This window comes from Bacillus pretiosus (assembly GCF_051294775.1).
GTDB lineage: Bacteria > Bacillota > Bacilli > Bacillales > Bacillaceae_G > Bacillus_A > Bacillus_A wiedmannii.
In genome coordinates, this window is record NZ_JBPPHF010000010.1 from 1 (window position 1) to 57,671 (window position 57,671).

Consider the following 57,671-nt stretch of genomic DNA (forward strand, 5'->3'; position numbering starts at 1 on the left):
ACATACAATACTATTTATCCATAAAGGGGCGTCTTTATATGAATCCATATCAAAGAATATCTTTAATAATGGTTATTTTAGTACCACTTCTTTTCTTAACTGTCACCCTAGTTACTGGTCGATGGGGGTTCTTCTTTTGGAGCCTACTGACTAATCCCCCTTTTGGAATCGTATATAACGTGAATTCTTTTCCGATGCATCCTACTAGTAAAATCACGAGCAAGAAACTAAGGAACAATCTACATTTCATAAAGCCCTGCCCCTCTTTAACATGCAATCCAGTGAAATAATTTGTTTCAGATATGTAGAAATATGGTTTAACCAGCAATCAATAATCAGGTGTTTTTACCTTAAGTATACCTGAGTCTATTTATTTCCCAATCCGAAAGAGATAAATAGTTTTGTTCCCATTCATGAAATAGCACGATGAATGCATAATTACATATCTATTTAATTACTTTTAGTGTTATATTTTAATAGCGATGAATGCTATTATTTCATAAGTTGTCAACAAGCGTTATGTATGTATGAGAAAAAGGAAGGAGTCAAATAGGCCCTTCTTTTTTTCTTCCAATTAAATAAATTGCTCTCTGGTAAAAATTTAAATAGTGATGCTGATTCACAGGCGTCTAATTATTGCTGGTATGATCACTTTACCTATTGTGGCAATACTTATGAGAAGTAAGTACTCTTTTATTTACGATAAAATGGAATTATTATCGTTTATTTCTCAACATTTAACATATTGAATTAAATTCCCTTTATTGTTATTATAATGGTGACAGTTTGTTTTCAAGTGCTTTAATTTAAGGACCTGATTTAATACATCAGGTCCTTCTTAATTTTCTCACTAATAAGATAATATTTTTTAACTAGATAGACATATGTTATTTTATACAGACACTTCACTCATAAAAATCTAGCTTTTTTAAGAGCATGCTTATACGCTTATTCTTCCTACTTGCTATGAAATAAAGGTTTCGTTTTTGTACACCTGAATTTTCACAAGCACCCCATTTATTTCAAATTCATTCTAATCTTTAATCAGATATAGCCTTAATAAGCTAGCAAATCCCTAAGTCTTAAATACCAGATATGAATATAAACAATTAATAATATATTGTTAAAATTAAGATACACAAATGTGGGACAAATTAAAATTTTACACAATGCCCTAGGATAATAAGATTGTTTTCTTCTCATTTCTATAGGATGTTTGTCCGTTTTTCTGCAAAAAATTAAACTGCTACGATGATTGCCTTGTTAATTCTTTAATTTCTTTTATCAAATATTCATAAACAAGTGGAGAATAGTAGGAAAACAAATAAGACTGCTAATCAAATGCACGTATAAGTGGCATATTAGTTTTTCTAATTTTACAGAATCACAATAATCAATACCTTAAAAATAAACTTCATTTTTAAAGATCTATTAAATTTGCAACAAATAAATAAAAATCATGTATTTGTTCCATCTAAACCTATTCTATAGGTATAATCATTATTCTCACATACTTCAACTTAAAAATTTCTCACTATGCATGTCATATTTTAATTGAATTTTATATCTGCTACTTGTACAAAAACACTTGATTAGAATACAAACTTGCTAAATATTCTAATACTTGAAAATGGTTATTAGCAAATTTAAAATGACTGAGATTCTATATACTTTTTTTTAAAGTAATAAATAATTATAAATAAAAAGAGAAGAACCCACCATAGTTCTTCTCTTTTTATTTATAAATTTAGGGTTTTCATATCTGTTGATATGAATAGCAGTAAATTAATGGATGAATAATTTACTAACAAAATTATAACATGTTATACAAAAGCTTTTATATGCAATATTGCATATAAAAATTCAATTTTCAAACAATCACATATTATAAAATAACAACTCAATTAGTTGTTATTTTATAATTAAACAGATAATAAAAAAGCAACTCGGATTGGGGTTCGAGTTGCTTTTTTAAATAATGCTTATATATGTATTATAACATTTCGCGTAATAAATCCAATATCAAGTGACTAACTTTTCTTATTTCTCAATATTTTCAGTTTTATAAAATTGCTCTTTAGCGTTTGGAAAACTATTATAATTACCAAAATCTATTGAATTTTTTCAAAAATATACTTCTTAATGAATGATAGAATGTTATACTATTTCATGAGTATAATTGCTTTTACAATTTGTTGAAAATAGATACTCAATAACTTTTGATCATCCGATGTTTTTTTCATAATATAAATTCCTCCTTTTAAAATTTTTTATCCTATAATATTTCATATCCATATCTGAATAACTTTATAATACTAAACCCTACTTCGACTTACCATTTCACCTGTAATGGAAAAAGGTTATATTTTTTCTATTCGAAACTAATTTGAAAGGATTTTTTATCAAATGAAAAATACCGTTATTCAAACTAAATCCACTAACATGATTGGAACGGAAAATAGCAATAAGGAAACAACTACAAATTCTTTACAAGCAATATTAGAAATAAAAGTAAAAGAAGGACAGTTCCGGGAATTTATGGATTGTATACAGCTTGAAACAAATATTGAATTTTGTTATAGAGTTACAGGAAAGACTGACTTTATTGCTAAAATTATAATAACTGATTTGAGAGAATTAGAAGAATTTGTTGATAATTATATTTCTGTAGCTCAAATAATATCTAATCTTATAATATTCAAAACAAATACTAATTATGATTTGACAGATAATTAAGGTTATAAGCGACTTTTCCTAATAATAAACACCATAACAAAAAACTACACTCCTAACAATTTGGGTGTAGTTTTTTGACAATATAAATTAAGTTTAAGTCACAACTCTAAAACATAATATAAATACATTACTACACAAAATGCATAGTAAAATGGAACTAATACTCTCATATCTATATAAAGAATTAATGTGGATATTGTTTCATTTGAGAAATCTACTAATAGAGTAGTTGAAATTTAATTGCTTATTTGAATTGGAATTAGGAAATGATATTGACTATTTTAATTATAATTAAAGGCGAACTAAAAGAAATGAGTACTGTATAATACAGTACTCATTTCTACATAGTTATTTATACGTTGTTTCGACGTTATAAAATTTACTTCATTAGCTATTCTTTTCATTTAATACGCTGCTATTAAAATGATTTTGGAGCAACTTCTTGTTGTAAAACTTCTATTTTCTTTCTATGATTTAGTTCGTTAAGATAAATTACCATCATAGTAGCAGCAACAACCGTACCTATCACTCCAAAAAGATGACCTGCATTCATAATCCCAATCCATTGAATAGGTAATGCTAACGATAAAGGTAAAGCGGCTTTGGTAAACTGGAATGCTAGTGTAGACCGACTAGACCAAATAACCGTTTCTTCTTTTGTTTTAATAAAGTCAAACATGACAGTTCTTTGATTGATACGTGAACGATTAAAAACAAAACCAAGCATAAATGAAACGGCAATTGCTAAATACCAGGAATGCACTAATCCTAAAGTAATATCAAAAACAGCAATTAATAGAAAAATTGACCTTGGAATAAATTTTTCAAATTTCCCAACAAGTGTAGCTAATAAAGCCCCTAAACCTGCTGCAGCACTAACAAATCCATACTGCATAGGATCCCAACGATATACATCGTGAAATAAAATTGGTACTAAAAAATTAAATGATGCAAGTTGTATTGTTAAAACAGCAATACCAGTAATTGTAATCCATAATATTTTTGAATTATCTATTGGATTTATTTTTTCAATATGATTTGATACAGGTTTTTTATTTTGCTGAACATCTTTACTTTTTAATAGCGGCATTAGAAGAGGTAAAAATACCCCAATACCTAAAGAGAATGCTAAACCATAAAGTACATTATTAAATCCACCTACATTCATCATAAATCCTGCTATTGCGTTCCCACCAAATGCTCCAATTTGTATTGCAGTTTGTAACATATTTGAAGCCTTTCCTGCTGGAATTTCTCCTGATAATACCATTTGAGACATATAAGTTTCCAAGCTTTGCGTAGATAAAAATAAAATAATAGAAAAAACACCTGCAAAAATATATAAAGTAAAAACATTAATATAATCACTATTCAAAAGACTTATTATAATCAGAATAATACCGATGCAACGGACACCAGAGAAAATTAACAATGGACTTTTTGTTAACCACATCTTAAGACTTTTCGAATATTTTTGCATAAAGAATGGTAACAAACTCATTAATGTTAATATAATTCCTAAATGAGTAACTGATCCCCCTTTATCCAAAATTGTCCAGGTTAGAGTTACTGTTAACATACCTTCCCCACAAAGAGTCAGCGCCAATAGTACTATAAATATAAATTGAATTGGCATTATACATTCCTTCTTTCTTATATCGGTTGTTTGACCTTAAATTTGTTTTAACTTGTTTAAAGAAAGGGATTTGGAAAATACATAACAAAATTGCACATTGAAAATGTTCTGTTATACCCGCCCTAAATACTATTAGATTGTTATTTAAATACTGTAAACAATCCAATCACTCTTATTTGCTTTTTGTTTTTTATAGAAATTTTGGGCAACTATATTATCTTTTGCGGTAACCCATTCCATATATGCATAATTATTGTCTTGGACGTACTTTTTACAAGTATTAAATAACATATCCCCAATACCCAATTTTCTATAATCAGGGATAACAAATAAATCATTTAAAATCATTGCTCTTCCCATACTTAACGTACTGAAAGTGGTATATAAAGTAGCAAATCCTATTGGCTCTTTATTAATCGTACAAACATAGAATAATCCCAAATCTTTATTTTCTATTATAGTATTTACTAATTTATCTAAAGAACTTTTTTCACGCACAGGCTTTTCATAGAATTCCATATACATTCTAATTAAATTGATAACAGTCTCTCTATCATCATAGGTCGCTTCAAAAATTTCAATATTCTCGAGATTGTTCATAGTCTTTTCTCCCCCTATACTCCAGTAATCATTTTCGCTATTCTCTTACCAATACCAGGAGCCAACTTTACTCCACCACCACTCCAGCCAGTTGCAACGATTAAACCTTCTACTTGTGGAAATTGTTCTATAATTCCTCGATTATCTGATGTATATGCATCAAAGCTTCTTCTTCCACCTATAAATAAGTTTTTATTTAGATATGGCAATCTACTTTTTGAATTTTGAAGCATTTTTTCTAAGTCATTTGGGTCAATTGACATTTTTTTGTCTGGATCAATATCATACTTATCTACTGGATATCCTACTAGAGAAGTACCTAGATTATCAGGTCTGCCATATAATCCAGTACTATCATCTATAAAAATTGGATGGTCTTTTTGTCCTATTCCATCAAAGAAATGAATTTGAATAATTTTACTTCTTACTGGAATTTTAATACCTATAGTATCTAATATATTTCCACTCCAGGCTCCAGCTGCCACAACAACATGTTTACAATGTATAGTCCCATAGGAGGTTTTAACACCTACAACACAGTTATTATCCATTAAAATTCCTTTCACTTCTATTCCTTCACAAGCTAATGCACCTTTAGTTTTAGATGTTTCAATCCATGTATTCGTGGCTAACGATGGGCTAATGTACCCTGCTTGTTCCTCGTAAGCCACACAGCTGTTTTTAGGCAAATTTATAAATTCAAATTCTTTCTTTAATACTTCAGATGAAAGGATACTAATTTTATGTCCAGATTTTCTAAGTTCTCCAATTTGCTTTTCCATTTTTATATGTTGTGTTTCATTTTCAACATATAACATTCCAGTCTGCTTAAATTTAACCTCTTCACTAATACTAAAAAAATCATTTATTCCTTCTTTTGCTATTTCAGTTAGATAAGGATCATTATGATAGACCCTTATAAAACCTCCGGATTGGCCTGTTGATCCACTACTAAAGGAATTTTTCTCTAATAAAATTGTATTTGTAATATTTTGCTTGGTTAAATAATACTGTATAGCTGCACCAATAATGCCGCCGCCAATAATAACTACATCAGCTGAATGTTTTATGATAATTCACCTCAACAAAAGATTTATCAATAACTTGTGCAATTATCCATGAAGCTCCTAAACGATCTCCATTGCTTGAAAATTTAATTGTAGAATTACCTGTTGCTAATTCATTAATTAAATTTTCTACATTAGATTCAATACATTCTAATAGATACGAAGCTGCAAGAAATGATGTTTCTACATAATCCTCTTTTGCTTTTATGGTAAAAGCATCGTTAGAATAATCTTGGGCTAATTCTATAAATTCATCTACATAAGAATCATCTGAAGCTATAAAAATTCCTTTATACCCTCTCATCCTCAGTTCCCTTAGATAAGTTGCGGAGTTAAAGTGTGTCCCAGCAAAGAATATTGCATCGCTATGCTTATTATTTTCACTATTAAAATCTTCAATTCTAGTAACTTCTTTAAATGAAGAATTTGCACTTTGATACAGTAAATCTGCTAGGCTTTTCCCGTAAAATGTTTCATCAGAAACTGCCTTAATCGTTTGAATATCTTTAGTTTTCAAAAAATTAATAACAGTTTCAGCTTGTACCAAATCATTAGAACAAAACCTAAATACTAATTCCTCGTTATTAAGCGTAACGTCTAAATTAGTCGATGCAGGAACTAAGAATGGAATTTTCGCCTTGGAATAAAACGGTATTGCTTTTAAAGCACATGCACTATTAAAGTGTCCAATTACAGCAACAACCCCTGATTCAATCATTTTTTTAGAAATATCTTTGATGGTATTTGGATCTCCTTTATCATCTTGATAAACCCATTCGATGTTACCAGCATAATTTAGCTTCGCACGATTTACACCCTCAATTAACATTTGTCCGTATACAGACCTAGGACCTGAAAAAGGGCCTACTACTCCAATTTTTATTTTCTCTTTCATAATTTGAGCTCCCTATATATTTTTTATTAGGAAATATGAGGAGGTAAGTACTCCCCCCCTCATATTATCAAATATTCTGAAGATAAAAACTGTCGTTTGTTTTTGAAAAATAATTCTCTTGAAGATCCACTTTCTGTCCAGCAGGCAAAAAGCTTACTTCCTCATCCAACTGCATGTCAACATTAAATCCCAAATCCCCCCATAGCATTTTACCAAATGTAGGCATGATTGGGCTAGAAAATAATGCTAAAATTTTTGCAGTATATAATTCTAGTGCAATAGCAGTATTTCTTCTTTGTTGATTATTGTTTAATACCGTTAAAAATTCTTCTCCTGCCGAGAATTTTTTAGCAATTCTGACTAGTTCATTTAATAATCTAACTACCTTTTGCGGTGAAAATGTATTTGGTTCATATGCATTCATAATTTCATTCATAATTCGATTTACATGTTGATAATACATTAAATAGTTACCTGATAGTGTCTCTAATTCTGGAGCACCATTTGAAGACTCAGCTTCTAACTTGCATTTTAAATCATGTAACCATGATTCCCATTCTTGGTTTAAGTTCGTATCTACAATATGATTAAATTCTTCCATAGTGAAGTTTGTTTCAACTGTTTCCGGTCTACTATAAGATAAATAATACCTTACAACATCATGTGAAGCATTTTCTAATAATTCTTTGCCCCATACAGCATGTCCCCTACTTGTTGAAAACTTAAGACCCTCTAGTTGATAAAATTCATTTGTTATCATTGTTTTAGGAAGAGTTATATCTTCACTATATGCTAGCCAAATAGCTGGGAAAAGCACTGAATGGAAATAGCCATTATCATATCCAAAGAAATTAATGATAGTCGTATCTTGATTATTCCAAAAATCCCTTAACGTATACGAAAGGTTTTTATCCTGAATTAATTCGTTTGTCGCAGATAAATATCCAGGTGCCATTTCAAACCATACATATATAGTTTGATTTTCATATCCTTCTACCGGAACTGGAATTCCCCAATCAGATACATGTGAAATAGGAATATCAGGAAAATCTTCATCTAGCATTCTCTCACATAATGCCGTTAGATGTGGCCCTATTTTTAATTCTTTGTAGTACTGTTTTAATTGTGTTTTATAATTACTTAATGGGAAAAATAGTTGTTTAATTTTAGATTTCTCTGGTTCGCTACCACAACATTTACAAGTTGGGTTTAATAAATCTATACACAAATTAGGTCTACCACATTTTTCACAAGCGTTGCCATCTGATAATTCATCACAATGTGGACAATTACCTCTCACATAAGCTTCATAAAGGTGCTTATCGCATTGCTTACAGAATAGAATGTCGACTTCTTTTTCTACTAATTTACCTTCATTCCACAGTTTTTCAAAAAACTCTTTGACAAACTCAATGTGGAATGTTGAAAAATGAGGTTTTACAAAAATATCCGGATTAATTTCTGCTAGTCTTAATGTTTTTTCAATTTCATTAGCAAAATGATCTGCCGTTTCTCTAGGAGATTTTTCTAATTGTCCCGCCTTAAACGGCACATAGCTTTGATGATCATCCGCCCCACTCATATAAAAGACTTCATTTCCTTTAAGTTTTAAATATCTAGTTAAAATGTCAGCTCCTGTATATGGACCAGATAGGTGCCCTACATGTAAATCACCATTAGGTGTTGGTGGTGTGGCCGTTATTAAATATTTCTTTTTACCTGAATCTAACTTCTTGCTATTTTTTTTACTAAAAGCATTTTCCCACCATATGGTGAAGAATATCAAATTTTCATCTGATGTATTTTTCAAACTATGTTCTTCAAATGGTGGAATAAAGATGGCGTCCCCTTGCGTAACAGGTTCTTCTTTTTTACCCACTTTAACTATTCCTTCACCCTTAAAGATAATAAAAGTTTCAACTTCATGATGTCCATGAATTTTAGAAATTTCTCCAGGTTCTATGATTCCCCACATTGCACCAAATGGTGAATCATATAATTTATTAGAATGCGGAAATAATCGTTGACACATAATATCATATTCATTTGTAAAAATCTGTGGATTTATCTTTTCAATATGCATCTTTAGACCCCCTATATTATGAAACCACGTTTTTAGTTTTTTCTTCTGTTAATGAATTATTTTCTTGTACGGTTTTTAAAATTTCATTTGATCGAATAGATAAATTAGATAATAAAGTGTCACTCAGTCCATGAGTGCTTTCATTTACACCCTGTAAATAAATACCAGGTTTAAATTTATCCGTTGTTTCTAAACGATAATTTCGGGAAACTTCAATATTATCTGAAATGTACGAGTTAAGATTTTTTAATAAAGGATGGTTCTTTTTACTTTCGTACCCAGTAGCAAGAATTACAGCATCAGCTTCAATAACAACTTCTGTATGTTTAACTATGTCTTTGTAATAAACAACCGCTTTATCAGACAGTGTTTTTATCTCCGTTAATTCTAAAAATGGCTTTATTCTAAAACGATCTTCTCCATGAAATTTTTGGTTATATAAAGCTTTATTAATTTGGCTTATTAAACTTCCATCCGCAGCTGCATAATTAGTATCACTGTGGTGTTTTAATAAAGCATCTCGATTTTTTTCTGGTAAAGAATAAATAAAGTCAATCATATTAGCGTCAAATATACGATTAACAAGCTTACTTTCATTTACAGCTTTATATGAGAAAGGTCTCATCGTTGCCGTAATATCTGATTTCGGATAATTATTGATTAGATGGAAAAATAATTCAGCTGAACTTTGTCCCGAACCTACAACTAAAAACTTATGAGCGTCATTTTGTTTAAAGTTATTAATTTTGTTTTTAAATTGACTTGAATGAAATACTCTACTATTATTCAATTCAATGTTTATTGGCGTTCTTGGTGTTCCACCTGTAGCCAAAACAATATTTTTAGTAATATAGCTCTCTAATTGATTAGTCTTTGTATTTTGCACAATAACTTCTAATAATTCGACAGAATCTTCAGATATAATAGGGTCTACTGAAATTACTGTTCGACTATAATAAACGTGTTCTTCTAATTGAGATGCAACCCAAGACATATAATCATTGTATTCAAGTCGTGACGGATAAAACTCTGAGAGATTAATAAAATCGCTTAGTCTTTCATTTTCATGTAGATAATTTAAAAAGGAGAATTTACTTTTAGGATTTTTTAGAGTTACAAGGTCTTTCAAAAATGAAATTTGAATATTTGTATTATCTAAAAGCATCCCTGGATGCCATTGATAGTGCGTTTTTTCTTCTAGAAAAATTCTTTCCATTGAATTATTTTCTTCTTCAATAGCAGTTGCTAAAGCCAGGTTCGCTGGCCCAAATCCAATTCCAATAACATCATATATTTTATTATTCATTTGACTCGTCCTTTTCGTTTTTTTAAATTCTCGTATATAATTTTATTTTTTATAGTTTTTTTATAGTTTTAAAAATAATTTCAGAAAAAAATTATTTAGACATAGTAACTTTCTTACTTAAAAGTTCAGTGATAAGTCCAATTGTTGTGTTGACAGTAATATTATCCTTGTCTAATATAGGGTTTATTTCCGTGAACTCTGCAGCTACTAGGTTTGTATTATTTCTTAGCATATCAATTGCCTCTTTTGTATCATCTAAACTTAAACCATGTGGAACTGCTAATCCTCCTCCAGGAGCAAATTCAGGATCTAAAGCATCTAAATCAAATGTTAGATGAACTGCATCTGTATTATTATTGAGAATCTTAATTGCCTTTTCCATAATACTTTTTATTCCTTGTTTTCTCACATCTTCTGCTGTAAAAATTGTTACTCCTAAATTTTTGAGAAACTCTTCTTCCCCTGGGTCTAAATCACGAATTCCTATTTGTACGATATTCTTTGGATCAATTTTAGTTTCTTTCTCTAGAAAATCTTTAAATTTTTCGTTACCGTATCCTAAGAGAATTGCTAAAGACATCCCATGAATATTACCAGAAATCGATGTTTCAAATGTATTTGCATCCCCATGAGCATCAAACCAGATTACTCCCAATCGTGGTATTTTTCTAAGAATTCCAGTTACAGTCCCAATTGCAATACTATGATCTCCACCTAAAACTAATGGGAAATGCCCTTTTTCCAATTCGTTCTCAACTGTCGAAGCAATATTTTTACATATATCAATTACTTCATTTGAAAACTCTTGTTTGACAATTCCATAATTTTTATTATTGGTTGAAGGAAGAGAAATGTCTCCTAGATCAACAAAATCAATTCCGATTTCAGTTAATTGCTTCGACATACCGCCATATCTTATAACATATGGTCCAAGGTCAACCCCTCCTATACTAGCTCCGAAGTAAGTAGGTGCTCCCAAAATAGATACTTTTTTATTCATAATATTTTCCACTCCATTTCAATAAGAATATATATAGGATTACTTGGTTTTAAATTGATACTATTAAATAATTTATCGATAAATCTAGCGGTTATATTCCTCATTTAAAACAAGGAATATAACAACCAGATTTACTTAAGTTTTTATGCATGAACCGGAATTTCTAATTCTATATCTAATTGATTATCTAATACTCTAGCTCTTTGGCGCAATTTTTCTACATCAGATTTATCATTATATGGTGCTCTTAATGAAAGTAAGCCCGTTATATCAAATCCTTTTGGAGCATGATATACTTCAGCTCCCACTTTTGCTACAGGATAGTAAGCCTTATACTCTGGCTGTTCAGCAACAATTCCCAATTCATTTTTCTTTATAATTCCAGATCTATATACAAATTTAATACAAGTACAAGATTTTGGTGTTGTAGATCTAGTTAAGAAGAATTCCATAATATCCCCTTTACAATCTAATAAACCAAGAATATTAACGGCTACTAAATCAATTCCATGCACATCACGTATATTACGATAAACATGCCCGCCACTGATTCTAGTACTAAATTCTACAACTTTAAAATTCCCTTGCGTATCTCGGCGTAGTTCTACATTAAATAAACTGTTTTCAATAGCTAATTTTCCACATATTTCTTTAGCAATATTAACAACTATGTCTTCATCTACACCAACATACGGTAAAGTGTATTCATCTTCCTCGAAATATGGACCCATCATTTTATTTTTATTGTGAATTCCACCAAGGTAAAATTCTCCATTTAAAACGACTCCATCAACTGTAATTTCTTCTCCAGTCAGAAATTCTTCTACTAATGCCACACATTGTTGTGTTTGATTAAAATAGAATCCTTTATTTGTTTTAGAAAGATTAATAATTTTTTCTAATGAATTATTCAATTCTTCTAAGTTGTTAACTAAATATACAGATTCACTGCTAGCAGCCATAGTAGGCTTAATGATTACAGGGAAAGGAATATTTTCTATTTCTTTCTCTGCATCCTCTATAGAATTAACTTTTGCAAATTTAGGACTAGCAATAGAATTCTTTAACATAAATTCTCTCTGCTTTGATTTATCTCGAGATATCGTAGCAGCTTCAACAGATAACGCTTTATTACCAAAGCGTTCATTAATTTTAGCAGTTAATACAATATCAGTTTCTTGCCAAGTTACAAAAAAGTTAATTCCTATATCTTTTCCTTTTGTAAAAATATAATTTTCAGCATCTATTTCAGAAGCCTCTTCAAGTACAATTACTTCTTTAAAGCGCGCATCCATTGTTTTACTTGGTACACTCGTAAACAAGTAAAGTTCATCAGATATTCTTCCTGCAGTTTCAATATGATCACCATGAATGCTATAACCTTTTCTCATGATGATTCCAATTTTTTTATTTTTCATATGTAATCTCCTTTTCTTCTCTGTATATCTTGATAACACGTTGTAATCGTATACTAAAACTTTTGATTGTTCAATAGATTAGAAATATTTAGAAATATTTTTCCGTAAATATATTTTTATGTAAAAAAAACCCAAAAAACCTCAAATTGAAAGACATGCAACTAGATATTTTTACTTGAAAAAACTAACAAGAATTCATTAAAAACGCCGTAAAGTTTACCTTTTTTAAACATAAATTACCTTATTTTAACATTTTTGTTTTTTTCTATTGATTCTTATTTATTGAAAAAGTTTATTTTTCTTTAATGGCATAACATACCTGCCTATAATTAGTTGTTGTCTAATTTAAACAAACTTGATAAAAAGACTTTTATTTTCACCTTTCCTATTATGCAATTATCGTTGTAATTTAAAATCTTTTTCGCAAGAGTATTCAGCAGGTGCAAAGAAAACAAGTACCGTGAGATCTTCTTCAATAGTATGAAATCTATGTTCCATGTTAGCCTTTACATAAATAATAGAACCAGATTCAACAAAAATATTTTCACTCTCTACTTCAAGTTGTGCTCTGCCATTGATAATATAATATACTTCATCTTCTGTATGTGGTTGTTGGATATCTAAAGATCCTGCTTTCAATTCATAAATTCCCATACTTAGATCCGTTTCATGCAAAAATTCATAATAATTTTTGTCTATATTTCTTTTTTCTCTTAAAATCTGTGTAAGTTGATAATTTTTCATTTGTTATCCTCCTAATGTTATAAAATTCTTGAATCAATTAACTTAGTTAACTTAATAAAAGGAATATATCAGGTATAAACTAAACTCCTTTACATGTGTCTAAAGAATTAATTAAAGATATATAAACTGCCAGCATAACAAAAAGAGATAGAAATAGTCCTATCTCTTTTCTACATAAGGGCCATGCTTACAGATTATCCTTTCATTTCAAATTTAATTTTAATAGGAGAAATCTTAATATTCAATCTCTAAAATATTTTCTCAATATGTATAATTTAATCTTTAATTTATACTATAGTTAACTCTATTTTTAACACATTAGCCAAATATATAGTGTTTTTTCACTCTTATGAAGGATATTAATTCAAGGATCATACCGAGATGAATTCATTACCAGTATTATCAATAAGTTCTTGAATGAACTATCTATTTTTCCTTATATAAAATACTTCTTATCAGATATCGCGCTTTGTATAACAAAGTACTAGATAATATCTTCTTGTTTTACTTTACCTTTCACCTTTTATTATGATCCGTAAAATAAAGAAGCTATGTATGTAATAATGACATACCTAACAATCTTAATTATAAGCAGTCTTGTGAACTATAAACATCAAAGAGGAAGCTATATGCATAGTAGTATTATTATAAATACCCTGGAACAAGGGGATTCATTCGGTTTTGTTAAGATTAATTCGATGGCTATTAAAAATAAAAATTAACCAAAGTAAATACTACCGATTGTTGGGTAGTTCATATAACCATTCCGTAAAATCTATAAAAAATGAAAGGAGATAAATACATATGAAAAAAATGAATTTCATTAGATCACTTATACTTATAATCACAGTTATAGCTCTAGGAGCATGCAAAGATGCAAAACTCAACAATTCACTAGATTGGGATGTACAGAAGTTCTCATTTACAGATCAAAATGGGAAGCAATTTGGATCAGCTGAGTTACAAGATAAAATTTGGGTAGCTGATTTCTTCTTTACAAGTTGCCAAACAGTTTGTCCACCTATGACAGCCAATATGGCAAAAATCCAGAGAATGTTGAATACGGACGGGATTAAAGATGTAGAATTTGTATCATTTAGTGTTGATCCTGAAGTAGACACACCAGAAAAAATAACAGAATTTATGAAGACCTATGCAATGGATGGAAGTAGGACTCATTTCCTCACGGGATATAAAAGAGCAGATATTGAAAAGTTTGCTAAAGAAAACTTCCAATCACTTGTAACTAAGCCAGAAAATGATACACAAGTTATACATGGCACAAGTTTTTATCTGATTAACAAAAATGGAAAAGTTCTAAAAAAATATTCAGGCGTCGAAAATACTCCTTATGACGAAATTATTCAAGACATTAAAAAAATTAGATAATAAAATTCTATTAAGTCAATAGTTTGAGGAAAGTGAAAGTTTACTTTCATTTTTTAAAAATAATTACAACAAAATTTGTAATTACTTTCTCAATATATATACTATTGTTAATTATGGTTTTAATATTAAGAATCAGCAAAAATCTAAGCAAAATAAAAATATAATGGTTATCCTTTTTGTTTACTCCTTGTGCTAAAGATAAGATCGTATTCGCCGATCTTATTTTTTTACTTTGTATGCTTTTGATACAAAAATGAATCCTTATATAATAAGAATTCTGTAACTGGAACTAAAAATTTTTAATAATTTAGGAGATCATTTGTTTGTAGACCACTTGCTTCCTACTATGAACCATCGACAGTAAATTTATCTGTTGAAACAATCTGCCCACGTTAGGGAACCCTACTTTTTAAAAATATAGTAGAAAAGATGGATATGATGATTAGTCTAGTTACTACGTACATGAGGATTGAATCTGGATCTACGGAAGAATTAAAAGAACTTCAGAAAGAAATTATCCATGCTCAAGCATATATCCAAAAACGAAAATTTGAAGAAACACAGAGATAAAATCCTGTGTTTTTATTTGGACGTCTATGAAACCAATTTGTTATAAATCAAATTAGATGTAATTTAGTCATTGTTTTGGCATAATCCATACAATTTGTTGAATTCGTACAATATATGGTACCGTATCTTCAATGAGCAAATGATCTGGTTTAACATCTTTTAACTTTCCTCTTACATTATCTCTTACAGTTTCAATAACCACATATTTACCAATTACTGTTTGTAATGTCTGATATACGTAGGGATTAGGTGTACTTACCATATGTTGTTCACTCAAGTCATTTCCTTCCAAATAACTCATTCTATACGACTCCTTTCTAATTTGCATTCTTTCTCCTAATATATGATATAAATCTTATAAATATGCTAGAAGGATAATTCATTATAGGAACGGAAATAACATTTTAATAAGATACGGTTTCTATTTCAAAATTGCTAAAAATTATTTATATAAAGTTACTTTTACTAGTTAATAGGTGATGATAAAGGGATATTTTGAATGTACATCTAGGTTGTTCCTTTCTGGATATGTATGATTTTAAATACGGCCTTTATTAGAATAGTGCTCATACTTTTTTTGAGATTCTTTCGTAATACGTGCATTAAGTAAAATTGCTAATAATAAAAACACTCCATATTTTCCTCCTGTAGCTCCTATGATAATCACACTACTACAAACAATTATAATTAATAGGATAAACGAAACCGAATAAATACGTTCATAATTCTTTGATATCTTTTCGTATTTTATGCGTTCTTTCCTTGCATCCATCTAAATTCCTCCTTTACATTATCCATTTCACTCTCAAATAAATCTCGCCCTTAAAAAGGAAACAATCTATCGTTTTAAATAATTAGTTTGTTTTTTATCAACTAATTTATATAACGTAAAAAGAAATCCTACCAATATTAAGCTTTCCACCATGATAATCCCGACCCTCTCCTTCCTTTTAACCCCAACACATCAGATAAAACTTATGTATATCCCATATTAGCTGTAGCAAACAAAAAGAATCTTCCCTTCTCGTAAAGGCTGATCCTTTTCTTCTTGCATACAACTATTTTTAGCTATTCTTGATTAATTAGAATAACAGCTGGTCCATCTACACGAATTCCACCAACTTCGATTTTTTCATAAGGTTCAACTGTAATAGAGATAATCCCTTCTCGCTTCTTTAATGCATTACTTAATTCTTTTGTTAACATTTTTTTCATGTGTGCACTCCTTCTTACTGCTTAATTTACTATATGTATGTAAATAAAATTTAAAATGGTTTCCTTGTCTGGAAACCATTTTTTTGTAGTTGACCATATGGTGTTACCAGTCCGTTTATCAATTTTACGTAAAGAAGATAAACAATTACTATTCACTGTCTCAGTAGATGTAAGCAACTCTTAAAGATAGCGGTGAGATTGATTGTTTTTTCTTCTAGAAATAATGACTTAGATAGTATATTACCTAAAACAATGAAAGCCCTACCTCTCTTTCATCCTTACGGCTCCTTGTCCGTGCCAGTGTGAATCAGGATTGCAAAAATCAAGTGACTATTTAATCGAGTTATTTGATGAAACTTGGAACGTTCGTAAAAGAAATTTAAAAATAAAAATGGATTAGATTGAAGTGATAACAAAAGAGGTATCTACTCTAAAAGTGAGTTGAAGAAGTTGAATGTCTTTGAAATAATTTACTTTTAATAACCATCATATACCCAGAAAATTCAGGATATTTCTGGGGGATGTCATACATTATTTATAATAAATCTTAACAGAAACTTTTTATTTGTTTTTCAGTGATTCCTTTAATTAATTCTAGCTCACTGACCAAAAATTTATATGCATCATCCAACAATTTTTTTTCGCTTGTATTCAGTGCTTTTTCCTTCTTCATACGGATTAAATCACGTATAACTTCAGCACCTTCTTGTATTTCACCCGTTTTTATTTTATCTGTGTTTACTTTATGCCTTTGTTTCCACGGCAGTAATTCATCTGATTCTCCATGCTGAAAAATTTGTATAATGTGCGTTAATGCAAGTATATCAATAACTGGGCGTATATTCGAACTCAATATTTTACCCGTAGGAATCATGACTTGCATATTACTGATTGACATTTTTATGACATAATACTGTTGTTTTTTCCCTGAGAATTCTTTTTCTTCTATGGCTTCAATTATACCTGCTCCGTGCATTGGATAAACAATGTTATCGCCAATTTGAAACATATAATCCACCTCCATATGTGGTAACCTTCTCAAGTTTAACACATATGTTATTTTTTATCGAATATTTAATAATATCATAAGTTTGCTTTTGGTGTCAATTACTTTTTCTTCGGAAGTTAAATCAAATAAACCAGCCGTAAAATAATAGAGAGCGTTCCAGATTTCAAATAAAAGAAAAGGGAATTCCCATGCGTATATCCTGAAATCTCTACCCATTAACGTAGATCAGTTTTCCCTTGAAACCGGCCAAATCAATCCCGTATTTTTTTCAATCTTATATGATACTCCAAAATCTCAATTCTTGCTTTTTCTACTAGAGGGGCAATTGGTCGTAAGTCTTTTAATCCCCAATACTCAACCACTACATCAAGTACTTGATGTAGTGGTCCATAGTTTACTTCTTTTGCAATCACGGCCATTCTATTTTCAAAATCAGGCATGACGGCACCTGGCATTTTAAAATTCTTAATCACATTTCCATTTGTTGCATCAATAAAATAATGCCAGTAGCCTGGTGCCGGTTTTGAAACAGATGCTTTTACAAGATAGGAAAGATAATATTGTCCATCTTTTTCATAAACGTATAAATCTTTCTTCATACCATCATAGTTATCTACTTTTCCAATCTCTTTCTCAATACCAGCTTTCCCAATATTTACAGCCTCATCTTCTGAAATGCTTGCAGTTGATGGGATATTTTTATTTTCTAAATTCGGGATAACTTGTCCAAAACATGCTTTCACATTATTATTTTGATCAAGTGCTACTGTTTGATCAGAGCCATATACAGGAATACCATTATATTTTTCAATAAGCTTCACATGCGTTGTTTCTGCTTCTGCTCCTGTTTCTTTTTCTTCTTTAACGATTTCAAAATGTTTCTCCATATTTCCTGCTAATTTAAACATGTCTTTCTTACTCTTTAAATACTCGAACACAGTCTCTTTTTTATCTAGTCCTTCTGGCGCTTTCTACTCCTCCCCAATATAAGATAGTGTTTGAAATTCTTGGTTGTATTGAATCTTTTGCTCTGCTGCATATGTACGTGACGTTCCAAATGTCGCAAATGCTCCTAAAGCCATAACTACTTAAAGCGTGTCCAAAATGCATAAGGGTATAAAAAATGTATAAAACTGAAATGATAGTAAGCATTCTAATTATAAAGGAGTGTTCATTATGATAACTAACGAGTTAAACTGGCAGAAAACATTAGAAATAGGAGCTAGTTCTTTGGGTTCTTCAATAGGTACAGCAATAATAAGCGAAATCTTTCCATCAGAAGATAGTGCTCAAGAAGCGGTGAAACAAGCAGTAGAAGAAATTTGTGATAGGGTTAAAAAAATAGTTGACCAAGCCTTTTTAGATCACTATGTAGCTAATTGTGACAGTATTGCGAGACGTCTTCAGGGCTATCCAGAGAGCAGTGATGTAAATATTTTACACGGCATATATGACGATGGTTCAGATTTAGTATCAGATTTAGTACGTTTTGAAACGTTTGAAGGTATAACAGCCCTTGTTTACATTTGTACTTTGCATCTAACTGACATAAAAGCTCTTAGTGAAATTGACTCTGGGTATAAAGCTACTTTAAGTCGTCGTGGGGATGAGTATGCTGCTTTATGTGAACCACGTGGTGACAAATTAGTTCACTTTACAAATGTAAGTGTAGGCGATGCAATGTATGCTAATAGTGGTCTCTACGATATGATTACAGCTCCTACTACTTCTAATTCTTATCCTACACTCAAATACAGGTTTAATTTTGTAGATGAATGGGATGAGAATTTAGACACAAAGGTTCATATATATGATTCTGATGCTATATCACTAACAGATCCACTATGGTACACAGAATCTCCAGGCATCCCACGTTATAGATTAACGGAAGCTGGTAGAAATGCTTCATCTATTCAAAGGGTCTATTTGGGTGCTAAAGATGAGATAATCTCACAGAGAGATACTTTCTTAAATGACAGGTTAGAAATTACAAATAATATGCGTGAAAATATTCGCAAGGCATGTGATGAGTGGCGAAATCTTTAAATTCATAAGTGAAACGAGAAGTGAATTCCAACGTTTCTATGCCCCTTAACACACATTTAGGCATCTCTTGAAATGAATCCCTAAATGTGTGTATCATTTTCCTTTCATCGTTTAAATTGGAGGGATTTTTAGTTATGGTGGGTTATTCTTTGAATCGTTTCCGTACATCATCAATACTTCTTGTTCTTCTGGTGTTAAATCTTCTAATTTCTTAGCAACTCCAATTATTTAAAAATAAAAGTCAGGCTATGACCTGTTTTTACACATATCTCGGCTGTATCCCTATAGTAGTATGTTAGCCTTTATTTGTTAATTTCTCCTCGACGACTTATCGATAATATCATCAAAAACTTCCGTGCATCTTATAATAAAATCAGCATCCTCACGAGTAGTATCACTATTGCAAATACGTTCAATCACTTCTATTCCATATTCTCTATCTTCATCTGTTTTTGCTAAATATCTTTTATAAGCCCTTACAACTAGTATTGCTTCTTTTTGATCCATATCAATTTGACGTAGCTCATCATCAAAATCTTCCAATGAAATCCCTCCTATTTGTAAATAATGAAGTTATTTAATTGTATTATAATATAGAAATTTATTGTTATATAATTTTTTGTGAACTTGTGTAAAAGTGTAAATGTCCACGTTTACACTTTTACACATTAAGGAAGAAATAACGTGGAAGAATATGAAATTGGGTACTGACGAGAAACCAAATCCAAAGATACTAGTACAAGGGAATTTAGGACAATTAAACTATGCAGAGACGGAAAATATTGATTCTCACCAAACAATTAATCAAGGGGAAAATAATGATATTCAAAAAGTAGCTCAAGAATTAATACAATTGCTAGAAGAAACATCTATAGAGAACCCAGATGTTAAAGAGGATGCTTTAGATTTTGTTGAAGAAATAGCACAAAATGTAGTTCATTCTTTTGTGTCATGTCCATTCGAGTCGCCCCATATGCCTGATCACTTCGTTTTCCTGGTTCAATTTTCACATCAGAAAACTCTCCACTCAACAAGTCATACTCTAATTGAATTTTTACACCAGCTGTATGACTACAGCCTCCGGCACCAGGATAAGTGGCTGCGAATCAATCTGGAACTTGAAAGGTTGTAGAATCAAGGATGCGAATTCGCTCAAAGTAAGCAGAGAGAGAATGAGAAATTGTATATTCTATTCATTGCTAATTTACATAACGTCTCATTATCGGTAGCAAGAAAAAAGGAAAATCCTGCTCTCACAAGGAAACTTTCTTTTTTAGTTCTATGAATCTATACATTTTTTTACATTCCTATCCTGACGCGTTTTTAGTGTTCTTGTTTCTTACTGAATCAGTCAAATAACTGTTTAAAATCTTGCATAATATTAACGTGGAGGTTTTTCAAAATACTGGCGATATCCTTTTTATCATAAAACAAAAAGGATTATCCGAAATATATTTATATATTCAGAAATTAGTACATTTAAAATAAAATTAATGTTATACTTAGTTTAACCAAGAAGCATCCAAGATTCTTTGATTAATCACTACATTTATTTAGAAATACATCCATATATAAAAAAGACACCATAGGGTGTCTTTTTTATATACTTTGTTCCTTTAATCAATAGTAGTTCCCTAAGGTAGATAGGCTGCCTATCTACCTAAAAAGAAAACTTTACTTCCAAATAGTATCTGATGCTTTAAAAGAAAACTTCACTTTAGCTGGTTTTGCTACAACCAGGGTAAATGTACCGATCGTAACAGCAAAAAACAATGATGGTAGTCTTCAAATATACCGTTTACCATTAGAACTGGAATATTGGGTGATTTCTTGTATGCATGCTGCTTCAGAAGGAAAAACCCCCTTCCCCTGTAAAGTCGCTTTTGGAATTATAGACACAAATTTTTTTGCGGAATTCAAATGAAAAGGTCTGCTTATTCAGCAGGTCCCGCATCAAAAAGGACATATTTCAATATAATGAAAGCACCCTACTAAATTTGCAGGGTACCTATTCAATTAACAGGTGCTATAGTGTAACAAGGATTTCAAGAATTTCAAAAATGATTAAACTTCATTTCAAATCTATAATTGGAAATATAAGTAATTCCATGACCTGTTTTTACACGTAACTCGGCTGTACTCCTTTTTGTTTGTTTTGTGATTTGAATCATAAGTCCGCCACAATTTGAAGCATAACATTGCCATAAATCTTTTTTTAACTCATAAACTTGCCTCAAAAGTATAGGTTTTTCGTAAAAAAAGAACAAGCAGCCACAATGAATTGGCTGCTTGTTTTCTTGATAAAAATTTGATTGAACTTACTATTTACTAAAATGTTGAATACCGTGTAATAACACTTCAAGTCCCCAATGAAAACGTTCCATTGACTCCATGTCTCCGGAGAACATCTCCTCTCTTAGGCTGAAAAGAACTGGAAATAGAACTGGGTCAACATTTTGGAAAGTTTCTTTTATATCAGATATTTGCATATTCCCATGCTTTTTCCTAGAAGTATGTTCATATGCTACTGAAGAAACGTATAGTAATAAAAGGTCTACTCCCCATGCTGCGGATCTAGAATTAATTCCACCATCCTGCAATGTAACAAGAATGTATTCTGTCAATTTAAGAAAGTTTGTCCCCTTTGGAATAGATGAGAAAGTAAGTTCAGCGATACCAGGTTCTTCGTATAGTAATAAGAAATATGCACTTAGTGCTCCAATTAAATTTTCCTTCCATGAGTCTTGCTTTGGTTCAGGTAATACCAATTGACCAAGGCCATGATCCAATACAAATGAACTTAATTCTTGAAAATTTTTAACATAAACATACAATGAAGATGGACCAGTATCCAATGCTTTTGCAACCTTACGCATGCTCATACCTGCAATACCCTGCTCTTTAAGAAGTTCATAAGCAGTTTTTACGATGAGTTCATGGCTTAAGGGCTCTTTGGCTGGTCGATCCCTACGACTAATTATTTTTCGATTCGAGTTTTCCATAATTACTTTATATCATGGACAAATATATTAGTAAATATATTATCAATTTTCAAGATCAGTATTGCTCATGGAATGAATTCATTAATTCTGAAAGTTTAACAGCTGCATCATCAGAGAAACTTAACTCTAAATTATCATGTGATTCTTGCGCGTTTTCAGATGAATATGCATACATTTTTTCTTCGTATTCTTCAATTGCACTAGCAAAATAGTTATTTCGGATGATTGCAAGAGCCAGATTCAATGCATCAAACATCGCCAAGTTAACCCCCTCACCTGCAAATGGCGACATTACATGAGCTGCATCTCCAATCAAAGTAACACCAAGATTACGTTTCCACTTAAAATTAATTGGTAGCATATAAATTCGTCTTTGTATGATTGAATCTTCCGCATAATGAATGTATTTCTTTAGGTCTTCATCCCAGTCATTAAATAACTCTAATAATTTAGCTTTCGCTTCTAAAGGCTTATCTGTAGAAATACCATTTTTTTCTGGCCAGTCTTTTTCAACTTTTAAACTAGCGTATACTTTAATTCGTCCATCCCCATTTAGTTGCGCAAGAATTCCCTTATTATCACCTAAAGCGAACACTTTACCACGTCTGTTGAATTCGAATAAATCCGGATGATTCTCAGCTACATTTAGTATATTAAGTTCAAAGAAAGTTATGCCTGTATACTCAATATCGGTATTTGTTAGCAAAGGACGGACACGTGAAAATGCCCCATCTGCTCCAACAAGACCATGAACTGTATCCACAAATCCATTTTCAAAGTGAAGTTGTGTCATGCCGTTCTCAAGTGAAATGGCTTTTTCTAACTTATACCCATATTTAATGCAGCTTGTATCAAGAGCGTTTAAAAGAAGATCACAAAGCACACCGCGATCAATCTCAGGTCGATTCCCTTTTTCATCAGGCGCAGTTATTTCGTCAATAAAACTCTTTCCATCTTTATCTAGAAGACGGAAATCTTCACCTTCATAACGAGCTATTTCCTGGAACTTCTCGTAAAGGCCAGCTTCTTTAAGTGCCATTTGTCCCGATTCTGCATGAATATCCAGAGATCCACCTCTTTGATTGTTCATATCAAGTAGTTCTCGTTCATAGATAACAGGTTCCATACCATTTTGTTGTAAAAGTAGAGCAAGTGTTAACCCTCCTGGGCCTCCACCAATAATTGCGATACGTTTTTGTTCTTTAGATAAAGTTGACATGATAAACACTCCTTGAATTTATAATCTATTTTCAGCTTGTAGTTTTTTAAACCCATTGCTATTCCTATTGGAGCTACCATACCTCCGCCTAGGCCTTGGATAATACGAAGAATAATTAACTGTTCTGCAGTTTGGGCAAGTGCACAAAGCATAGATGCTACCACAAAGAGAACAATACTAACGATAAACATTTTCTTTGCTGTAAATCAATCAGAAAACCATCCAGCCAACGGAATGACGGCTGAAAGAGCCAAAGTATAGGCAGTAATTACCCATTGAATTTCACTGAGACTGACATTAAATACACTCATTAATTTTGGAACAGCGACATTCATTATCGTACTATCCAAAATGACTAAGAACATACCAAGTGCAACGGATAGTAATACTGGAAGGATTTTTTTAAATGAAAATTCAGTTTGTTGAAGTTTTTGCTGGGCTGTCAAACCTCAAACCTCCTTGTTAATTTTATTTTTTAATGTTTGTTCTCTCTCGCACATTAACTTTAACATAACGAACACTGTTCGTAAAGTACAGTGTTCGTTAAAATGAAAATTAAATAAATCTAACCGTTTCTAGAGGAAACGGTTAGATTGACGAGCGAAAGTTTATTCACTCGTATCTCTTTAAAACAATAGCTGCATTATGACCTCCGAAACCAAATGAGTTAGATAGACCTATATTTACATACAAAAACGCCATCCTTTCCTATGATTCTACGAAAAGAATAGCGTATTTGTTAAGTGACTATAAAGTTGTTTAATTCTTATTGGACTAACGCGCAGTTTAGTGCAAAAATCAAAGGTAAGGGAGGATTTCCACCTTTACCTTATTTTAACTTTAGCTCTAGTATAGGGTATGGACGTCCAGAAGAATCTGTTTCCGTTTCACTTACTATAAAAAAGCCATTATTAATATAGAATTTAGTTGCACTCTTATTGTCTTTATTTACATCAACTGTTGTAATATCAAATTCTTTAATTAAAGAATTAATAATAGCTTTACCGTATCCTTTACCTATTTTATTAGGTTTTAAGAATAACATTTCTAGGTGTTGTTTATTTATAGCAGAAAAGCCAATTAAATCCTCTTTCTCATACCATAACTGGACATTAAGATGTGGGAAATATGAGGGTATTTCTTTTTTAAACTCTTCTCTATCGGTATCTCTTAAAAAATGATGAGTAGCTAAAACCGACTCTTCCCATATATTCAAAATTGTATCATAATCTTTCTGATTTGCTTTTCTATATATCATTAATATCTCTCCTTTAGTTTTAAATTATCAACTCCTTCCCAATAAGTATTTTATGATTTTCATGTTATATAACCACGAACTTAAAATGTTCATTAATAAAACCTCCAAATAAACATTTAGATAATTTGATTATAATATCAAATCTTTATTATTACTTTACAGTATTTTTTCATTTTAGGGGGTATTTTGTTTTTTTAACTTGATAGCGATATGGTAGCACCAACAAAACGCGAATTTTGTACGCTAAGGATTATCAGTTTATTGACAGAAAAATGGATAAATTATATAATAATCTTAATATTACGTTTTTAAATTTGCGAGGTGCTATATGCTTAAAGATAAAAAAATGATTCGATTTGGTTTATGGTTATTTGTCTTTTTATCTGTAATTCAGTTTACCATTGGTTATATAAAAGGATATTATAGATCTTTTACAGGTAACGAATTATTAATTTCAGAAACTTGGAAAACATTATTATTAGATGTTCCTGAAGGAATACTTGTTATTCTAGGAGCAATTGCTTTATATCAATTTACAAAAAAAGAACCAAAAAAAACGGCATCTATATAGATGTCGTTTTTTTGATAGATTTTAAATATAGAAATTATCTAGTATATTGTCTTTCTCTTCTTTATTAATCCCAATATATTTAAGTGTAATTTGTGGTGTACTATGATTGAGTATTTCTTGTAAAATAGCGACATCTTTTGTTTGCTTATAGGACTCACCATACATGCCCATCAACTTAAGAATGGAAACAAAATGATCTTGAATCATTCCAATTGCTTTATATTCGCTTAATTTCTTTTCTTTCTTTTGTAAAATAAATTGTCGCATCTTAAACATAGTAGAAGAACATAGAAAAATGGCAATGAGTTTGCCATAAACATGACTTTCTAATCTCTCTTGTTTTATATTTTGCCAATGATGAATTTGAAATAGAGATTTCCAAGTTTTAAATATGATATCCATTTGCCAGCGGAGGGAGTAAAAATCATGTATCTGTTCCATTGGAACAATCCCCCAAGGTGTATTGGTAACATATATGTTAATGCCAGCTAATCGTTTGCTTTTCTCTGAATACGTAATACCCTTTTTACTTTCCGTATACACTTGTTTTTTCCTACATTCACAAAGTTGTTGTTCTGTTAATCGATACATAATCACCCGAGTGAATAGTTTTGTATTTTTCCAATATAAGCATCTTTTATTACATAGACCTGCCCGGATTTTAAGGTATTCATAATTTGTTCTAAATCAACTTTGATGTACTGAGACTGTTTTTTTATTGCCCCATTTCGAAAGTATTTAGGAAATTGATTTTTGATATACACCATATTTTTTAATTTGAGTCGTGATATATAATACACACCACGTTGATCCATTTGATCTAAATCATCCAGTGAATAATAGCCTAAATTCCGAATACAGAGGTCTCAGGGACATAATGTCGCTAAACACTCTGTTCCAAAGGTTTTATCATTATTTTTCCCTGGTTCAACTTGAAAATTTTAAAATTGTCCACTATGTAAATCATATTCTAACTGAATTTTTATACCCGCTGTTTGAGCACAACCACCTGATTCAGGATATACACTAGCTAAATGCTTTGGCACTTGAAAAATTGTTGCATCTAAAATACGAATTCGTTGAAAATAAGCAATTGAAGAACTAGGAATTACTGATGTTTCACAAATTTTATTTTTTAATAACGAAGAGAAAATATGTTTTAAAAAGCAAACAGCTTTTTTATTGAAACGCTTATTGAGTCCTTCTGGACTCATAGTGGTTCCTGTAACAGCATGAAGTTGACTACACAGTCTCACTAAAGAATCACTCGCTACTCGTTGGCTAATCCAGACGCATATAGTAGCTAAATCATGCCCTGAAAATTTACGTTTTCGCTGTACAAAACCTAGTTCTCTAGCGAGATTTTCCAAGAACGAAGGGGTAAGATATTCATATAATTCTTCAACAAATAATTGTAGTTCACTTTGAATCGAAAGGTTCATAAAAAACGTCATCCTTTCTGTATATTTTTACAAAAAGAATAACGTTTTTTACATTTGAGGATAGTCATATTTCTTAAGTTGATGGGTGTGGGGTCACCATATCAAAAAAAATTGTATGTTTAGACATATTTCAGATATAAAATAACCGATTCCTAATACGTTAAGGAACCGGTTATTTATTTCCCTACTTTTTTAGGGATTTTTTTCTTGTAATGATCTTAAATGATTGATTTAAAGTTATAAACTTAATTCATAAATAAAAGATAGAGTAAAAACTATATAAAAAATAAATGTAACGAAAACAAGAAAACATATAAACTGAGCATTAGATACATATTGTTCTATTCTTTTTTCATTTTAATTAGTTTTATTTATCAAATGTGAAGTATCAATTTGAAATTGACCTTTCCAAGATCCAATTACTTTTCCAATTCTATTTATATTTACATCTAAAGTAAGGGGCTGTTTAAACTCGTCTCTTCCTTCATTAACAATAACAAATGTAGAAACACCTTCGGGTCTATCATTATCACGAATACCTATATCATTTAATTTTTTACCTGCTGCTATAAGTTCAAAAGGAAGATAATCATCTGAATCATCGATAAATGATAGTCTCCCGTAATTTATAACCTCAGGGTTTTCCTCTTGTTGCCCATTAATTTTACCATCACTTGCGAGCTCTAATCCTGATGTATCAAATTCAAAGGGTACTAAACTTCCGTCAGCTTTTTCCATTCTATAATGAACTGATATACGTAAATCTGAGATATATAATTCTTTGAGATGTACAGTAATACCTTGATCTGTAATTTTTTCATCAATAGGAATATATTTACCATTCTTCATCATATCTTGTGTGACACCATTTTCATCTTGTATTCCTTCATTTACAACTTTATCATTTGTAATTGCATCAGAAAAATATGAGGCAACATTTGTAGCCGCCACTTGTACTTGTGGAATCAATACTGTTGTGAAAAGTGCTCCTGCAGCTACTGCTGTATAAATGAAACGTTTTGATTTTTTACTCATGTTTGTAAATAGTCCCTTCTTCTGTTGTTTTTTATGATTTGTATTAGAAACATTGTCTAGCTTGGAACGACTTTCAAATGTTTTCCATGCTTGTTCTACATCAATTTTGATTTCTTGTGGTGAATTTGCAGATTCTTCATCTAGCATTATGTTTTCCCAGTTGTTTAATTTACTGATTTCTACTAATAAATCTTGGCATGCTTCACATGTATCTAGGTGCTTTGTGAATTCCTTTCTTGTATCATGAGAAAGTTCTCCATCAATATATGTTTGAATAAATCCGATATCATAACATTTCATTCGTTATGCCTCCTCTATTTGTTTATAAATCTTGCGGAATTTCATTTTGGCTCGGACTAATAATGTTCCAATAGAAGATATTTCAGTTTGAAGTATTTCTGCAATTTCTTTATATTGAAAACCAGAGAATTTCATTAGTAAAAGGGTTCGTTCTCGATCATTCATTTTATTTAGTATTGTTTGGACCTTTGTAATTTCTTCTTTTCTTATCCAATCATCGTCTAATGATGAAACATTTTGTGCTTCATGGTATTGTATTTCTTTATCAATCTTCGCTTGCTGCCTTTTTTCAGATCGCAAATGGTTATAAGCTACATAAGTAGAAGATTTAATCAACCATCCAGGTACGTTTTCAATTACTTTCCAATCGCTACGATATAATTGTAAAAATACTTCTTGTGCTAACTCTTCAGCGATAGATTGATTTTTAACAATCCATATGATCTGTTTTAAAGCGTAAGCATAGTACTGCTTAAATAAATCTTCAAAATTCATATCAGAAGCAGGACTTTCTTCATTTTCTATTGTTAACATGTTAGTTTAAACCTCACTTTCAATTTGATGCCTATATTATAGAGAAACCAGAAAAACGGATTTTGTGACAGTTTTTCTGATTATTTTTTTATTATGTACTAAAAAAGCATTCATCTTATTAAAAGATAAATGCCAAAAGGGATATGAAAACATAAAACTATAATTATAACTTTTGCAATAGTTTTCTATTAATGTAAAAGGGGTACGGAAACGATTCTGGGTATGAGGGGTCATTCTGGAAAAAAATTCAATAATAAAAGTCGTAGGAACTATTACCTACGACTATTTAAAATTTCATTAATCTGGACAAATATCTAAAACATCATGAAAAAGAGCATATTCTACAGTCACCTGAGGGCCAAAGAAAGTTACACCCTCTGGGAATTTGAGATCCATAACAACCTCATTTACTTCTGCATAGGATAGTTCTGTATAATTTTTCAATGTTAAAGATTGAATGACTTGTTGTTCGAATTCCAATTGTTGAATCGTATAGGCCTGTGTGTTATCTCCATCTAAAGTGGACAGGAGTGACGTATCATCAGGACAGTCAACTGAAAATTCATGTTGAAAGTAAAACACGGGCGCCAACTTTGAAATTAATAAAGTACTGCTGTAGTCAACTTTTAAATTATCTTTTTTATATGGTTTAAAATCAAATATATATTTTTCTGCTGGCCAAATCACATTATTTTTAACAGATGTAGTAAGAATATTACTGTTGTTTGTGAATGATTGTAATTCTATTGGTAATTCAATTTTGCTTTCACATTTTAACAAATATGCATCTTTATCTTCATTTACATAAAATTGTTGTATTGCTCTTTTTACTAATTCATTCATGACTAAATCCCTTCTTTTAACTCATTATTAAATCATGCCCTTCAGATTTATCTGCAGGTTTCGTTTGATTCAAATTGAAATCTACCTCTCCTTGGTGTTTCCCTTTACTATTAACTACTTCAAATCTTCCGTGTTGTGTATCTATAGCGTAATAAGTATCTGTTTTTTTATCATAATATACTTCTCTCTTGTTCATTTTAGTTCGTTTATTATCTTTTTTCCAACCTTTTTGATTTGCAACCTCCCGAGAAACTGTTTTTATTTCAGCAACTCTTTCGTTTACATTCATTTTTGCGATTTTTTTATCAAAGGCTGCTACATCAAAGGAGCCTTTTGGTACATTTTTCGTTACATTACCGAGATTCTTAGCCTTTTTCTCAAGATCACCAATCTTTCCAAAAACTTTACCAACAACTCGTGTTGTACCACCAGATACGACAGCCAGTGTTCCCCATGCATAATCTTCTGGACCATATTTTTGACCTGTTACTAAGTCTTCCCCTTTTATGAGTTGTCCAATTTCTTTTCCTGTACCAATTATAGGCGTAATACCCAATATGAAAGATAAATCTCCATCATTCTTACGATCATATACTCTAGATGGATCAGCACCTAAATCACGTAGTGCATTACTCAAGTCAATATTTCCAATGTTTTTGGATGCTGCAGGTACATCAATTTTATAACTCGCAATTTTATTAGCAGAGTCCATAATGTTATTGGCAGCATCTAATCCAAACATAATATCTGTATGTATTGTTGGAAATGCTTGTTGGGCTTCTGCAACATGCGTTGAGACACTATTAATTAGTCCATCAGCCATTACTGCTTGTTTATGAAGTGATGCCCCAGTCTTCTGTACAGAATCACCAAATTTAAGGAAACTTTGATTTACAACACGTAAATCAGAAGCCATTTGTTTATATTCAGGTAATCTGCTTTTAAACCCTTCATGCATAGCTGTAACTTTCTGTCCATAGTCGCGAACACCGACTGCAAATTTTTCTATTTCACCTTTTGGTAATGTGCCAACCCATTTTTCCGCTGGTTCGATAAACACCTTATTAATTGAGAGCGAGTAAGCTGTTGTCATATCCACAAACATTATCATGGCATCTGTTCCTGCTTCTGCAGTATCTACAAACCACTCCAACATTTGCTTTTTATAGGCTGTCATACTATTTTTATAATTCGTTAAATCATTCACAACGTTAGCTTTATCCTGCTGTACTAAATATTTACCTTCTTGAATTTGTTGAATAATATTATCTGAACCCTGATTCGCTTTATCGATAATCATAACACTATCTTTTAGTAGCATTAATTTATGGATTTTCCCAAAATCCTCATTCATCATCTCTAAAGTTGCGATAGTAGAATTGTATTTTTCTCTTACAGCTGAATCAGCTTCTTTTTTATTAAAAGTTAAGCAACCAAAATTCCCTTAAAAAAGTTGTATTCGGAATATTGTAACAAAATCAAAAAAAGACCCTACAAGAGGGTCTTTCATCAGCTAATATTAAGCTTTTTGAACATTAGTAGCTTGTAGGCCACGTTGTCCTTGTTCTACTTCAAACGTTACACTTTGTCCTTCGTCTAAAGATTTGTAACCGTCGATTTGGATAGCTGAGAAATGTACGAATACGTCTTCTCCACCTTCACGCTCGATGAATCCAAAACCTTTGTCTGCATTAAACCATTTTACTTTACCTTGTTCCATAATTGTTGCCTCCTAGTGTGGATATCCACACATATTGTTACTACCCTTGCTCAAATACCTTAGACGAAAAACAAAATTTATTCTTAATCTCAAACCGAACAAAAATAGGTCTTTCTTAAATTAACATACTTTCTAAAAAATAGCAAATTTCAAAAATAAATCCTTATAGTAATTAACCACTAATAGTGGTTGCTGGAGAAAAAGTCACTATGATAGTCATCACAGTTTCCTGCATCTCACGAAGTGTTTTCATAAGCGTCTCATCGCGCGCCTCCAATCGTTTTTCCACTTGCTCATTATGCGATTCTACGCTCGCTTTAATTTCCTCGTTACTCTGCTTTGCCTGGTCACTTAATCGTTTCTCCATTGCCAACATACCCTGTTTCATTTCTTGCGCCATAACGCCGTACTGCTGCTGGAGTTGTTCTTGAATATGGAATGGGATTAGGTCTGTTTCCTTTGGCTCTTCTTTAATCAAATCTGGATTAACCTTTTCTATTTGCTGCGCAATCATCTTCGCTGCCTTCTCTAGCGTCATACCGTCATGCTTGCTCAGATCAATTAATTTCTCAATCACCATAATGTCACTGTCTGTGTATTAACGTCTACCACGATTATCCTTCTTTACTGCGAATCCTTCACGTGATAATACTTCCATGTACTTTCTAAGGGTGCTATCGGATATTCCTAGTCGTTTGTATACTTCACTAGCAGAATAAACAATTCGGTCCGTCATAACGTCACAACACCTCCTAGTGACAGTATTCCATGATGTTTTATAAATTCCTGCAAATAAAAAAACCGACTCATAAGAGTCAGTCTTTTAATTATTTTTACTTAGCATTATCTCGTAGATCTTTGATGGACATTGGAATAGTTCTATATAGAAATACTGCTAATTGTTCACGCGTAATTGTACCGTCTGGATTAAAGTTATTATTACCTACACCACCAGTAATACCATTACTATATAAAATTTCTACGGCTTCATTAGCCCAGTGTCCTTGCATATCATTAAATTGATGATCAAACTTCTTGTTTAACCAAAAAGCGTTTACGAAAGTTTGAGCAAGTTCTGCTCGGGTTACGATTCTTTTTGGATTAAAATGATCATTAAATTCGTAAGAGAAAATTCCACTTTTATATCCTGCTGCAATTTCCTTTTTAAACATTGAATCATTTATATCATTGAAAGGAAGCGGCTGTGACATATCATAATCGGGAATTTCCACCGTTCTATATAAGAATGCCGCTAATTCTTCACGCGTTATTTTTTCTACAGATCCAAAATAACCATTGTGGTATCCCAACATTATATTGTGGTCAACCATGTAGTTAATTTCATTATATGCCCAATGCCAATCGGGCACATCTATAAATTTACTAGTTTGAGCGCTCGCTGCTTGTATTCCCTGATTTGTGATAGTACCCGATGTTTCAGCCATAGAGTTATTCGCAAAAAAAGTTGTACCGAATACTGCTGCACATACACCTGAAATTAATAATTTTTTCATTACTATTCTCTCCCCTTTATTTTAAACGTCAATAATACAATTCCAACAATCATTATATAACCATTTTAGGATTAGTAAAATAAGGAATTTTTTTGATTTTTATTCCAATAATAAACCCATTAATAGAATTAAATAGCTTTAGCGATTTCAACAAGCAACCTCATAAATAATGGAATCATTTGGACTACAATATAACCAATCCCCGCACGACTGATTAGCGAGAATTCCCGTTCCTGGCTGCCTACCATAATGAACAAGCCGCATAAAGCTACAACGGATGCATTTTATAATAATATGACGTTGAAATTTATCGATATTATTGGTGTAAAACAAAAAAATCATCTAATAGGGCGGATTCTCTTTATTTCGCATAATTATTATTATACTAATCTAAAGTTTTTATATTTACATTTTTTTCCTTTTATATCATAATTTTAATTGGGGAAAGGGAGGGGAAAAATGGTTTAAATCAAAGTAACACCTGAAGTACTAGAAGACGTCGCTAATCGTGCAAATAATACCAGAATCGCATTAGAATCTATACATAATAATCTATGTAATGAAATAGATCGTTTATGTTTTCAATGGATTGGTGCCTCTAATCAACAATTCGTTCAAATTTTCAACGATGCGAGACCAAAAGCTTTTACATCTATCAATTCGATTATAAAAGTGGAAGAGGATTTGAAACGAATTGCCGAAAAATTCCGTACCGCAGATGCTTCATATGACGAAAATCTTGAAGAAGGAGCAATGTGTGGTCCGTTAAATAGTGAGAAAAATGATGGATCTTTACGTGATAAAGTTTGGCATGGCCTCAAAGAAACTTATGAGGATTTTAGTAAAGTAAAAAATTCCGATGAGTCTTTATATGATAAATTTAAACATGGTATCGATACAGCTTATAAAGATGTGAATAAAATAAAAGACACTATAGATGATGAAATCGAATCTGCTTTTGAAAAAGCTGGATTAGGTGTCCCCTATCACTTAAAAAAGGGAATGGGCGACGCTATAGTTGATGAATTATTAGGACTTGCAGATGCAGTTATCCATCCAATTGACACATTTAATAACAAGATTGAAGCCGTTTCTCACCCAGTCGAGACGTTCAATGCGATAAAACAAACAATTTCTGATTCTTGGAATCGTGATGTTACTAACGGTGACTCGTATAGTGGTGCAGAATGGTATGGAAGCGCGGCTGGTCATACTATATTGGCTGTTGGACAACTATTCGTAGGAACAAAAGGCGTGGATAAAATTGCAATGTTGAACCCTGGCACAAAATTAGCTGAGATTTCACGAACTGCTAATCAAAGCTTGCAAGACGCTGCATCCTTATTCAATCGTAACCACAATGAGTTTGCTTTAGCTGGTGGAAATAATATACGCTCTGTATTTGATACACCTGATTTTAGACAAGCTGAAGAAAAGCTATCGACCCATCAGTTTGCTAAAGGAGAAAATACCACTACTGTGAAACCCGGTGATAGCAGTTCACTTACTCCAGGAGGCGGACTAGCTGCACATGAAGCTAGAGGTGGGCATTTACTTGAACGACATGTAGGAAAAACGGATGAAGAACTATTACAAAGAATACAAAGTGATCCTAGAATAGCAGGTGCATCTACTTTTACTGATAGGGCATCAGCTGAAAAAATAGCGGCTACCGTCTTGAATAACCCTCGTAATCAAGCACGCATTCAAAGTTGGTTAAATAGTCCAAGGGACAATAATTTAATTTTACGTTATCATGGTACTGAAATAATTGGACGAGGTGTAATAAGAGGTTCTATAACAGTTGAAGATATGTCAAATGCAAAAATTGTACTTAAGAAGGATAGAAATGGAAGTTTTATTTTAACTGGATATCCATCTTGATAATAGGAGGAAGATTATGTTATTAGAAGACAATTTCGATAATCTCGAAGATGATGAGGTATTTCAATTTCTAGCAGGTACTTTTCACCAAGATACTTTCTATGAAGAAGCGCTCCAAGAATTACTAGAAGAGGTATCAAAAGAGTATTTGCAAGATGCTGTTATTTTTCTAACTGAATTTATTCAAAGCGATTATAGTAATACAGAAAAAAATGAATACATACGGTATTCTGCAGATGGAATATATTTTGATGGGTTAGAAGTAACACCATTAGAATGGCTGGAACAAACAGTTAAAACGATAAAACAAGCATTAAAAAATAATTAGTAAAAATTGACCGCCCGTAATAGGCGGTCTTTTGTTCATATTACTTCACATACACATAGGCTTCATTTGCTGTTACATAGTATGTTTTCCCTTTGTTATTGTGTACTTTAAATTGTAGGGATCCATTGACGTTTATTTTTGTATCAATTGTGAAACCTAATCCTGCATCTACAGAACCCGCAACATCTTTATCCTGCCAAGATGGAACATCGTAGAATCGTAGATTGTTAACCTTTGAAACAACACGCTTCCCTACAATAGAAGAATCCACTGTGCTTTTCTTACTAAACTTCACATAAGATGGATCATTTTTAATCCATTGCTCACCGCCAAAATTTAACCAACCATCCTTTTCAGCCCATACAACATAAGCTTCTGGTTTGTTTAACTGACGAACCTTAGAATAGCTTGTACCAGGTCCTTTACGTAAGTTAACATTATAACCTTCAATATACGCGATTCCGTCTGTTACAACTGTTGGAACTTCTGCTGGTTTAGATGGCTTTTCAGGTACAGAAATATCCACATTAGAATTATTGTATGCTCGTTGTACGTCTGCTCTAAATTGAGCTTCTGAAACGCCATGAGACTTTAAGTAATTAAGTGGATCTTCATGACCTGTACCACCCAGATATTTCGTCACATCGTAGTGAGTCCATAATCCTTTTTCTACTGACAATCCACGATCACGAAGGATTTTAGCCAATAACTTAACATATTTATCATAGCTGCGTTTAAATTTCTCATAATCGCTTGTTTCGCATAATTCTACATGAACAAATCGTTTATTAGCAGCAGGGCCACCGCCGTAAGCAATATACTTTGTATCCGCAATCTGATAGGAAGAAACTTGTTTAACTCCCCCTCATGGTAATCCCAAATTTAGTCTTGAAATTCTCTAAAACTCATTGTATTATATTTTTGTATTTTCTCAGTTCCCAAGCCGAGGAAACATCATCACTTCTGAAAAGAACCCGAACTCTATCGGGTTCTTTTTGTAAAATTAAAACCATCCATTGTTTTGTTTAAATAGGTTAATCTATCAATTATATTAAATCAATTAATCAGACTATTACATATTAACGTTTAATACGTATACTATAGTAGATTGCTAGAAAGGAGGCGTAACCATGGATAGTTGCGTTGTGTTTGTAAATGGACAACCTTTTTTAGTTCTCTCAGTAGCTGGTATTGAAATTGCTAGATTGGAGATTTCTCTTCAAGTAGCATTAGCTCTTAGAGTACTTGGAATACCAATCTGCGATTAATTACCAAATCTAAAAAAGAGGGCATTAGCTCTCTTTTTTATTTCTCCTTTATCTTTCCTTAACAACAAACAAGACGCCACCCAGATTGCGGTAGCGCTTACGATAATTCCTATCCACTTAATCAAAATCATATTTCCTCACATTATTTATTTCTTTGCTTCCATACCCCATTCTCTTTACGATAAGTATTCTTGCCATTCATGAAGTCAGCTGTATTACCAGGAATGCTATATTTCTTATTCTTTTTCTTAGCCTTCTTCTTCAGCCTTTTCTCTTCTTGAATAGCTTGCAGATCCGCCTTCCATTGTTTCAACAAATCCTTTTCACGCCGCATCGAATTAGTACCCCTTGGATTAAAATGTGAACCAACTAATTAGATTCTACCTATTTATATAGATATCCTTTAACCCAAATGTCCATTTTGTTCAATAAAAAAAGAACACTATAAAGTGCCCTAAGCTTCTGAGTATTAAATATATGACAATGCCCAGCCCGTTCTAATGGCGCAACATAAAAGAGCTTTATAGCGGAATATATATAGCTCTCGGAAAAGGAATAAGTTGGTTGGCATTGACTCGATATTGTATGTTTGGGAATTCCTTATGTGCAATAAAAAAAAGATCCCTAAAAGGTGCTCGTCCGATACGATTATAAAGAATGAATACGTCGTGTTCAGTTATTAGTATATGCTTGTCTCATTCAAAGTTTTACTGGTTTAATGTGTAATTTCTATCTAACAAAGAAAAAAGCACCCGTTATGGATGCTTTTTTTGTATTTAATCCTTCTTCTCCTTTACCACCAAAGAGAATACATTGTCCAAATTAACCATACGATCTCCAAATCTGAAGAATCTAGCTTCTCTTGCTTGTATAGAATTTTCTATAGCAGCAACTGTTACTGTCTTTTTATGCTCAATTTCAAATTCGTGTTGTTTACCATCGACTGCTTCTATACTTATTATAAATTTTTTCATTTACTTATCCCCCGCCTCTCCCAATTTATCTATTCGACAGAAAAGAAGAATATCCTACAAAACAAAAAGCCATCACCGAAAGGTGACAGCTCCTAAAGGGGAAGAGAGAAAACAAATGGCAAAGTTTCTCTTAGATCAAGGCTGAGTACTCGCAACCTTCTCCAAGCCACCGCATCATGTAATTTTTTAGCTCTTATTAGCTACGCACTTTACGTTCGGTGACTGGGAGAAGACTAAGAATAGTCCTCCCTATGAGAATTTGTCGTCCTGGTCAATACATCGTTTGTCGCTGACCTTAGCTGACCGTTGCCAAATTATAAAGGATTTATATCAAGACGTATGTGTTTCTTCCGACGCCTTGTTTGAACCAATACACTAAGGGGACGGAAGGGGAATATTTCCGCTGTATTGGCTCAAACAAAGAGTGGAACTCTTTGCCCTCGTTTTGGTCATTAATAAGAGTCGTGAATAATTACTAATGCACGAGATCACGTATACTGTTTTAGACTTTTAGAATGCAAGTGTCACTCAATCATGAGCAACCACCCCCATTCCATTTTCAAGACCGACATACTAGAGAGTAATAGACTTATATTTATTATCAACCCAGGGGACGCGTTCCGAGCTGATTGATAAATACAAATTAGAAACAGCATGACGAATGCGAGTTATCTCACACCCGCCACACTGGAATATGTCATTATTAATCATTTAAGGGAATCTTACCACCCTTATAGCGAGATTCTTACCGCCCATGCCCGCCCTGCCGCGGTATACGTTAAGGTGTACTAATCCTCTTCGATATGCGGTTGTCAAAGGGCTTGTACATATAATTTACCGTTATTTTCATTTGCAAAAACTCCCCAAAAAATATGCTATTTCTCTGCTTTTTCTCTGCCATTTTCAAATGATTCCTAATGTAGTAGCGATCAGTTTAATTGCACTCTTCTTCTCATAAAAGTATGAATTTTCATCATCAATTCGTTTTGTACGAATGAATCTTTAACTGGTTTGTTGTCTAAGAACTTCATAGTGATGATGTTTCTTTCATCCGCATCTAAGATATGTTCTAAAGTCTTCTCTATTTGTTTCACCTTTAATTCGCTTACTCTTCTTGAATTTCGTATCTCTGTAAACAGACTGATCCCTTCTTGTTCCACTTCATTATTGAATCGCATCTTTAATGCACGGTATTCCTTTAAGATGCTGACTACTTCCTTTTGCACTTTCTTGTCATCGATTGCTGGTAATAAAGTTAATTGTTCCATGAAGGAATCCCCCTATTTCGAATTTTGGTTTTTACATTCACATCAGGTACGTGAAATTTTACTATCTCTTTGTTGAATAAGAGAAACATGCATAGCGAGTATCCCCACCATCCCCCCTGCATAGTTCCGTTATCCATTAAGCATTTAATAATTTACGTTTCTTCTTTGCCATCTTCTCTTTTGCTACTTCAATGTTATTTGCTACCTTCTTATGGTCCTGATCAAATTGAATCATGCCGTCAAACATAACTGGAGTTACCGCTTCGTCTACATATTGTAAGTAATCCACTGGCGCCCGTTCCGTCTGTTCTACTAAGTACCTATAAATATCAAAGTCCACCCTCGATATAGACTTCTTACCTTTTGGTTGATGCGACATCCTTACGTAAGATTGAATGACTGATAGTGGTACTGCGAATACTGACTTGTCCTTGCTAAATTCAATAAGGAAGAAGCAAATTGCTCCCATCTTCTTTGCTTTCTCCAGTAATCTAATTGATGCTGTGCAATGTTCTTTAAATCAAATCGTGTAGGATTCTCTGTGGACTTCGCTTCAAATGCTATAGCTCGCCCTTTATACACACCATCATAATCTACTGTACTTTTAGCTTCATAGTAACCACTTAGTACACGACCACCTTTACTTTTTAACACCTTCACAGGAGTCGGGCGCTTGTTTATAAGTGCCACTCCCCCTCTTTGATACATTTCATTCGCTAGATTGATAAGCTTTTCAAAAGCCATACCACGGTTTCCTTGTCCCATTGTTATTCCTCGCTTTCTACTTTAATTGAATATGCAATATTTCATATTTTCTTATTATAATATTCCTTTATTAATCATTATTTTCTATCACACCATTGATATTCATTGATAAATCAATATTTGTAATTTAATTCCTGATGTTTAATCTCGCTAAAATACATTGAATTTATATATCAAAATAATTGTATTGGAATTTCTTGTTCTACACATCTATACGTATTTTATGTATTATATAGCAGAAGAGTAAGGTAAGAGTTACTCTTTGCCATTTTAGGAAAGGTCCTGTTGGAGACAACAGGTCCTTTTTACATATAGAGATAGTTTTGTTTAATTTTTCACCATTAACCGTAAAAATATCTTATAATCGTTATATACTAAATTAATTAATGGATTAGGAGTAGATTAAATGCCAGTTACACTAGAACTTATTCTTTTCATTCTTCTAGCAATTTGTGCTGTTGGCTATTTAGTAAAAGAATTTCAAAAAACTAGAAAAAGAACACTTGGAATTTCCCTAGAATTCTTGGTTCTTTTCTGGTCAATATGGAGAATATCGACTATCATAATCTGATTTATAAAACATGAAATCCTTCGAATAAAAATCAATATTATGTCCATAATGTTGATAGGCTGTATGCCAAAATCCATTTAGTTTTCTCTGTATCTCCTTGTATTGAGCAGTTAGCTTTTGCTAGCTGCTCTTTGTTTGTAAAAAAGCACTCAATTGACAAGAAACACATATAATATTCTGTGTTCCTTTTTATATGAAATAAGTTAGTCTTTACAAACGGATGATCTCGTCACGAGAGCACTTTATTAAGTGCTCTTTTCGTATTTCAAATACATACAAAATGAAATTTTTACCATAAAGATAATTATTAAATATTTTACGCTCATACATTATAATGGAATAGTTATTGTATATTGGCAGTAAGAGGAGCGACCTGATTAAGGGCTTCTCTTTTTTTATAAAATAGGATTATTGCAATCTCCCTCTGTATCTCTTCTTGATCTGCGTTTCAGTGAATCCCTTGTACACAGCGAACACTTCAGGGAACTGGCTTAAACACATGTCAATAATTGTGTCATCTGTAGTTCTAATAAAGAAGTACTTAACTTCACCCATGTAATCGTTGTGTAGGTAATAACTCCTAATCTCGTAATGGCAGCCATTAGCTTCCAAGACTCCATACAGCTTGATCTTTGTTTCATCTATATCAAATATTGATAACTGCCCTTCGTTTTCTATTACATTCTGAAACTGTAATTTTTGTTCTTCATCTAATTCAAATTTCACTTTTGCTTCTACAACCATCATTCATCCCCCTCAGCTATGAAAATAGCGTTTTTGTTTAAGATAATAGCTCTAGATTAATTGGACATATTTACCGATTTATTCACCACTAAATCCATGTTAAAATCTCTTGTGAGTACGACATAGCTCAATTTTATGAAGCCCAGTAACATTTTCTGCGGGGCTTCTTTTTTTCAACAAGCCCTTAGTTAACTGTGCTGACTACCTTGATTTACAAAATCACTTTTTTAATACATTTATGAAACATTCACGTGCTATCTTCATTACGCTCTTAATATTATATATACTTAATATACGAATATATGTTATAATTCCTTTGTGAAACATCATGTGTTTCAAATACAACATTTTCTTGATGACCTCTTATCTTTCCGTAAGAGGTCTTTTTTTCAAATAACTATTTTGTTTAAATTTACCTTAATTCACATTAAGTTTTCTTAACATTCGAATTAGTGACTGTATAATATAATTAAACTATTTGTATGAGAGGTGATTATTATGAACTGGAAACAAAAATACAATCCAAAGTATCTCTTTTACCACATGTATAGCTATATTTATAAAGCCCTTGATGATATATCATGGTCCTTAAAATAATTGAGATTGTTATGAGTACACATTTGCTGTGTGCTCTTTCCACAGTTCCAAAAACGATCCTTAACTTTGTTTTACATGTCATAGCGCTATGCCTCCTAATCCAAATTCATGATTTCCTCTAAAGTTCTATCCGAAATATAAGTATTAATGATTTGTATCCTTTCGTATTTCTTTTTAGCCATTTCTATAGCCTCGCTCTCGGACTTCGCCTCAAACCAACGAAGCTTCCACTTTTCGTCTTTGTCGTAAAACTCTACTGAGTACGTCATAACGCTATTACGCTTCAAAAATTTGTCCACGGTACTTGTTGCTGTGTAATTGAAACTTCTCACAACATCCTCTAGTGTTAGTTGTTTCATGCCCCCAGCCCCATCGGACGCGATTTAATGATATTTTTATCTGCCTGATCCATAATCAAAGCGGCAATTTCTAATTGATGTCTTCCCAATTCTTTTGCAATTTCAAGGATTCCTTTGCCTTCCTTCCACATTTCTTGCAATCGAATCACTTCGATCTCATCAAATACCAGGTTCCACTCTTCTAAAGCGATATACAAATACAAGTTACGACGCGATTTCTTCATGTACTTCCTCTGCTGCAACGCCATCATATAATTTTCCTTTTCCAAATCCGTTCCAAGTCTTGGCATCCCAATTCCCCTCCAGTTGCAATTGATGAATCTCTCTTAACTCCGCCATAACAGCATGACGCTTTCTATCCACTTCTTCAGGACTGCGATTCCCCGCTTCGCAAATACATGGTCCAAACTGATACATACCCATTCCAATGCTGTTATGAATTACTCCCGTTCCGTTACACGCACACATCTCAAATCCCCCTTTTAAAATGGCAATGCTTTTCTTCTGTAATTCTTTGTATCTTTGAAAACTAGCGCCCTGAATTTATTGAAGATACGTGATACAATCCGTTCATCGTATGCGCCCTCTAAACCCTCTCCTGTAAGGTTTGTCGTAAAGATAGTGGATTTACCTTGCCTTCCATCGAAAACATCGAATAATACCCTGTTAATGAAGTTTGTTGCTTTTGTATTGGCATCTAATGCGCCTAATTCTGCTCCCAAATCATCGACTATCAATACTTCTGCTCTTACTAAACTTCGTATAATTGCATCCTCAGTTAATGTAGAATCTTTATTGAATGTACTTTTAATCTTCCGTAGCAATTCACCAACTGTGACGAAGACAAATGACTTACCTGCTCCAGCAAGCTGATCCGCTATAGCGTAAGCAAGATGTGTTTTCCCCGCTCCGCAATTCCCGGCCATAATCGTGTTAAACACTTTCCCGTTGAGATAATCAGTTGCGATTACCTTTGAGAGTTCAAAGTTCTTTGCTCCTTCATCGCTAGTAGGTTGGTAATTATCAAAATTAGCTTTCTTGATGTTGCTATCAGCGATCATACTTTGTTGGTGGAACATGAATTTCTTCTCATTCGCCTTATCTGCATCGTATTTCGCTTGTTCCTGTTGCTGAAGCTCCCTACTATCGTTTTCAAGGAAACAGCGAGGGCAAACAACTTGTCCACCGAACTTCATCTTATTCATGCCATGCGTATCACACACATCAGAATCCATAGTCATATTCACCTTTTTGGCTATATCGGTTGGTATTGCTGCCGCTGCTCTCTGCATTGTTTTTCGCTCCTTTTTTAGAATTCATTTGGATTGTTAACTGGTCGAACTTTTCACGTAGCTTTTTAGGAGATAAAATGTTTCCTTGCCAGAATGGATCAGCTTGGCACCAATCAATAACATCCTTAATCTCTTGTAATTCACGGTTATCCTTTTCGCGCATTAATCTAAAGTCGTTAGCCCAAGAATCGAAGTTAGGTTCTTTTTGTTTAGGGTTATTACCCTTAATTTTTTCAAATAGATAATTAACCCCGTGGGTGTCGCAGGTTTCAAACTTGTGACGGGAATGCTTTTCTTTCTTCTTTTTATCTTTTTCTTTATCTATATCTAATTCCTTATCTTCTTCTATATCTGTTGCGTCACTTTCTTCACCCTTATCTTCCAGTGCTAATTGCTGTTGTTTCTTGCGTTCGCGGTACTTTTTGTTTCGTTCTGCATTCAATTGTTTTACGCGTTCTAATCCATCAATGTTCTGATGCTTCTCCCAGTTCGAGATGCATATGTACTGATCATCTGTTACATCAATCATTCCAAACTGTTTAAATGTTTGTAGTGCCAGTCTTACAGTTGCTATCGGTCTATTAAAAAGTGTAGAAAGCATTTCTTCTGTAAAAGGAATGTTTTCACTCAAGAAAATGTAACCATTGGCATTCTTTCTACCTGCTTGAGACAACAATTTAATCCAAATAATTAGTAGTGTGTCTGCCTCTGGTAAGCTTTCAATCAACCGAATCTTTTCATCTTCAAACATACTAGATGAAGTAAAAGCGTACGAAGAAAGTTTAAAAAATAACATTTGAACAAGTTTTCAATACGGATAGCATTAAAATTAAGATGATTTTAGTTGGAGGGAAGCACTCAAAAGAGTGCTTTTAGTTTGTTCTCAGACATAAATAAAATTAGGGGTGATGTGTGTGAAGAAGAGATTTATGGGGATATTATTGGCTGCTATATGTCTTATATTCACAGGTTGTTCAGCGAATATGAAATATGTAGAACATGAAACTAAGGAAAAATTAGAAGATAGTCCGTTAGGCCCATATATTGAAAAAGTCGATTATAAAGCTGATAAAAAGGAAGACGATACCACGCCAGTAAACATCCAAATACATGTAGATGAAAGATTCTCCGACTTATCAACTATGGAAAAATATGAAGTTTTGAACAATACATTTGAAAAGATAATGGGGTCTTTTAATTCTGTTTCTTGCGGTGAAAATAATTCATGCCGTTACCAGAAACTCAAAGTATTCTATGACGACGATATATATGTTATGGACATTTTTGACGACATACTTATTATTAATGATTTTGAAAAGTATACAAAAAGCGATTATAAGTCAGATATGAATACAGAAAGAGAAAAGAAAGAAAGAGAGTACGCTAATAAGGATAATACGCTTAATTCAAATAATACATCGCAAAATAACGGACAATATGCAAGTAACGGAATAAGCTATACGGTCATATTCGACTTTATGAACCAACAATATAACATCCTAACAAATAACGATGAAAACTACATACCTGAAGTCCATGATCCTCAGGTTGCTGAAATAGCTGCTAAACGTTTCGGAATTACAGCTAAAGAAGCTGGATACATTTACGAGAAAGTACAGATGGATACTTTTAATTAAAATATAGATTTTGTTCACTTTTACGATACATTTATGAAACATTCGTATGTTACGTTATACAAGTCCTTTTTTTGAATCATTTTCATTCTGTCAAAAAGCCCTAGTCCCCTCTAGGGCTTTTTACGTTTAAATAAAGAAATGTACCGTATTTCTCAATGCACAACATTACTTAACATGGTAAAATAATATTTGGATGGGAGTCCAATACATATTATTAAAATTAAAGTGGTTCAAGTCGGAGAAAGGCACCTTAGGGTGTCTTTTCTTTATGGAAAAGTCCCTACACAAAGTGCAGGGATTTTCATGCTACGAATATATAAAACTGATTATTTAATATATAACGAAGTGCGCCACGTATCTCTTGGATAATTTATTGAAGTCTTTTGATATTCAAAAGTCCCTTCTTGATGATTTGATGCGTCCCATTTATATTCCCAACCTACAATAGGATTACCACCAATTATTTGTGAACCAATACTTTTCACATCAAATCCATTCATTTTGGCAAAAGGAAACTGGCCATATCCTATTTCTTTTGTGTAAACATATAAGTAACTTCCCCCATGATCTTTAGTTGTACTAAAACTATTAGGAGTAATGTATTCAACTCCACCCAATTGTGATTCCACTTTTACTACACTTAAAGAAGTTAGAGGTGCTGCTGGTCCTGCTGATGCCTCCGATGCCATTCCTAACCCAACTACCGCTGCCACCGCTAATGATGATATCCCTAATGTAACTTTTTTAAACATATAAACATCCCCTTGTTTTTTAATAAGTACAAGTTTGATATTAGCAGGATTTTATAAGAATATTCTTCATTTTGGAAACGTTAACAAATTCTACTTTTTTCAATATGCAATTTAGCATATTGATTGACATACAAAATAATCCATCCACTACTTTCAATATAAAAACTATTTTCAAATTTAATACTATTAACTCACTAAATTCTCATTAAAAGACTGGTCGTCTATACAATAGTTTAGTAAAATATAGGTATCTTTTAAGAAGGAGAAGCTAATATAGATCGACTAAATAATGTAAAGAAAATGTTTTATTGTATAAAAAAAGCTCCATTTCTGGAGCGCTCAAAAAATAATATAAGTAAATGAATTAAAACAAATAACAGACAATTAAACTATATAGATAAAACATAAATAAATCTATATATATACAATATTACATATAAAACCCTATTTATTGAAGCTATAATAATCTTACTCGATGATTGTTATATTTTGTTATGGTTTTTAAGTAATAAAATACCTTCTTAACACCCATTGTACAAGGAAAAGAAGACATCTTAATCGATGTCTTCTTTTCTTATATGATAACAACACAATAAAATTAAGATGGTTCAAGTCGCAGGAAGGCACTTTGGGGTGTCTTTTCTTTATGGAAAAGGCCCACCTATTTCCCTAGGTGTGATAAATGGTAACCCTTATTACCATTTATTTAAATATCTCTAAGTTAATATTATACAATTTCAATATATTCAAATTGTATTTTAATTATATAAGTAGTGCAAAAGAAGTTAGGCTTTGTTATCATGTTCTACGAATTAAAATTATTTAAAGGAGGTTTTTTTGTGTTTGGTATATTAAAAAAACAATGTCGATTCAATAAAATGTCGGCAATATCGTTAGGGATTTTTGTGTTTTATATGATTTTAAAGCAACTTATCGCACTAGTTTATTTCATTAGTGATGAAGAGTTCGGTGGGATTAGCTTTTCGTTTGATGCAATTGATTTGTTAATTGTTCTAATAATTTATTTTTATTATCGTAGATCTAAAGAGCCCTTTACAAATCAAAATAATTTTACGATGAGTTTGCAAAAGAGCTTACTTTTAGGTCTAGTACTAACTGTAGTATGTAAATTTCTACCGCTGTTACTAGCAGACGTTATAAGTTTTCAATCATCTAATCAAGTTGAAGTAGAAAGCCAAGTAACATTACCCATTTTAGTTTTCGCATTTTCTATTGCTCTGGTAGCGCCCATTGGAGAAGAAATTGTCTATCGTGGTGTTATACAGCATGGAATTTTTAAAAATTCCTGGTTAGGTGTACTTGTTTCTTCAGCTATTTTTGCGGGTTTGCATGTTAGCCTTCTTTCTTTGGAAACAATTCCATATTTCCTTCTGGGAATTGGTTTAGGTTGTACTTATAAGTTAACCGGTCGTTTATATGTGGGAATTATAATGCACATGATTAGTAATTCGCTAGCAGTGATTGCTATTTACTATTTTTAATTAAAAGAATCTTATAGTATGATTCTTTTAATCCAGAGAATAAGAAGGAATATGTTAAATTCTCAAGTGAATATTAAGAAAATTAATTTGTTAATATCTTAAACCCAAAACAAACCGGACGGTCCGGTTTGTTTTGGGTTTATTATTTTCACTATTAATTCTACATAAAAAGGCTTGTAGCTTAAGTTGGAGAAAGGTACCTTTTTGTGTCTTTTCTTTATTTTCAAAAGGACCTGCTCAATTCATTCTTCAAAACATAAGGTAAAGTGAACCCATTAAACGTATGGAATGAACCCTAGTTTTACCCTCTGATCTAAAGGAGGCACTATTATTATGGGATATGGTGGTAGTTGCGGCGAAGGCTGCGGTTTCGCTGGAGGATTTGCTTTATTAGTTGTATTATTTATTTTATTAATTATAGTTGGAGCTAGCTGCTTCTGCTAAACAAACTATCGGAAAAGACACTCTTATATGGGTGTCTTTTCCTTATGCGTTAAAAAGCCCACCTATTTCCGCAGGTGGGCTTTATCTTTATTACACAATACCAAAGTATACTCTCTTTTTCTCGTAAACTTAATGCAATTATACATATTCAATAAAATTACACCAAATAAATATTACACGTAGTAAAATATAACTTGTGAACACATTCTATAAAGCAGATTTTCCGATTAGAAGGCGTAACACATCTCAACCATATAGATGTGGCGTTGCTTTAATCTAGCCAAACAAACGATCTCGATTCTCTTGTATTTGCACACTAACAATCTGGTGAAAATAAATGATCTGTTTTATAGGACGTGTTTACTTAATGTCCAATACATATTATTAAAATTAAAGTGGTTCAAGTCAGAGAAAGGCACCTTTGGGTGTCTTTTTTATGCATAAAAAGCCTCATCTTCCTATAGAAAGGATAAGGCCTTTACAACAAATAATAATTGCAACTAAATTAATTTTACATTACATTAAGATTAGAGAATACTATACTAATAAAGCGCTAAATAGTAGGTGGAGAAAATGGAATTTAACGATTTGGGTATTACCATTAAAGAACTTCGAATTAAAAAAAATATATCTCAATCCGAATTATGTCATGGAATATGTTCACAAAGCCAAATTAGCAAAATCGAAAAAGGTGTGATTTATCCATCTAGCATATTGTTATATCAATTATCTGAAAGACTTGGTGTTGATCCAAATAATATATTTGCACTAACTCAAAATAAAAAATTAAAATATATAGAAAATGTAAAATATGTAATAAAGGATTGCATAAGACAACATCAGTATACAGAGCTTTATGAAATAGTAACAAAAGAAAAAAACTTAAATAATTTTCAAACAAAAGAAGATAAACAATTTCTACTATGGCATGAAGCAATTGCTATATATCTTGTGAATAACTCAATAAAATCGGCTTTAACTCTTTTAAATAATGCATTAAAACTAACTTTAACAAATATTGATTTTTTATCTGAGAGAGAAATAGATATTATGCAAACAATGGCTATATTTCATGCAGAAAATAAAGAATACAAAAAAAGTATTAATATATTAAGAAGATGTTTAACTAATTTTAACAAGTTAGATTTTCCTAGAGATAAAGAAATTAAATTAAAAATCATTTATAATTTATCAAAATGTTTAAGTTATACATGTCAATACGAAGAGGCACTAAAATACATTGATAAGGGCATCCAATTAGCTATTAATCTAAATACTTTATACTTATTGGGTGAACTATACTATGGAAAAGGTTCAAACTTATTAAAGCTTAAACAATCTAATGACGAAAATGTTGCTAATAACATGAAAACAGCGTTATTTATATTTGAATTAACAAAAAACGAAAATAAATTAAAAATAATTCAAAAAGAATATTTCGAAAACAAAAATAACCACTCATAATTTCGTAAAAACTACTTACAAAGCCCACAGGAAAAATCCCTATAGTTTTTTAAATTAGAACTATATTATTAAAATTAAAGTGGTTCAAGTCGGAGGAAAGCACCTTAGGGTGTCTTTTCTTTATTAAAAAAATACCCACACAATATGCAGGTATTCTCACTAAAATCTTTAATTTTCGCTTCATTCAAATAAGACTACAATAAAGCCCCATTATTCCTTAAATTCCTCATAATTTCCGGATTGTCATTTTCTACACTATAAAAATATACTTCATCCATGTAATTTTCAATATCCCATTCTTTTATACTCCATTCATTCGTTGTAATAAGTATAACTTTTTTCGAATTTGTACTCTTCAGTTCATCAAGAAATTTTTTATATCTTTTTTCATTATCTAAAACTGTTTGAACAGGATAAAACAAAGTGAATGTATTTCCATTGCCTCTAGGATTAGACTTTGTATGAGTTACATAACTGTTTATATTAACAAGCATTCTACCTATTTCATAATTTGTTGTTGATTTAACTGTATAAGGCAAAAGATCCTTCTTAAAAGAACTATTAATCTGAAATGATATATCAGACATAGAACTCGTTCTTATAATCCCTTTATCAAATTCACGATTCAAACACCCAAAAATAACCTTTAATTTAGCATTACAATCATAACCTCTTACTAATAAGGGGTACGGAAACGATTCTGGGTATGAGGGACCACTATGAAATAAAATCTAATTGATACAATAAAAACCGTAGAAATTAAATATTTTCACGGTTTTTATGTTTACCTAAGGCTCTTTAAATTATTTTACAACAATTATGCCCTGGTTTTTAATTAAGAAACTATAATATAAACTTCTTCCAAAATTATAAAAAAAAATTCCAGTTCTATAAAAATAAAAAACGAACATTTAGAGAATGCTTAAAAAGTTAAACTTGATGACCATGTAGTGATTACATATATAAGGTTTTTCCTAAAATAGGTCGCCAGTCATTACACTCATAAACTCTTTAAAAAACTGTTCATAATTCATTTGCATTGCAATCCTATGTTTTGGACGATTACCAAATGTTTCTGGTTCAAAGGTAGACCTGAAATCTCCTATACTTTGTCCTCGTACAGTATCAAGTACATTAACCGTAACTGCTGATTGATGGTACGTAAAAATATCATCACGATTAATCGCAATCAAAGTGAGTGCATCGTGAACCGGGCTACCCTGTATTCCAGGAACTTTTTTTTTATAAAATTGATAATAGTAATAGTCTAAAAGAGGCTTTAAAAACTTAGTTTTTCCTTTAGAGTGAATATAATTGACCATTTCTGGTGTTACAATAGCGGATTGTGTAACATTCAAAGGATAAATTGATAGATTTTTTGCGTATCTCATTACAATGTTGACAGCTCCAGGATCGCCATAAAAGTTAGCTTCAGCAATAGGAGTAACATTTCCTGGATATAGAAAAGATCCGCCCATAATATAATAAGAATGTACATATTCCATCATATCTCCATAAAGGAGAAATAAAATTGCAAGTGAAGTTAGCCTGCCGGTATTCACGATAATAAGTTCATTTTTATACTGTTTTATAAGTGTAAGAACTTCAAAAAAGTTCTCAAATGTTTGAAGCTCTAGTCCTGTTTGGATGGGCCCCATCCCAAATTTACCGTGAACTTCCGGATAAAAAGTTTCAGTTTCTGAAGACATAGAATGCTCCGCCCCACCAAAAACTTTTATATATTCTTTTCCTACACTTTTAAGTAAAAAACGAACATTTCTAACAACTTCAGCTTGAGGTACGTTTCCATAGTCTGCAACAATTCCTATAACGTCAATTTTATCTGTTAAGTGCGCATATATGATAGCTATTGTATCGTCAATTCCAAAATCTCCAAAAAACAATACTTTTTTTCCCATACAATGTGACTCCTTATTTTTAATGGTTTTTTCAACAGATTATAATTATGGGATCGTAGTCGTAGTATAAGGTTATTCCCAAGTCATTTTGTAGTATTGTTTATGCGATAATTTATCTATTTAACATATAATTTCGTTAATAATGAATACATTCCTTTTCTATAAAATGAAATAGTTTATAGTTACTAATCTTAACGTATTTTTTCTGATATCCCATGCTCATTAAGTGGCCCCTAAAAAATATAATTGTATATTCCGAACTAAAAAAGCAAACGCTTCATTTAGAAACATTTTCCTTTAATGGTTTGACTGTGATGCCGTGATAACCTATTAATAAAAATAGATTCCAACAGAAGTTTATATTACTCCTTCAAATAAATATAATCCTTGCAGCAAAACCATATATACTATATACACGTATACATTAAACATACTTTAAGGAGAACAGAACATGATAAAACATATACTCAGTTTCATACTCGGAACATTTGTTATGTTAATTGGTTTCTTATGGGTTATTCCCTACACCCTAGAAACCATTGACAGTAATGTAAGCTATATTACTCATGACAAAAAGTATATTAGTAAGCTATACGACTATGACATTAACCTTTGGATGATTGCAATATTTATATTTTCCATTTTTTCTGCAATTTCTGTTTTTATATTAAAGTTACCTAATTATAATAGGAGCAAAAGCACTCCTATAAAAAAATATAGTCAAACAAATCAGCGAAAAAAAGCAAAGAGAAGGCGTCGTAAATAATTGTTTTCTTATATAAAGAGATAATAAAGTTATTGTTTAATTCTTTTTGAACTAACTGTGCAAGATAGTTTAATAGGGATGATGATATAATTAAGGGCAGTTTACTTTATATTATAATTTATGAGGTGGAAAATGGACTCTTTAGAATTAAACAAATCTAAATATATTGTCTCTAATATCAAAGATATTTTGCATAAAAAGCTTATTCTTGATAAACCGCTAACTAAAGATGAGATAAAAAAATTAAACTTAGTTAATCCTACTGTATACGAAAATGAGAAGTATCTCATTCAAGAACGGTGGTTTTATAGTATTAATATCGGAGAATGGGAAGATGTAGATATTATTATTGAAGGAAATAATGAAAAGCCAAATGTTCAGATTATCGAAATGGCAGAAAAAATATTCGATGAACTCCATCTACATATAAGTTGTGCACTAAAATATTTACAAAAATTCTTCCCTAATCAAGAAATGAAGAACTACTATCTATCCACTATATATTTTGGAAAGATGGTTAATTTTGACGATTATATATTTCCTGGTTTTAGTTTAGCATTTATTTATGAAGGTATCTTTGAGTTTCAGTATAAAGTAAAATTTAAAGACAATGGATGGCCTATTGGTTTTGAAGGTGGGCCACTTTAATAATCATAGATACCTTTTTCTTATTGTGTGGATTTAAAATAAAGATTAACTGTTTATAAAAAAGATGCAACGCTTTAGCCAATTGTAAGGACCACTTTTCCTCTGCCGTGACCACTTTCGATCTCTCGATGTGCGTCTGCGGCTTGGTGTAGCGGAAATGACTTCCTAATGTGGATGTGCAATTTCCCTTTGGAGTAAAGCTCTACCAGCTGGGCAAGCCGATCCACGGACCTTTGACTGCGTATAGGGCGAACACCAAGCTCCTCTACAAGGTCGAAAGCAACAATTGTGCCGATTCGTTCTTTGTTTTCGACAAGCCCCAACGATGCGCGCAGAGCATCGTCCCCAGCGGCATCAAGGGCTACGTCCACGCCATCCGGTGCTAGAGCACGAACTCTATCAACAAGACCGTCTCCATAAGTGACAGGGATTGCACCCAGCGATCGAAGGTAATCATGGTTTCGTTCACTGGCCGTACCGATGACAGTTGCTCCCCATGCCTGGGCCAGTTGTACAGCGAATGTACCAACTCCACCAGCTGCAGCGTGAATCAATATGGTGTCTCCCTTGTCAACACGAAGTTCCTGTAATGCGGTGTGAGCCGTTTGACCAGAAGCTGTTATTGCACCAGCCTCCTCCCAAGGCATACTCTGTGGCTTATGCACAATCTGGTCAACGCTAACCACCACATATTCTGCATAGCAGGCCAGTAATGCCCATCCAAGTACTTCATTGCCGATAGAGAAGTCTGTAACTTTATCCCCGACTTGATCAATAATTCCTGCGAATTCGTTACCGAGAATCTGTGGATACTGCACCGAAAAACCGGGTGGTGCCCAGCCACTACGCACCGACAAATCGAATGGCTGGATTCCAGCAGCCTTAACCCGGATCCGAACTTGCCCTACACCAGCATGAGGGGTATCAAATTCCATCACTTTCAAAACATTTGGAGCACCAGAAGTAGAAATTGCAGCAGCTTTCATGCTATATCCCTCCTTAAAGGGTAGGCGTTCCAGCTTATAGTGGAGTGGAATTGAGCATGAATTAGGTAATTATATTTATTAACACCCAGACAGGCGAAATTTAAAATCTCTTTTTCTTGTTTGAAAAGATTAATTGATCGAATCGTTTGATCGTTATTCATAGGTAATCAGCCCTTTACATTATTTTAAAATGTAATCTCAGGATTACGAATTGACATGTTCTGCTATTGAACGATCATTGAATGTCTTTATTCAACTAAGCACCTCGATGGTAAATCCACCCGGGGCCTTAACATAGAATGTCCAGCGATGGGCCCTTTTGGGTGGTTTTACATCAAATCCATCATTCTTCAAGTGTTGATAGATCTCGTTCACCCGTTCTTCGCTCTCCTGTGAAAAACCAATATGAAAGGACTTCGGATAACTGACCTGAGTACCTTTCATCAAAGCGAGCAATAATCCATCTTCGTCTAATAGTACAGCGAACGAATCGCCATGCGTGCTCTTAGTTTGTAGGCTGAAGTATTTCTCCAAGAACTTTCGAGCAGCGTTAACGTCAGTGACCGTTAGGTTGATATGGTTTAGTTTCAAAGGTTCCACTTCCTCACTTTAGGTATAATACCTTCATCTCCATATTCACTGTTTAAGAATGCCTTCCCAAAATGGGAAGTAGTTAAGAAAAAATACTCATAATTAAAACAGTAAGAATCCTTTAAAATCTTTGAAAGTTTTTATTGCTTACATGTTTTATTCTATAATTGATTATTAATAAATAAAAAGACATTTTAATATATCTCTTTATATACTCGAGTATATGAATAAAGGAGTGATGAATGTGGAACTACTGCAACTGCATTATTTTCTAAAAGTCGCTAAGTTGGAGCATATGACGCAGGCTGCGCAAGAGCTTCACATCGCGCAGCCTGCTCTCAGCAAAACCATCGCTAGGTTGGAAGAGGATTTAGGTGTACCATTATTTGATCGCCAAGGAAGGAAGATTCGACTCAACTCATTTGGAAAAGCGTATCTAAAGAAAGTAGAAAAGGCACTCATGTTACTTGAAGAGGGCAGAAGAGAAGTTGAAGATCTTGCGGCAATGGAAAGAGGGCGTGTTTCTTTAGCAACAACAACTCATAAATGCTTTTCTGATGTAATAGGTTCTTTTATATCCTTGCACCCTGATATCAAACTTCAAATCACTCAAGCTTCAGAGAGGGAAAAGGTGCAACAGCTCCGAAGTGGAGATATCGATTTTTGTATCACTTTCCCTCCTATTGAGCAGACGGGGATAGAGGGATTGTCTTTTCTCACTGAAAAAATCTTACTAGCTGTTCCTCATACACATCGATTTGTTAATCGGAGCAACATAGACTTGAGAGAAGTGGCTAATGATCCTTTTATTTGTATAAAGCAAGGGAATCCATTCCGAGAAATGACGGATGAATTTTGTCAAAAAGCAGGATTTACTCCGAATATTATATGTGAAGTTGACGAACATTCTGCAGTAAGTTATTTCATCCGTATGGGAATTGGTATTGCTTTTATGCCAGAAACCTTAATAAAAAAAATAGAGACGTCATTTCATTTAGTGCATATTGATAATCCTATTTGTCAGCGTACCTATCAAATCGCATGGCTTGAAGGCCGTTATATGTCCGTGGCGGAACGTAAATTTCAGGAGTTTTTTGTCCAGAACTTTACTGATTTAAGGAAGTAATAAACCCTTAGTTTAGATTCGAACTTTATCAGCCTATAGCTCTAAATATTAGGACCCGAAGGTAAAAGGTTGAACATGACTGTCTCCTTTCTTAACTTTCAGGCCAATGATGGATTCATACATGATCACACCTCTTCTTACATAAATTAACTAGTAGTCTCTATTTAGTAGTTGATAAATTTAAAGATTATTAATATGAAGTAAAATAATACTTTTAACATACTGGAGCTTTTTTCCCATAACATAAGTAGACATATATCTCAGAAACTTATTGAACGATCTTCCATTAAAGGGCGTGATTGTGGAGTAACACAGGCAGAAAATGTTCAAATTTTTTTATGAAATAATGGACTAAATGAAAATATTAAGTACGTGTTTTGATCAATCTTTTTCAAAACACGCCCTTTTCTATGATCGTTTATCAAGATTATTAGTATCAAATTGATTAAACTTTATTTTAAATCTACAATATAATTCTGTATCAAAACGGTTCGTAGTAAGCTGTACTCCAGTCTTTGTATTATCCTTATCTTATACACTTCAACTTGCAACATGTTTGCAGTACCCTTGCTTAAATCATAATAAACGTAATATATCCACTATCAAGATAGTATACACTTTCCTTGCACATACTTTCTTCCTACTTATATACTTACCTTCGCTTCTCCAATATCCTGTTTTTTAATTAAATCTAAGTAAAAATGTGAGACAGTTGTATTGTAATAAGGAGAAATGAAAATAAATGATAGATTAAACGTAAACATTCCTATAAATGCAGCTAATAAAAACCAACCAATAAATGATAGCGAAAGAACAAATAACTTTAACTTTTGTCCTTTCATTATTCTTTTACTTTCTCTCAACGCTTCACTTGCTGTATAATCAGGATTCTCTACTAATATGTAATACGACATGGAATAAGAAAAATATTTAATAATACCTGGAACAATTAATAAGAGACTCCATAAAAAAAGAAAAATAGCTTGCAACAGGCCCAATTTTACTGATCTAAACAAATTGCTTTTTTTAAATCCTAGAAATACATCGTCCACTTTAGCATCTTCATTTTCACCTAAATGTAAGGTAAAAGCAGAATATCCATAATTAAAGATGCCTTGTATAGAACTGTAAATTAAGAAACAAATAAGTCCTAAAAAAATATAACTTAGAATAAGTAAAACTAGTGCAGTAGGGTCTACTTGGGGTTGCCCACTAATTGAATAAACAAAGATTACATCCAAACCAATTACCCCAATAAACAGGCCAACTATTAAATACATGAATGTCGCGATTGCTGATGCACTAAAAGTAGGTACAAAATAGTTTAACGCTGATACTCCTATACCTACCCCCCATTTACCATCTAACGAATTCAGTGCTGCTTTCTTTAAATTTCTTGTCATACTTGTATTCCCTCCTTTTTTCTTATTTTCCTATACTGAAAAAACAAAAGAACTTGTAGCAGGCCCCGCTACAAGTTCTTTTAGCCAAATACTTTAGCTCATCAAAAAAATATTTATTCTGCACAATCGGGGGTAATGCCTAAAATATGGTTTGTTAACATCATTATATAACATAATTATGAATTTTGTTAAAAATTCTATATATTCAGATAAATAACTCTCCACTTTTTTACTTATTTTCATGTAGTTTTATCTATTGAAAATAAGTAAAAAACCTCTGCACTATTTCAATCAAAAGATTATTTAATAAACATTTAAAGACCACCTATAAAATTTAAAAGGTGATCTTTTTTGTGATTTTGCACTTGTGCACTACTTTAGAAATATATCATAAATTCATCTTTTTTGTTAAAGATTTAATTCTACAACACAATTCTGGGAGCTTAAAGTAATACTTTAAGCATATAAACACTTCGATTATTATATCATCCCTTATTCTTAAATAAAGGTGCTATTTTATCAATCCGATTTGTCCAAATTCCACCTGTATAATCTTCAGGAAGACGTTTTATATCTTCGGATGAGTCAAATCCACTTGAAAATCCAAATCCATTTCCACCTACAATGATAACTCGAGTATCTGCTTTATCCATTCTATTAAGAAAACGATTCGGCCATCCCCAAAGCCAAGGAGCTACTTTGTCTGGTATATGCAACTCTCCATGCTTCAGGCTTGAAGGCATGTAACCAGTCCATCCTAACGCAATATAAGTAAGAAGATCCTTTTTCATAGTTGCTTTTGACATTGTTCTTAAACTAGGGATACGCTTTTCAATCGCAGCTATTGGTTTATCACCACCATATACAGTTAGTTGCTCAAGGCGTTTTGCTGGTAGTTTCTTGAGATAATCAGCCAATTGGATTCCTTCATTTTCATCATCACTTTTGATATGAATAAGAAAAGAACGATCTGGAAAATGGTTAAGTACTTCATCGAGTGTTGGCATAAGATTAATCCCTTTACCACGGAACGGGAATGTTTTCCCCCCATCAGCTGTATAACCGTATCCAATATCAAGTGCTTGTAATTCTTTTGTTGTAAAATCTCTTGTAACGCCTTTACCATTAGTACGGCAATCAAGCGTCCAGTCATGAAAAATAACAAAATTATTATCTTTAGTTGGTTGAACATCAAACTCTACTAGATCAGCTCCAGCTTTAAATGCAGCTT

At 32.3% G+C, this 57,671-nt stretch carries 52 protein-coding genes and 10 pseudogenes (1 of these 62 running past the window's edge); 15 read left to right on the forward strand and 47 right to left on the reverse strand.

The annotated features are described in order from the left end of the window. Window positions 1-2,406: 2,406 nt before the first annotated feature. Window positions 2,407-2,736, forward strand: a complete 330-nt coding sequence (locus ACSG5Z_RS27955; protein WP_097890066.1) for an Lrp/AsnC family transcriptional regulator — start codon at window positions 2,407-2,409, stop codon at window positions 2,734-2,736. A gap of 418 nt (window positions 2,737-3,154) precedes the next feature. Here the strand turns inward: ACSG5Z_RS27955 and ACSG5Z_RS27960 are convergent, their stop codons facing one another. The 9 genes from ACSG5Z_RS27960 to ACSG5Z_RS28000 form a co-directional block, all read right to left on the reverse strand. Further along, window positions 3,155-4,372 carry an MFS transporter gene (locus tag ACSG5Z_RS27960; RefSeq protein WP_435712649.1) on the reverse strand — a complete coding sequence of 406 codons (1,218 nt, stop codon included), beginning with the start codon at window positions 4,370-4,372 and terminating at the stop codon, window positions 3,155-3,157. Between the two features lie 144 nt (window positions 4,373-4,516). Then, window positions 4,517-4,972: a GNAT family N-acetyltransferase gene (locus tag ACSG5Z_RS27965; RefSeq protein ID WP_097890064.1), complete on the reverse strand. Its 456-nt coding sequence runs from the start codon at window positions 4,970-4,972 to the stop codon at window positions 4,517-4,519. Window positions 4,973-4,986: 14 nt separating this feature from the next. Then, the gene (locus ACSG5Z_RS27970) at window positions 4,987-6,048 is read right to left on the reverse strand and encodes an NAD(P)/FAD-dependent oxidoreductase (RefSeq protein WP_435712675.1); all 1,062 of its coding nucleotides are present in this window, start codon (window positions 6,046-6,048) and stop codon (window positions 4,987-4,989) included. Then, on the reverse strand, window positions 6,026-6,934 hold the full coding sequence (locus ACSG5Z_RS27975; RefSeq protein ID WP_097890062.1) for a branched-chain amino acid ABC transporter substrate-binding protein: 909 nt from the start codon (window positions 6,932-6,934) through the stop codon (window positions 6,026-6,028). Before ACSG5Z_RS27975 ends, ACSG5Z_RS27970 begins: the two co-directional genes overlap by 23 nt. A 67-nt stretch (window positions 6,935-7,001) precedes the next feature. Continuing rightward, window positions 7,002-9,017, reverse strand: a complete 2,016-nt coding sequence (locus tag ACSG5Z_RS27980) for a class I tRNA ligase family protein (RefSeq protein ID WP_435712650.1) — start codon at window positions 9,015-9,017, stop codon at window positions 7,002-7,004. 16 nt (window positions 9,018-9,033) lie between these two features. Continuing rightward, entirely contained in the window at window positions 9,034-10,323 is a 1,290-nt protein-coding gene (locus ACSG5Z_RS27985) for a lysine N(6)-hydroxylase/L-ornithine N(5)-oxygenase family protein (protein ID WP_097890060.1), read from the reverse strand. A gap of 91 nt (window positions 10,324-10,414) precedes the next feature. Continuing rightward, entirely contained in the window at window positions 10,415-11,323 is a 909-nt protein-coding gene (gene rocF, locus ACSG5Z_RS27990; protein ID WP_097890059.1) for an arginase, read from the reverse strand. A gap of 143 nt (window positions 11,324-11,466) precedes the next feature. Beyond that, window positions 11,467-12,741, reverse strand: coding sequence for an ATP-grasp domain-containing protein (locus tag ACSG5Z_RS27995; RefSeq protein ID WP_435712651.1), 1,275 nt, complete (start codon window positions 12,739-12,741; stop codon window positions 11,467-11,469). Window positions 12,742-13,137: 396 nt separating this feature from the next. Next, complete coding sequence (locus tag ACSG5Z_RS28000) at window positions 13,138-13,485, reverse strand: cupin domain-containing protein (RefSeq protein WP_097890057.1); 348 nt, start codon at window positions 13,483-13,485, stop codon at window positions 13,138-13,140. 804 nt (window positions 13,486-14,289) lie between these two features. Between ACSG5Z_RS28000 and ACSG5Z_RS28005 the strand changes: the two genes are divergently transcribed. Then, window positions 14,290-14,874 carry an SCO family protein gene (locus ACSG5Z_RS28005; RefSeq protein ID WP_435712652.1) on the forward strand — a complete coding sequence of 195 codons (585 nt, stop codon included), beginning with the start codon at window positions 14,290-14,292 and terminating at the stop codon, window positions 14,872-14,874. Between the two features lie 637 nt (window positions 14,875-15,511). Here the strand turns inward: ACSG5Z_RS28005 and ACSG5Z_RS28010 are convergent. The 6 genes and pseudogenes from ACSG5Z_RS28010 to ACSG5Z_RS28035 form a co-directional block, all read right to left on the reverse strand. After that, on the reverse strand, window positions 15,512-15,745 hold the full coding sequence (locus tag ACSG5Z_RS28010; protein ID WP_097890055.1) for a YuzF family protein: 234 nt from the start codon (window positions 15,743-15,745) through the stop codon (window positions 15,512-15,514). A 237-nt stretch (window positions 15,746-15,982) separates the two neighbouring features. Then, window positions 15,983-16,216, reverse strand: a complete 234-nt coding sequence (locus tag ACSG5Z_RS28015; RefSeq protein WP_098155388.1) for a hypothetical protein — start codon at window positions 16,214-16,216, stop codon at window positions 15,983-15,985. 296 nt (window positions 16,217-16,512) lie between these two features. Beyond that, window positions 16,513-16,659 carry a BC1881 family protein gene (locus ACSG5Z_RS28020; RefSeq protein ID WP_098155390.1) on the reverse strand — a complete coding sequence of 49 codons (147 nt, stop codon included), beginning with the start codon at window positions 16,657-16,659 and terminating at the stop codon, window positions 16,513-16,515. Window positions 16,660-17,206: 547 nt separating this feature from the next. Then, entirely contained in the window at window positions 17,207-17,668 is a 462-nt protein-coding gene (locus tag ACSG5Z_RS28025; RefSeq protein ID WP_435712653.1) for a CarD family transcriptional regulator, read from the reverse strand. 251 nt (window positions 17,669-17,919) lie between these two features. Continuing rightward, window positions 17,920-18,411: a PepSY domain-containing protein gene (locus ACSG5Z_RS28030; protein ID WP_435712676.1), complete on the reverse strand. Its 492-nt coding sequence runs from the start codon at window positions 18,409-18,411 to the stop codon at window positions 17,920-17,922. Beyond that, window positions 18,403-18,576 (reverse strand): annotated as a pseudogene (locus tag ACSG5Z_RS28035) (peptidase M4 family protein); the annotation flags it as partial. The gene ACSG5Z_RS28030 and the pseudogene ACSG5Z_RS28035, both read right to left, overlap by 9 nt. Before the next feature lie 268 nt (window positions 18,577-18,844). Here ACSG5Z_RS28035 and ACSG5Z_RS28040 point away from each other — a divergent pair. After that, on the forward strand, window positions 18,845-19,714 hold the full coding sequence (locus tag ACSG5Z_RS28040; RefSeq protein ID WP_149212466.1) for a hypothetical protein: 870 nt from the start codon (window positions 18,845-18,847) through the stop codon (window positions 19,712-19,714). Between the two features lie 309 nt (window positions 19,715-20,023). On the opposite strand, the gene ACSG5Z_RS28045 is transcribed toward ACSG5Z_RS28040, so the two are convergent. After that, a complete protein-coding gene (locus tag ACSG5Z_RS28045; protein WP_141499126.1) occupies window positions 20,024-20,257 on the reverse strand; it encodes a hypothetical protein in 234 nt (77 codons plus the stop codon). A gap of 386 nt (window positions 20,258-20,643) precedes the next feature. Then, window positions 20,644-20,895: pseudogene (locus ACSG5Z_RS28050) on the reverse strand (transposase); the annotation flags it as partial. Between the two features lie 533 nt (window positions 20,896-21,428). On the opposite strand from ACSG5Z_RS28050, the pseudogene ACSG5Z_RS28055 reads away from it, so the two are divergent. Then, window positions 21,429-21,638 (forward strand): annotated as a pseudogene (locus ACSG5Z_RS28055) (hypothetical protein); the annotation flags it as partial. Between the two features lie 397 nt (window positions 21,639-22,035). Here ACSG5Z_RS28055 and ACSG5Z_RS28060 read toward each other — a convergent pair. The 4 genes and pseudogenes from ACSG5Z_RS28060 to ACSG5Z_RS28075 all read right to left on the reverse strand — a co-directional run bounded on the left by ACSG5Z_RS28060 (window position 22,036) and on the right by ACSG5Z_RS28075 (window position 25,193). Further along, a complete protein-coding gene (locus ACSG5Z_RS28060) occupies window positions 22,036-22,716 on the reverse strand; it encodes a TetR/AcrR family transcriptional regulator (RefSeq protein WP_435712654.1) in 681 nt (226 codons plus the stop codon). Window positions 22,717-22,771: 55 nt separating this feature from the next. Beyond that, a complete protein-coding gene (locus tag ACSG5Z_RS28065) occupies window positions 22,772-23,935 on the reverse strand; it encodes an FAD-dependent oxidoreductase (protein ID WP_435712655.1) in 1,164 nt (387 codons plus the stop codon). Continuing rightward, window positions 23,872-24,300, reverse strand: a pseudogene (locus tag ACSG5Z_RS28070) (MFS transporter). Before ACSG5Z_RS28070 ends, ACSG5Z_RS28065 begins: the two are co-directional and overlap by 64 nt. Window positions 24,301-24,764: 464 nt before the next feature. After that, complete coding sequence (locus ACSG5Z_RS28075; RefSeq protein WP_435712656.1) at window positions 24,765-25,193, reverse strand: GNAT family N-acetyltransferase; 429 nt, start codon at window positions 25,191-25,193, stop codon at window positions 24,765-24,767. A gap of 328 nt (window positions 25,194-25,521) precedes the next feature. Between ACSG5Z_RS28075 and ACSG5Z_RS28080 the strand changes: the two genes are divergently transcribed. Beyond that, entirely contained in the window at window positions 25,522-25,764 is a 243-nt protein-coding gene (locus ACSG5Z_RS28080) for a DUF3937 family protein (RefSeq protein WP_088610648.1), read from the forward strand. A gap of 21 nt (window positions 25,765-25,785) precedes the next feature. Here the strand turns inward: ACSG5Z_RS28080 and ACSG5Z_RS28085 are convergent. The 8 genes and pseudogenes from ACSG5Z_RS28085 to ACSG5Z_RS28120 all read right to left on the reverse strand — a co-directional run bounded on the left by ACSG5Z_RS28085 (window position 25,786) and on the right by ACSG5Z_RS28120 (window position 33,152). Continuing rightward, window positions 25,786-27,206: pseudogene (locus ACSG5Z_RS28085) on the reverse strand (IS4 family transposase). 357 nt (window positions 27,207-27,563) lie between these two features. Further along, window positions 27,564-28,541, reverse strand: coding sequence for a DUF4179 domain-containing protein (locus ACSG5Z_RS28090; protein ID WP_435712657.1), 978 nt, complete (start codon window positions 28,539-28,541; stop codon window positions 27,564-27,566). A 3-nt stretch (window positions 28,542-28,544) separates the two neighbouring features. Next, on the reverse strand, window positions 28,545-29,075 hold the full coding sequence (locus tag ACSG5Z_RS28095) for an RNA polymerase sigma factor SigX (RefSeq protein WP_330938563.1): 531 nt from the start codon (window positions 29,073-29,075) through the stop codon (window positions 28,545-28,547). Between the two features lie 297 nt (window positions 29,076-29,372). Continuing rightward, entirely contained in the window at window positions 29,373-29,918 is a 546-nt protein-coding gene (locus ACSG5Z_RS28100; RefSeq protein WP_330939171.1) for a hypothetical protein, read from the reverse strand. Between the two features lie 16 nt (window positions 29,919-29,934). Beyond that, window positions 29,935-30,654, reverse strand: a pseudogene (locus ACSG5Z_RS28105) (pre-toxin TG domain-containing protein); the annotation flags it as partial. Between the two features lie 783 nt (window positions 30,655-31,437). Beyond that, entirely contained in the window at window positions 31,438-31,638 is a 201-nt protein-coding gene (locus tag ACSG5Z_RS28110; protein ID WP_000434817.1) for a cold-shock protein, read from the reverse strand. Between the two features lie 172 nt (window positions 31,639-31,810). Beyond that, window positions 31,811-32,374, reverse strand: a pseudogene (locus ACSG5Z_RS28115) (MerR family transcriptional regulator). Between the two features lie 97 nt (window positions 32,375-32,471). Further along, on the reverse strand, window positions 32,472-33,152 hold the full coding sequence (locus ACSG5Z_RS28120) for an S-layer homology domain-containing protein (protein WP_435712658.1): 681 nt from the start codon (window positions 33,150-33,152) through the stop codon (window positions 32,472-32,474). 468 nt (window positions 33,153-33,620) lie between these two features. On the opposite strand from ACSG5Z_RS28120, the gene ACSG5Z_RS28125 reads away from it, so the two are divergent. Beyond that, a complete protein-coding gene (locus tag ACSG5Z_RS28125) occupies window positions 33,621-35,036 on the forward strand; it encodes a WXG100 family type VII secretion target (protein WP_431144510.1) in 1,416 nt (471 codons plus the stop codon). 16 nt (window positions 35,037-35,052) lie between these two features. After that, on the forward strand, window positions 35,053-35,364 hold the full coding sequence (locus ACSG5Z_RS28130; protein WP_000923399.1) for a contact-dependent growth inhibition system immunity protein: 312 nt from the start codon (window positions 35,053-35,055) through the stop codon (window positions 35,362-35,364). A gap of 40 nt (window positions 35,365-35,404) precedes the next feature. Here the strand turns inward: ACSG5Z_RS28130 and ACSG5Z_RS28135 are convergent. Further along, window positions 35,405-36,202, reverse strand: a pseudogene (locus ACSG5Z_RS28135) (N-acetylmuramoyl-L-alanine amidase); the annotation flags it as partial. Window positions 36,203-36,494: 292 nt separating this feature from the next. On the opposite strand from ACSG5Z_RS28135, the gene ACSG5Z_RS28140 reads away from it, so the two are divergent. Further along, window positions 36,495-36,632 (forward strand): DUF3956 domain-containing protein, encoded by a 138-nt coding sequence (locus ACSG5Z_RS28140; protein WP_000376554.1) that lies wholly within the window; start codon window positions 36,495-36,497, stop codon window positions 36,630-36,632. Between the two features lie 142 nt (window positions 36,633-36,774). Here the strand turns inward: ACSG5Z_RS28140 and ACSG5Z_RS28145 are convergent, their stop codons facing one another. The 10 genes and pseudogenes from ACSG5Z_RS28145 to ACSG5Z_RS28190 form a co-directional block, all read right to left on the reverse strand. Next, window positions 36,775-36,966: a hypothetical protein gene (locus ACSG5Z_RS28145; protein WP_074603283.1), complete on the reverse strand. Its 192-nt coding sequence runs from the start codon at window positions 36,964-36,966 to the stop codon at window positions 36,775-36,777. Window positions 36,967-37,408: 442 nt separating this feature from the next. Beyond that, on the reverse strand, window positions 37,409-37,606 hold the full coding sequence (locus tag ACSG5Z_RS28150; RefSeq protein WP_016119215.1) for a hypothetical protein: 198 nt from the start codon (window positions 37,604-37,606) through the stop codon (window positions 37,409-37,411). 903 nt (window positions 37,607-38,509) lie between these two features. After that, a pseudogene (locus ACSG5Z_RS28155) lies at window positions 38,510-38,874 on the reverse strand (ArpU family phage packaging/lysis transcriptional regulator). A gap of 325 nt (window positions 38,875-39,199) precedes the next feature. After that, a pseudogene (locus tag ACSG5Z_RS28160) lies at window positions 39,200-39,639 on the reverse strand (Holliday junction resolvase RecU); the annotation flags it as partial. A 979-nt stretch (window positions 39,640-40,618) separates the two neighbouring features. Further along, window positions 40,619-40,888, reverse strand: a complete 270-nt coding sequence (locus tag ACSG5Z_RS28165; protein ID WP_435712677.1) for a hypothetical protein — start codon at window positions 40,886-40,888, stop codon at window positions 40,619-40,621. 758 nt (window positions 40,889-41,646) lie between these two features. Next, window positions 41,647-41,910, reverse strand: a complete 264-nt coding sequence (locus ACSG5Z_RS28170) for a hypothetical protein (RefSeq protein WP_088064959.1) — start codon at window positions 41,908-41,910, stop codon at window positions 41,647-41,649. Next, window positions 41,907-42,158, reverse strand: coding sequence for a helix-turn-helix domain containing protein (locus ACSG5Z_RS28175; protein ID WP_435712678.1), 252 nt, complete (start codon window positions 42,156-42,158; stop codon window positions 41,907-41,909). The genes ACSG5Z_RS28170 and ACSG5Z_RS28175 overlap by 4 nt, the downstream gene beginning before the upstream one ends. Next, window positions 42,115-42,378 (reverse strand): hypothetical protein, encoded by a 264-nt coding sequence (locus ACSG5Z_RS28180; RefSeq protein ID WP_088064957.1) that lies wholly within the window; start codon window positions 42,376-42,378, stop codon window positions 42,115-42,117. The genes ACSG5Z_RS28175 and ACSG5Z_RS28180 overlap by 44 nt, the downstream gene beginning before the upstream one ends. A 14-nt stretch (window positions 42,379-42,392) precedes the next feature. Further along, window positions 42,393-43,151 carry an ATP-binding protein gene (locus tag ACSG5Z_RS28185; RefSeq protein WP_435712659.1) on the reverse strand — a complete coding sequence of 253 codons (759 nt, stop codon included), beginning with the start codon at window positions 43,149-43,151 and terminating at the stop codon, window positions 42,393-42,395. Continuing rightward, window positions 43,135-43,998: a phage replisome organizer N-terminal domain-containing protein gene (locus ACSG5Z_RS28190; protein WP_435712660.1), complete on the reverse strand. Its 864-nt coding sequence runs from the start codon at window positions 43,996-43,998 to the stop codon at window positions 43,135-43,137. Before ACSG5Z_RS28190 ends, ACSG5Z_RS28185 begins: the two co-directional genes overlap by 17 nt. Before the next feature lie 112 nt (window positions 43,999-44,110). On the opposite strand from ACSG5Z_RS28190, the gene ACSG5Z_RS28195 reads away from it, so the two are divergent. After that, window positions 44,111-44,839 carry a hypothetical protein gene (locus ACSG5Z_RS28195; RefSeq protein WP_435712661.1) on the forward strand — a complete coding sequence of 243 codons (729 nt, stop codon included), beginning with the start codon at window positions 44,111-44,113 and terminating at the stop codon, window positions 44,837-44,839. A 326-nt stretch (window positions 44,840-45,165) separates the two neighbouring features. Here the strand turns inward: ACSG5Z_RS28195 and ACSG5Z_RS28200 are convergent, their stop codons facing one another. Then, window positions 45,166-45,591, reverse strand: a complete 426-nt coding sequence (locus ACSG5Z_RS28200) for a DUF4879 domain-containing protein (protein ID WP_002167259.1) — start codon at window positions 45,589-45,591, stop codon at window positions 45,166-45,168. An 839-nt stretch (window positions 45,592-46,430) separates the two neighbouring features. On the opposite strand from ACSG5Z_RS28200, the gene ACSG5Z_RS28205 reads away from it, so the two are divergent. The 3 genes from ACSG5Z_RS28205 (at window position 46,431) to ACSG5Z_RS28215 (ending at window position 49,001) form a co-directional block, all read left to right on the forward strand. After that, the gene (locus ACSG5Z_RS28205; RefSeq protein ID WP_176546164.1) at window positions 46,431-47,093 is read left to right on the forward strand and encodes a CPBP family intramembrane glutamic endopeptidase; all 663 of its coding nucleotides are present in this window, start codon (window positions 46,431-46,433) and stop codon (window positions 47,091-47,093) included. 333 nt (window positions 47,094-47,426) lie between these two features. Further along, window positions 47,427-47,537: a YjcZ family sporulation protein gene (locus ACSG5Z_RS28210; protein WP_000540373.1), complete on the forward strand. Its 111-nt coding sequence runs from the start codon at window positions 47,427-47,429 to the stop codon at window positions 47,535-47,537. A 573-nt stretch (window positions 47,538-48,110) separates the two neighbouring features. Continuing rightward, window positions 48,111-49,001: a helix-turn-helix domain-containing protein gene (locus tag ACSG5Z_RS28215; protein ID WP_435712662.1), complete on the forward strand. Its 891-nt coding sequence runs from the start codon at window positions 48,111-48,113 to the stop codon at window positions 48,999-49,001. Between the two features lie 194 nt (window positions 49,002-49,195). Here ACSG5Z_RS28215 and ACSG5Z_RS28220 read toward each other — a convergent pair whose 3' ends face one another. Together ACSG5Z_RS28220 and ACSG5Z_RS28225 are read right to left on the reverse strand one after the other, a co-directional pair. After that, entirely contained in the window at window positions 49,196-49,540 is a 345-nt protein-coding gene (locus ACSG5Z_RS28220; RefSeq protein ID WP_176546522.1) for a hypothetical protein, read from the reverse strand. A gap of 435 nt (window positions 49,541-49,975) precedes the next feature. Continuing rightward, window positions 49,976-50,920 carry a nucleoside hydrolase gene (locus ACSG5Z_RS28225; protein ID WP_435712663.1) on the reverse strand — a complete coding sequence of 315 codons (945 nt, stop codon included), beginning with the start codon at window positions 50,918-50,920 and terminating at the stop codon, window positions 49,976-49,978. 451 nt (window positions 50,921-51,371) lie between these two features. On the opposite strand from ACSG5Z_RS28225, the gene ACSG5Z_RS28230 reads away from it, so the two are divergent. Beyond that, a complete protein-coding gene (locus tag ACSG5Z_RS28230; RefSeq protein WP_097890044.1) occupies window positions 51,372-51,686 on the forward strand; it encodes a hypothetical protein in 315 nt (104 codons plus the stop codon). Between the two features lie 132 nt (window positions 51,687-51,818). Next, window positions 51,819-52,334, forward strand: coding sequence for a hypothetical protein (locus ACSG5Z_RS28235; protein ID WP_353841959.1), 516 nt, complete (start codon window positions 51,819-51,821; stop codon window positions 52,332-52,334). A gap of 74 nt (window positions 52,335-52,408) precedes the next feature. Here the strand turns inward: ACSG5Z_RS28235 and ACSG5Z_RS28240 are convergent, their stop codons facing one another. After that, complete coding sequence (locus ACSG5Z_RS28240) at window positions 52,409-53,320, reverse strand: NADP-dependent oxidoreductase (protein ID WP_435712664.1); 912 nt, start codon at window positions 53,318-53,320, stop codon at window positions 52,409-52,411. Window positions 53,321-53,572: 252 nt separating this feature from the next. Then, window positions 53,573-53,911 (reverse strand): VOC family protein, encoded by a 339-nt coding sequence (locus ACSG5Z_RS28245; RefSeq protein ID WP_097859115.1) that lies wholly within the window; start codon window positions 53,909-53,911, stop codon window positions 53,573-53,575. A 244-nt stretch (window positions 53,912-54,155) separates the two neighbouring features. On the opposite strand from ACSG5Z_RS28245, the gene ACSG5Z_RS28250 reads away from it, so the two are divergent. Continuing rightward, on the forward strand, window positions 54,156-55,037 hold the full coding sequence (locus ACSG5Z_RS28250; protein ID WP_097859116.1) for a LysR family transcriptional regulator: 882 nt from the start codon (window positions 54,156-54,158) through the stop codon (window positions 55,035-55,037). 644 nt (window positions 55,038-55,681) lie between these two features. On the opposite strand, the gene ACSG5Z_RS28255 is transcribed toward ACSG5Z_RS28250, so the two are convergent. Both ACSG5Z_RS28255 and ACSG5Z_RS28260 read right to left on the reverse strand, forming a co-directional pair. Beyond that, complete coding sequence (locus ACSG5Z_RS28255) at window positions 55,682-56,440, reverse strand: DUF975 family protein (protein WP_435712665.1); 759 nt, start codon at window positions 56,438-56,440, stop codon at window positions 55,682-55,684. A 485-nt stretch (window positions 56,441-56,925) separates the two neighbouring features. Then, window positions 56,926-57,671: the 3' portion of a glycerophosphodiester phosphodiesterase family protein gene (locus ACSG5Z_RS28260; protein WP_435712666.1), read on the reverse strand. It continues 244 nt past the right edge of the window; 746 of the gene's 990 nt are visible here — the last part of the coding sequence; its start codon lies off the right edge, out of view — the gene reads right to left on this strand; the stop codon is at window positions 56,926-56,928.

What these genes read in the sequence shown, in the direction of transcription:
- ACSG5Z_RS28185 (WP_435712659.1), bottom strand. Translation starts at nt 43,151, where the DNA reads ATGACTATGGATTCTGATGTGTGTGATACGCATGGCATGAATAAGATG.
- ACSG5Z_RS27960 (WP_435712649.1), bottom strand. Translation starts at nt 4,372, where the DNA reads ATGCCAATTCAATTTATATTTATAGTACTATTGGCGCTGACTCTTTGT.
- ACSG5Z_RS28230 (WP_097890044.1), top strand. Translation starts at nt 51,372, where the DNA reads ATGATAAAACATATACTCAGTTTCATACTCGGAACATTTGTTATGTTA.
- ACSG5Z_RS28020 (WP_098155390.1), bottom strand. Translation starts at nt 16,659, where the DNA reads ATGAAAAAAATGTTAACAAAAGAATTAAGTAATGCATTAAAGAAGCGA.
- ACSG5Z_RS28240 (WP_435712664.1), bottom strand. Translation starts at nt 53,320, where the DNA reads ATGAAAGCTGCTGCAATTTCTACTTCTGGTGCTCCAAATGTTTTGAAA.
- ACSG5Z_RS28140 (WP_000376554.1), top strand. Translation starts at nt 36,495, where the DNA reads ATGGATAGTTGCGTTGTGTTTGTAAATGGACAACCTTTTTTAGTTCTC.
- ACSG5Z_RS28180 (WP_088064957.1), bottom strand. Translation starts at nt 42,378, where the DNA reads ATGTGTGCGTGTAACGGAACGGGAGTAATTCATAACAGCATTGGAATG.
- ACSG5Z_RS28200 (WP_002167259.1), bottom strand. Translation starts at nt 45,591, where the DNA reads ATGTTTAAAAAAGTTACATTAGGGATATCATCATTAGCGGTGGCAGCG.
- ACSG5Z_RS28015 (WP_098155388.1), bottom strand. Translation starts at nt 16,216, where the DNA reads ATGGATGCAAGGAAAGAACGCATAAAATACGAAAAGATATCAAAGAAT.
- ACSG5Z_RS28145 (WP_074603283.1), bottom strand. Translation starts at nt 36,966, where the DNA reads ATGCGGCGTGAAAAGGATTTGTTGAAACAATGGAAGGCGGATCTGCAA.
- ACSG5Z_RS27980 (WP_435712650.1), bottom strand. Translation starts at nt 9,017, where the DNA reads ATGCATATTGAAAAGATAAATCCACAGATTTTTACAAATGAATATGAT.
- ACSG5Z_RS28075 (WP_435712656.1), bottom strand. Translation starts at nt 25,193, where the DNA reads ATGATATATAGAAAAGCAAATCAGAAAGATTATGATACAATTTTGAAT.
- rocF (WP_097890059.1), bottom strand. Translation starts at nt 11,323, where the DNA reads ATGAATAAAAAAGTATCTATTTTGGGAGCACCTACTTACTTCGGAGCT.
- ACSG5Z_RS27985 (WP_097890060.1), bottom strand. Translation starts at nt 10,323, where the DNA reads ATGAATAATAAAATATATGATGTTATTGGAATTGGATTTGGGCCAGCG.
- ACSG5Z_RS28215 (WP_435712662.1), top strand. Translation starts at nt 48,111, where the DNA reads ATGGAATTTAACGATTTGGGTATTACCATTAAAGAACTTCGAATTAAA.
- ACSG5Z_RS28040 (WP_149212466.1), top strand. Translation starts at nt 18,845, where the DNA reads ATGATAACTAACGAGTTAAACTGGCAGAAAACATTAGAAATAGGAGCT.
- ACSG5Z_RS28110 (WP_000434817.1), bottom strand. Translation starts at nt 31,638, where the DNA reads ATGGAACAAGGTAAAGTAAAATGGTTTAATGCAGACAAAGGTTTTGGA.
- ACSG5Z_RS28090 (WP_435712657.1), bottom strand. Translation starts at nt 28,541, where the DNA reads ATGAAATGTTATGATATCGGATTTATTCAAACATATATTGATGGAGAA.
- ACSG5Z_RS28170 (WP_088064959.1), bottom strand. Translation starts at nt 41,910, where the DNA reads ATGAAACAACTAACACTAGAGGATGTTGTGAGAAGTTTCAATTACACA.
- ACSG5Z_RS28195 (WP_435712661.1), top strand. Translation starts at nt 44,111, where the DNA reads ATGTGTGTGAAGAAGAGATTTATGGGGATATTATTGGCTGCTATATGT.
- ACSG5Z_RS28100 (WP_330939171.1), bottom strand. Translation starts at nt 29,918, where the DNA reads ATGAATGAATTAGTAAAAAGAGCAATACAACAATTTTATGTAAATGAA.
- ACSG5Z_RS28120 (WP_435712658.1), bottom strand. Translation starts at nt 33,152, where the DNA reads ATGAAAAAATTATTAATTTCAGGTGTATGTGCAGCAGTATTCGGTACA.
- ACSG5Z_RS28060 (WP_435712654.1), bottom strand. Translation starts at nt 22,716, where the DNA reads ATGGAAAACTCGAATCGAAAAATAATTAGTCGTAGGGATCGACCAGCC.
- ACSG5Z_RS28150 (WP_016119215.1), bottom strand. Translation starts at nt 37,606, where the DNA reads ATGAAAAAATTTATAATAAGTATAGAAGCAGTCGATGGTAAACAACAC.
- ACSG5Z_RS28000 (WP_097890057.1), bottom strand. Translation starts at nt 13,485, where the DNA reads ATGAAAAATTATCAACTTACACAGATTTTAAGAGAAAAAAGAAATATA.
- ACSG5Z_RS28235 (WP_353841959.1), top strand. Translation starts at nt 51,819, where the DNA reads ATGGACTCTTTAGAATTAAACAAATCTAAATATATTGTCTCTAATATC.
- ACSG5Z_RS28190 (WP_435712660.1), bottom strand. Translation starts at nt 43,998, where the DNA reads ATGTTATTTTTTAAACTTTCTTCGTACGCTTTTACTTCATCTAGTATG.
- ACSG5Z_RS28255 (WP_435712665.1), bottom strand. Translation starts at nt 56,440, where the DNA reads ATGACAAGAAATTTAAAGAAAGCAGCACTGAATTCGTTAGATGGTAAA.
- ACSG5Z_RS28130 (WP_000923399.1), top strand. Translation starts at nt 35,053, where the DNA reads ATGTTATTAGAAGACAATTTCGATAATCTCGAAGATGATGAGGTATTT.
- ACSG5Z_RS27995 (WP_435712651.1), bottom strand. Translation starts at nt 12,741, where the DNA reads ATGAAAAATAAAAAAATTGGAATCATCATGAGAAAAGGTTATAGCATT.
- ACSG5Z_RS28210 (WP_000540373.1), top strand. Translation starts at nt 47,427, where the DNA reads ATGGGATATGGTGGTAGTTGCGGCGAAGGCTGCGGTTTCGCTGGAGGA.
- ACSG5Z_RS27955 (WP_097890066.1), top strand. Translation starts at nt 2,407, where the DNA reads ATGAAAAATACCGTTATTCAAACTAAATCCACTAACATGATTGGAACG.
- ACSG5Z_RS28095 (WP_330938563.1), bottom strand. Translation starts at nt 29,075, where the DNA reads ATGTTAACAATAGAAAATGAAGAAAGTCCTGCTTCTGATATGAATTTT.
- ACSG5Z_RS28225 (WP_435712663.1), bottom strand. Translation starts at nt 50,920, where the DNA reads ATGGGAAAAAAAGTATTGTTTTTTGGAGATTTTGGAATTGACGATACA.
- ACSG5Z_RS28025 (WP_435712653.1), bottom strand. Translation starts at nt 17,668, where the DNA reads ATGTTTCAAATTGGCGATAACATTGTTTATCCAATGCACGGAGCAGGT.
- ACSG5Z_RS28065 (WP_435712655.1), bottom strand. Translation starts at nt 23,935, where the DNA reads ATGTCAACTTTATCTAAAGAACAAAAACGTATCGCAATTATTGGTGGA.
- ACSG5Z_RS27965 (WP_097890064.1), bottom strand. Translation starts at nt 4,972, where the DNA reads ATGAACAATCTCGAGAATATTGAAATTTTTGAAGCGACCTATGATGAT.
- ACSG5Z_RS28005 (WP_435712652.1), top strand. Translation starts at nt 14,290, where the DNA reads ATGAAAAAAATGAATTTCATTAGATCACTTATACTTATAATCACAGTT.
- ACSG5Z_RS28010 (WP_097890055.1), bottom strand. Translation starts at nt 15,745, where the DNA reads ATGAGTTATTTGGAAGGAAATGACTTGAGTGAACAACATATGGTAAGT.
- ACSG5Z_RS27975 (WP_097890062.1), bottom strand. Translation starts at nt 6,934, where the DNA reads ATGAAAGAGAAAATAAAAATTGGAGTAGTAGGCCCTTTTTCAGGTCCT.
- ACSG5Z_RS28080 (WP_088610648.1), top strand. Translation starts at nt 25,522, where the DNA reads ATGCTTAAAGATAAAAAAATGATTCGATTTGGTTTATGGTTATTTGTC.
- ACSG5Z_RS28175 (WP_435712678.1), bottom strand. Translation starts at nt 42,158, where the DNA reads ATGGCGTTGCAGCAGAGGAAGTACATGAAGAAATCGCGTCGTAACTTG.